At 64.0% G+C, this 57,183-nt stretch carries 57 protein-coding genes and 1 pseudogene (2 of these 58 only partly in view); 47 read left to right on the top strand and 11 right to left on the bottom strand.

Annotated elements, in window-relative coordinates; all coding sequences use genetic code 11:
- Positions 1-198, bottom strand: partial view of a neutral zinc metallopeptidase gene (locus KBX07_RS02480; protein WP_256003605.1) — the beginning only. It extends 711 nt beyond the left edge of the window; 198 of the gene's 909 nt are visible here — the first part of the coding sequence; it begins with the start codon at positions 196-198; its stop codon lies beyond the left edge, outside the window.
- A gap of 178 nt (positions 199-376) precedes the next feature.
- Between KBX07_RS02480 and aspS the strand changes: the two genes are divergently transcribed.
- From aspS to KBX07_RS02400, 16 genes and pseudogenes are all read left to right on the top strand, one after another.
- Positions 377-2,239 carry an aspartate--tRNA ligase gene (aspS, locus tag KBX07_RS02475; RefSeq protein ID WP_256022901.1) on the top strand — a complete coding sequence of 621 codons (1,863 nt, stop codon included), beginning with the start codon at positions 377-379 and terminating at the stop codon, positions 2,237-2,239.
- Positions 2,240-2,253: 14 nt separating this feature from the next.
- Positions 2,254-3,498: a phosphotransferase gene (locus KBX07_RS02470; RefSeq protein ID WP_256022842.1), complete on the top strand. Its 1,245-nt coding sequence runs from the start codon at positions 2,254-2,256 to the stop codon at positions 3,496-3,498.
- On the top strand, positions 3,495-4,841 hold the full coding sequence (locus KBX07_RS02465) for a replication-associated recombination protein A (protein ID WP_256022841.1): 1,347 nt from the start codon (positions 3,495-3,497) through the stop codon (positions 4,839-4,841). The genes KBX07_RS02470 and KBX07_RS02465 overlap by 4 nt, the downstream gene beginning before the upstream one ends.
- A 45-nt stretch (positions 4,842-4,886) precedes the next feature.
- Entirely contained in the window at positions 4,887-7,568 is a 2,682-nt protein-coding gene (gene alaS / locus KBX07_RS02460; RefSeq protein WP_256022840.1) for an alanine--tRNA ligase, read from the top strand.
- A gap of 99 nt (positions 7,569-7,667) precedes the next feature.
- A complete protein-coding gene (ruvX, locus tag KBX07_RS02455; protein ID WP_005289965.1) occupies positions 7,668-8,171 on the top strand; it encodes a Holliday junction resolvase RuvX in 504 nt (167 codons plus the stop codon).
- Entirely contained in the window at positions 8,168-9,322 is a 1,155-nt protein-coding gene (mltG, locus tag KBX07_RS02450; protein WP_255995322.1) for an endolytic transglycosylase MltG, read from the top strand. The genes ruvX and mltG overlap by 4 nt, the downstream gene beginning before the upstream one ends.
- A 3-nt stretch (positions 9,323-9,325) precedes the next feature.
- On the top strand, positions 9,326-10,210 hold the full coding sequence (locus KBX07_RS02445; RefSeq protein ID WP_256022839.1) for a shikimate dehydrogenase: 885 nt from the start codon (positions 9,326-9,328) through the stop codon (positions 10,208-10,210).
- Between the two features lie 4 nt (positions 10,211-10,214).
- Positions 10,215-10,649: a prepilin peptidase gene (locus KBX07_RS02440; RefSeq protein ID WP_005289971.1), complete on the top strand. Its 435-nt coding sequence runs from the start codon at positions 10,215-10,217 to the stop codon at positions 10,647-10,649.
- A gap of 12 nt (positions 10,650-10,661) precedes the next feature.
- Positions 10,662-11,888, top strand: a complete 1,227-nt coding sequence (gene aroC / locus KBX07_RS02435; RefSeq protein ID WP_256003615.1) for a chorismate synthase — start codon at positions 10,662-10,664, stop codon at positions 11,886-11,888.
- Positions 11,889-11,991: 103 nt separating this feature from the next.
- Positions 11,992-12,528: a shikimate kinase gene (locus tag KBX07_RS02430; RefSeq protein WP_256003748.1), complete on the top strand. Its 537-nt coding sequence runs from the start codon at positions 11,992-11,994 to the stop codon at positions 12,526-12,528.
- A 24-nt stretch (positions 12,529-12,552) separates the two neighbouring features.
- Complete coding sequence (gene aroB / locus KBX07_RS02425) at positions 12,553-13,626, top strand: 3-dehydroquinate synthase (RefSeq protein ID WP_256022838.1); 1,074 nt, start codon at positions 12,553-12,555, stop codon at positions 13,624-13,626.
- Positions 13,623-14,054 carry a type II 3-dehydroquinate dehydratase gene (gene aroQ, locus KBX07_RS02420; RefSeq protein ID WP_255997582.1) on the top strand — a complete coding sequence of 144 codons (432 nt, stop codon included), beginning with the start codon at positions 13,623-13,625 and terminating at the stop codon, positions 14,052-14,054. The genes aroB and aroQ overlap by 4 nt, the downstream gene beginning before the upstream one ends.
- A complete protein-coding gene (locus tag KBX07_RS02415; protein WP_255997584.1) occupies positions 14,054-15,145 on the top strand; it encodes a Xaa-Pro peptidase family protein in 1,092 nt (363 codons plus the stop codon). Before aroQ ends, KBX07_RS02415 begins: the two co-directional genes overlap by 1 nt.
- 61 nt (positions 15,146-15,206) lie before the next feature.
- A complete protein-coding gene (efp, locus tag KBX07_RS02410) occupies positions 15,207-15,770 on the top strand; it encodes an elongation factor P (protein WP_005289983.1) in 564 nt (187 codons plus the stop codon).
- A 1-nt stretch (position 15,771) separates the two neighbouring features.
- Positions 15,772-16,287, top strand: a pseudogene (gene nusB, locus KBX07_RS02405) (transcription antitermination factor NusB); the annotation flags it as partial.
- A 118-nt stretch (positions 16,288-16,405) separates the two neighbouring features.
- Positions 16,406-17,254 (top strand): PPK2 family polyphosphate kinase, encoded by an 849-nt coding sequence (locus KBX07_RS02400; protein WP_255997587.1) that lies wholly within the window; start codon positions 16,406-16,408, stop codon positions 17,252-17,254.
- An 8-nt stretch (positions 17,255-17,262) separates the two neighbouring features.
- On the opposite strand, the gene KBX07_RS02395 is transcribed toward KBX07_RS02400, so the two are convergent.
- From KBX07_RS02395 to KBX07_RS02375, 5 genes are read right to left on the bottom strand one after another with little or no spacing between them, the layout of a single operon-like run.
- Positions 17,263-17,685, bottom strand: a complete 423-nt coding sequence (locus tag KBX07_RS02395; RefSeq protein ID WP_256022836.1) for a hypothetical protein — start codon at positions 17,683-17,685, stop codon at positions 17,263-17,265.
- A gap of 25 nt (positions 17,686-17,710) precedes the next feature.
- Positions 17,711-17,857 (bottom strand): hypothetical protein, encoded by a 147-nt coding sequence (locus KBX07_RS02390; RefSeq protein ID WP_005289991.1) that lies wholly within the window; start codon positions 17,855-17,857, stop codon positions 17,711-17,713.
- Between the two features lie 50 nt (positions 17,858-17,907).
- Positions 17,908-18,399 (bottom strand): hypothetical protein, encoded by a 492-nt coding sequence (locus tag KBX07_RS02385; protein WP_256022835.1) that lies wholly within the window; start codon positions 18,397-18,399, stop codon positions 17,908-17,910.
- A gap of 2 nt (positions 18,400-18,401) precedes the next feature.
- Positions 18,402-18,890 carry a YbjN domain-containing protein gene (locus KBX07_RS02380; RefSeq protein ID WP_256022834.1) on the bottom strand — a complete coding sequence of 163 codons (489 nt, stop codon included), beginning with the start codon at positions 18,888-18,890 and terminating at the stop codon, positions 18,402-18,404.
- Positions 18,887-20,224, bottom strand: coding sequence for a TIGR01777 family oxidoreductase (locus KBX07_RS02375; protein WP_255995334.1), 1,338 nt, complete (start codon positions 20,222-20,224; stop codon positions 18,887-18,889). The genes KBX07_RS02380 and KBX07_RS02375 overlap by 4 nt, the downstream gene beginning before the upstream one ends.
- 128 nt (positions 20,225-20,352) lie before the next feature.
- Between KBX07_RS02375 and pyrR the strand changes: the two genes are divergently transcribed.
- From pyrR to rpoZ, 9 genes are all read left to right on the top strand, one after another.
- Complete coding sequence (pyrR, locus tag KBX07_RS02370; protein ID WP_005289999.1) at positions 20,353-20,901, top strand: bifunctional pyr operon transcriptional regulator/uracil phosphoribosyltransferase PyrR; 549 nt, start codon at positions 20,353-20,355, stop codon at positions 20,899-20,901.
- Entirely contained in the window at positions 20,901-21,842 is a 942-nt protein-coding gene (locus KBX07_RS02365) for an aspartate carbamoyltransferase catalytic subunit (protein ID WP_255995367.1), read from the top strand. Before pyrR ends, KBX07_RS02365 begins: the two co-directional genes overlap by 1 nt.
- Positions 21,843-23,108, top strand: a complete 1,266-nt coding sequence (locus KBX07_RS02360; protein WP_255997592.1) for a dihydroorotase — start codon at positions 21,843-21,845, stop codon at positions 23,106-23,108. It abuts the gene before it with no gap.
- Positions 23,109-23,139: 31 nt separating this feature from the next.
- A complete protein-coding gene (carA, locus tag KBX07_RS02355; protein WP_256003635.1) occupies positions 23,140-24,327 on the top strand; it encodes a glutamine-hydrolyzing carbamoyl-phosphate synthase small subunit in 1,188 nt (395 codons plus the stop codon).
- The gene (gene carB / locus KBX07_RS02350; protein WP_256022833.1) at positions 24,328-27,696 is read left to right on the top strand and encodes a carbamoyl-phosphate synthase large subunit; all 3,369 of its coding nucleotides are present in this window, start codon (positions 24,328-24,330) and stop codon (positions 27,694-27,696) included.
- Positions 27,696-28,508, top strand: coding sequence for an orotidine-5'-phosphate decarboxylase (pyrF, locus tag KBX07_RS02345; RefSeq protein ID WP_255997597.1), 813 nt, complete (start codon positions 27,696-27,698; stop codon positions 28,506-28,508). Before carB ends, pyrF begins: the two co-directional genes overlap by 1 nt.
- A gap of 239 nt (positions 28,509-28,747) precedes the next feature.
- A complete protein-coding gene (mihF, locus tag KBX07_RS02340) occupies positions 28,748-29,068 on the top strand; it encodes an integration host factor, actinobacterial type (protein ID WP_255997598.1) in 321 nt (106 codons plus the stop codon).
- Positions 29,069-29,078: 10 nt separating this feature from the next.
- Complete coding sequence (gene gmk / locus KBX07_RS02335) at positions 29,079-29,669, top strand: guanylate kinase (RefSeq protein ID WP_040423680.1); 591 nt, start codon at positions 29,079-29,081, stop codon at positions 29,667-29,669.
- A gap of 8 nt (positions 29,670-29,677) precedes the next feature.
- On the top strand, positions 29,678-29,968 hold the full coding sequence (gene rpoZ / locus KBX07_RS02330; protein ID WP_255997600.1) for a DNA-directed RNA polymerase subunit omega: 291 nt from the start codon (positions 29,678-29,680) through the stop codon (positions 29,966-29,968).
- 130 nt (positions 29,969-30,098) lie between these two features.
- Here rpoZ and KBX07_RS02325 read toward each other — a convergent pair whose 3' ends face one another.
- On the bottom strand, positions 30,099-31,235 hold the full coding sequence (locus tag KBX07_RS02325; RefSeq protein ID WP_256022831.1) for an HNH endonuclease signature motif containing protein: 1,137 nt from the start codon (positions 31,233-31,235) through the stop codon (positions 30,099-30,101).
- Between the two features lie 419 nt (positions 31,236-31,654).
- Here KBX07_RS02325 and KBX07_RS02320 point away from each other — a divergent pair, with 419 nt between their 5' ends.
- The 4 genes from KBX07_RS02320 to metK all read left to right on the top strand — a co-directional run bounded on the left by KBX07_RS02320 (position 31,655) and on the right by metK (position 36,608).
- On the top strand, positions 31,655-32,275 hold the full coding sequence (locus KBX07_RS02320; RefSeq protein WP_255997603.1) for a DUF3558 family protein: 621 nt from the start codon (positions 31,655-31,657) through the stop codon (positions 32,273-32,275).
- A 280-nt stretch (positions 32,276-32,555) separates the two neighbouring features.
- On the top strand, positions 32,556-34,040 hold the full coding sequence (locus tag KBX07_RS02315) for a hypothetical protein (protein WP_256022902.1): 1,485 nt from the start codon (positions 32,556-32,558) through the stop codon (positions 34,038-34,040).
- A gap of 95 nt (positions 34,041-34,135) precedes the next feature.
- Positions 34,136-35,374 carry a bifunctional phosphopantothenoylcysteine decarboxylase/phosphopantothenate--cysteine ligase CoaBC gene (gene coaBC, locus KBX07_RS02310; protein WP_256022829.1) on the top strand — a complete coding sequence of 413 codons (1,239 nt, stop codon included), beginning with the start codon at positions 34,136-34,138 and terminating at the stop codon, positions 35,372-35,374.
- Positions 35,375-35,399: 25 nt separating this feature from the next.
- Entirely contained in the window at positions 35,400-36,608 is a 1,209-nt protein-coding gene (gene metK / locus KBX07_RS02305) for a methionine adenosyltransferase (RefSeq protein ID WP_256022827.1), read from the top strand.
- On the opposite strand, the gene KBX07_RS02300 is transcribed toward metK, so the two are convergent.
- From KBX07_RS02300 to KBX07_RS02290, 3 genes are read right to left on the bottom strand one after another with little or no spacing between them, the layout of a single operon-like run.
- Complete coding sequence (locus KBX07_RS02300; RefSeq protein ID WP_256022825.1) at positions 36,605-37,465, bottom strand: hypothetical protein; 861 nt, start codon at positions 37,463-37,465, stop codon at positions 36,605-36,607. The two genes, metK and KBX07_RS02300, sit on opposite strands and share 4 nt — an antisense overlap.
- A gap of 3 nt (positions 37,466-37,468) precedes the next feature.
- Positions 37,469-37,810, bottom strand: a complete 342-nt coding sequence (locus tag KBX07_RS02295; RefSeq protein ID WP_255997607.1) for a hypothetical protein — start codon at positions 37,808-37,810, stop codon at positions 37,469-37,471.
- A gap of 44 nt (positions 37,811-37,854) precedes the next feature.
- Positions 37,855-38,670 (bottom strand): polysaccharide deacetylase family protein, encoded by an 816-nt coding sequence (locus KBX07_RS02290; RefSeq protein ID WP_256022824.1) that lies wholly within the window; start codon positions 38,668-38,670, stop codon positions 37,855-37,857.
- Between the two features lie 111 nt (positions 38,671-38,781).
- Between KBX07_RS02290 and KBX07_RS02285 the strand changes: the two genes are divergently transcribed.
- The 18 genes from KBX07_RS02285 (at position 38,782) to secG (ending at position 57,046) form a co-directional block, all read left to right on the top strand.
- A complete protein-coding gene (locus tag KBX07_RS02285) occupies positions 38,782-40,746 on the top strand; it encodes a primosomal protein N' (protein WP_256022822.1) in 1,965 nt (654 codons plus the stop codon).
- Between the two features lie 10 nt (positions 40,747-40,756).
- Positions 40,757-41,287, top strand: coding sequence for a peptide deformylase (gene def / locus KBX07_RS02280; RefSeq protein ID WP_255995348.1), 531 nt, complete (start codon positions 40,757-40,759; stop codon positions 41,285-41,287).
- Entirely contained in the window at positions 41,284-42,231 is a 948-nt protein-coding gene (gene fmt, locus KBX07_RS02275; protein WP_256022820.1) for a methionyl-tRNA formyltransferase, read from the top strand. Before def ends, fmt begins: the two co-directional genes overlap by 4 nt.
- Positions 42,228-43,688 carry an RsmB/NOP family class I SAM-dependent RNA methyltransferase gene (locus tag KBX07_RS02270; RefSeq protein WP_370687258.1) on the top strand — a complete coding sequence of 487 codons (1,461 nt, stop codon included), beginning with the start codon at positions 42,228-42,230 and terminating at the stop codon, positions 43,686-43,688. Before fmt ends, KBX07_RS02270 begins: the two co-directional genes overlap by 4 nt.
- Positions 43,685-44,356 carry a ribulose-phosphate 3-epimerase gene (gene rpe, locus KBX07_RS02265; RefSeq protein ID WP_256022819.1) on the top strand — a complete coding sequence of 224 codons (672 nt, stop codon included), beginning with the start codon at positions 43,685-43,687 and terminating at the stop codon, positions 44,354-44,356. Before KBX07_RS02270 ends, rpe begins: the two co-directional genes overlap by 4 nt.
- On the top strand, positions 44,353-45,438 hold the full coding sequence (gene ribD / locus KBX07_RS02260; RefSeq protein ID WP_256022817.1) for a bifunctional diaminohydroxyphosphoribosylaminopyrimidine deaminase/5-amino-6-(5-phosphoribosylamino)uracil reductase RibD: 1,086 nt from the start codon (positions 44,353-44,355) through the stop codon (positions 45,436-45,438). Before rpe ends, ribD begins: the two co-directional genes overlap by 4 nt.
- Positions 45,438-46,031, top strand: a complete 594-nt coding sequence (locus KBX07_RS02255; RefSeq protein WP_255997615.1) for a riboflavin synthase — start codon at positions 45,438-45,440, stop codon at positions 46,029-46,031. Before ribD ends, KBX07_RS02255 begins: the two co-directional genes overlap by 1 nt.
- A gap of 5 nt (positions 46,032-46,036) precedes the next feature.
- A complete protein-coding gene (locus tag KBX07_RS02250) occupies positions 46,037-47,293 on the top strand; it encodes a bifunctional 3,4-dihydroxy-2-butanone-4-phosphate synthase/GTP cyclohydrolase II (RefSeq protein ID WP_255995354.1) in 1,257 nt (418 codons plus the stop codon).
- 40 nt (positions 47,294-47,333) lie between these two features.
- On the top strand, positions 47,334-47,825 hold the full coding sequence (gene ribH / locus KBX07_RS02245; RefSeq protein ID WP_255997617.1) for a 6,7-dimethyl-8-ribityllumazine synthase: 492 nt from the start codon (positions 47,334-47,336) through the stop codon (positions 47,823-47,825).
- 25 nt (positions 47,826-47,850) lie between these two features.
- Positions 47,851-48,414, top strand: coding sequence for a PH domain-containing protein (locus KBX07_RS02240; protein ID WP_255995356.1), 564 nt, complete (start codon positions 47,851-47,853; stop codon positions 48,412-48,414).
- A complete protein-coding gene (gene uvrC, locus KBX07_RS02235) occupies positions 48,415-50,496 on the top strand; it encodes an excinuclease ABC subunit UvrC (protein ID WP_256003653.1) in 2,082 nt (693 codons plus the stop codon).
- 6 nt (positions 50,497-50,502) lie between these two features.
- Entirely contained in the window at positions 50,503-51,381 is an 879-nt protein-coding gene (rapZ, locus tag KBX07_RS02230) for an RNase adapter RapZ (RefSeq protein WP_255997620.1), read from the top strand.
- 31 nt (positions 51,382-51,412) lie between these two features.
- Entirely contained in the window at positions 51,413-52,423 is a 1,011-nt protein-coding gene (yvcK, locus tag KBX07_RS02225) for a uridine diphosphate-N-acetylglucosamine-binding protein YvcK (RefSeq protein ID WP_005290043.1), read from the top strand.
- A 46-nt stretch (positions 52,424-52,469) separates the two neighbouring features.
- Entirely contained in the window at positions 52,470-53,441 is a 972-nt protein-coding gene (gene whiA / locus KBX07_RS02220) for a DNA-binding protein WhiA (protein WP_040423690.1), read from the top strand.
- A 100-nt stretch (positions 53,442-53,541) separates the two neighbouring features.
- Positions 53,542-54,552 carry a type I glyceraldehyde-3-phosphate dehydrogenase gene (gene gap, locus KBX07_RS02215; protein ID WP_256022814.1) on the top strand — a complete coding sequence of 337 codons (1,011 nt, stop codon included), beginning with the start codon at positions 53,542-53,544 and terminating at the stop codon, positions 54,550-54,552.
- Between the two features lie 105 nt (positions 54,553-54,657).
- On the top strand, positions 54,658-55,878 hold the full coding sequence (gene pgk, locus KBX07_RS02210) for a phosphoglycerate kinase (RefSeq protein ID WP_256022812.1): 1,221 nt from the start codon (positions 54,658-54,660) through the stop codon (positions 55,876-55,878).
- Between the two features lie 34 nt (positions 55,879-55,912).
- Positions 55,913-56,704, top strand: coding sequence for a triose-phosphate isomerase (gene tpiA / locus KBX07_RS02205; RefSeq protein WP_005290051.1), 792 nt, complete (start codon positions 55,913-55,915; stop codon positions 56,702-56,704).
- A 105-nt stretch (positions 56,705-56,809) separates the two neighbouring features.
- Positions 56,810-57,046: a preprotein translocase subunit SecG gene (secG, locus tag KBX07_RS02200; protein ID WP_005290052.1), complete on the top strand. Its 237-nt coding sequence runs from the start codon at positions 56,810-56,812 to the stop codon at positions 57,044-57,046.
- Positions 57,047-57,108: 62 nt separating this feature from the next.
- Here the strand turns inward: secG and pgl are convergent, their stop codons facing one another.
- On the bottom strand, positions 57,109-57,183 hold the final stretch of the coding sequence (pgl, locus tag KBX07_RS02195) for a 6-phosphogluconolactonase (protein ID WP_255997630.1). Its footprint extends 654 nt past the window's final position; only the last 75 of its 729 coding nucleotides appear in the window; its start codon lies beyond the right edge, outside the window — the gene reads right to left on this strand; it ends in the stop codon at positions 57,109-57,111.

The raw sequence follows: 57,183 nt of genomic DNA, 5'->3' as shown, positions 1-57,183 counted from the left end.
GCCCTGGCCTTGCGGGGCGGGCGATGTACCGCCGCCACCGCCCCCGCCGCCCAGCAAGAGGAACAAAGCGACGAGGACCAGGGTGCCCAGTCCGCCGCCGCCAACCATGATGGGCATACCGCCACCGCCACGGCGGCCGCTGCCGCCGGAGGTGCTTACACCTTGACCCGTCGGGGTCACACCGCTCTTGAACGTCATACGTGAATTGTGCCACAGCATCGCGCCACTGCTGCCGTGAACTGCCACAGCACCGGGTCATAGTCGACGCGAACCGTGGAGAACAGCCGTTCGTGGGAGTGGTCGGGCCATTGGGTAGACTCGCGGGAGTTAAACGCAATCGTTCAAGCTTGAAACGTGGAAGGACGTGGAGTACACCGTGCTGCGCACTCACCTTGCGGGAGATCTCCGTAAAGATATGGACGGCCAGACCGTCACCCTCACCGGCTGGGTTGGTCGTCGCCGTGACCACGGCGGCGTGATCTTCATTGATTTGCGTGACCGTTCCGGTTACGCGCAGGTGGTCTTCCGTGAGTCTGATGTCGCTGAGGCCGCTCATGACCTGCGCAGCGAGTTCTGTGTCAAGGTCACCGGTGTGGTGGAGCCGCGTCCGGAGGGCTCTGCGAACCCGAACCTGGCCTCTGGTGAGATCGAGGTCAACGCCACCGAGCTTGAGGTGCTGTCCAAGTCTGCGGCGTTGCCGTTCCAGGTCGAGGACTTCTCCTCGGGCGAGGTCGGCGAGGAAACGCGCCTGCGTTACCGCTACCTGGATCTGCGTCGTGAGCGCCAGGCCGAAGCCCTGCGTTTGCGCTCGAAGGCTAACAAGGCTGCACGCGACGTGCTGAGCAAGCACGAGTTCGTGGAGATTGAAACCCCGACGCTGACGCGTTCCACCCCGGAAGGTGCCCGTGACTTCCTCGTCCCGGCCCGTCTGCGCCCGGGTTCCTGGTACGCGCTGCCGCAGTCGCCGCAGCTGTTCAAGCAGCTGCTCATGGTGGCCGGCATGGAGCGCTACTTCCAAATCGCGCGCTGCTACCGCGACGAGGACTTCCGCGCTGACCGCCAGCCGGAATTCACCCAGCTGGATATTGAGGCCAGCTTTGTCGACCAGGACGACATTATTGAGCTCGCCGAGGAAATCGTGGTGGAGCTGTGGAAGCTCATCGGCTACGAGATCACCACACCGATTCCGCGCATGACCTACAAGGAAGCGATGGAGAAGTACGGCTCCGACAAGCCGGACCTGCGCTTCGACATCGAGCTGGTGGAGTGCACCGACTTCTTCAAGGACACCACCTTCCGCGTCTTCCAGAACGAGTACGTCGGCGCCGTCGTCATGGAGGGTGGTGCCTCCCAGCCGCGCCGCCAGCTCGACGCTTGGCAGGAATGGGCAAAGCAGCGCGGTGCCAAGGGCCTGGCGTACATCCTCATCGGGGAGGACGGCGAGCTGTCTGGTCCCGTGGCAAAGAACATCACCGACGCCGAGCGCGAAGGCATTGCCGTGCACGTGGGCGCGAAGCCAGGCGACTGCATCTTCTTCGCCGCGGGCGACACGAAGTCTTCGCGTGCGCTTCTCGGTGCCGCACGCGGTGAGATCGCCAACAAGCTCGGGCTTATCGACGATGACGCGTGGGCCTTCACCTGGGTCGTCGATGCCCCGATGTTCGAGCCGGCAGCGGACGCCACGGCATCCGGCGACGTCGCATTGGGCAACTCCCAATGGACGGCCGTGCACCACGCCTTCACCTCGCCGAAGCCGGAGTACCTGGACAGCTTTGACAAGGAGCCGGGTGAGGCTCTGGCCTACGCCTACGACATTGTCTGCAACGGCAACGAGATCGGCGGCGGCTCGATTCGTATCCACAACCAGGATGTGCAAAAGCGCGTCTTCGACGTCATGGGCATTAGTGATGAGGAAGCACAGGAGAAGTTCGGCTTCCTGCTCGACGCTTTCTCCTTCGGCGCCCCGCCCCACGGCGGCATCGCCTTCGGCTGGGACCGCATTGTCTCCCTGCTGGGCGGCTTTGACTCCATCCGCGACGTGATCGCCTTCCCGAAGTCCGGCGGCGGCGTCGACCCGCTGACGGACGCTCCGGGACCGATTCCGGCTGCACAGCGCAAGGAGACCGGAGTTGACTTCAAGCCGGAGAAGAAGCCGGCTGATGCTGCAGCGGGCGCGGACAACGAGGTGAAGCTCGGCGACGAAGCGTCCCTCAATGAAGCAGGCACGCCCGGCCAGTAGCGAGGGCACACGCCATGTTGGACCAGCAGCAGATCATTGCCGTCGCCGAAGCGGTGCTCACGCAGCGCTACGGCGGGCAACAGCACCTGACTGAACCGGAGGAACTCTCTGGCGCCAGTGGCACGGTGGTGCTGCGACTGCGTGTGGCCAACAACCCCTTCCTGTCGTACCGCTCCGTCGTGGTCAAGTACTCGCCACAGACCGATGACCCGATCGATGACGCGGCTTTTCTGCGGGAAGTGGTGGCGTACCAGTTCACAACGTCGTTAAGCGAAGAAGCGCGTCCGGGGCCCGTGATGCTGGGCTACGACCTTGAGCAGCACGCGATCATTCTCACCGACTCTGGCGACGGCGACACGCTGGCGACGTTGCTGGAAAACTCGGACGAAGAGCAGCGCATTCGGCTGTTGCGCAACCTTGGCACGTCGCTGGGCAAGATGCACGCTGGCACGGCTGGCGCGGAACTGAGCTTCAACACTCTGCTGGCCCGGATGGTGCGCGCGAGGGACGGTGCCCGCGAGATTCAGGCGATGCGTGAATCGATGCTGGAAAACCGCATTCTCGACGGCCTGGAGATCGTCCGTCGCGCTGGAATTGATGTTCCCCCGGACGTCGCCGACATCGCCGACACGGTGCAGGTGCACATGCTGCACGGCGATTCGCGCGCGTTCACGCCGTTCGATCTCTCGCCGGACAACATCATTTTCGCCGACCGCACCCAGTTCCTCGACTACGAATGGGCCGGGTTCCGTGACGTCATCTTCGACGTAGCTGGTGTCATCGCGGGCTTCCCGCAGTACATTTCCGCCCGCCCGATCAGCGAGACGGAGACGAAGGTGTTCCTGGAGGCCTGGATTGCCGAGGTCGCCGGCGTGTGGCCGGCGTTGCAGAACACCGAAACACTGCACTCCCGCATTACAGCTGCGCTGGTTGGCTGGGCGTTCTTCAGTGTCTCGCTGCTGTACCTGGACGGCGAAGAGCCGCGCGGAACGACGCGTTACGGCGGCGGCTGGATCATGGCGGACAACGGCAACTACGAGCTCGTCCAGGATCCCGAGGCGCTGGAAGAAGACGTGGAGCGTGGCGCGAGTGTGTTGCGTTCCCCAGCCCACACCGACTTCACCGCGGTGGAGAAAGCGATCCGCCGCGACATCGGCGATGCTTTCTCTGCGCTGGCGTGGTACGCCGCGGCCGACGACACATCGCGCAACGCCGTCATCGCTGATTTCGCCTCTCACGTCGCGGAGCGGTTGAAGTGACGCAGGGAGGGCTTTTCGCCGACCCCTCTGACGCCGCGGGGTCCGCAGGGGAGCGCGGCACTGCGTTCTTCGAGGCTGGGGCGTCTGCGCCGCTGGCAGCACGCATGCGCCCGCGCACGCTCGATGAGCTCGTCGGACAGGACCACTTGCTCGGTGAAGGCCGCCCGCTGCGCCGTCTCGTCGAGGGATCGGGTGAAGCGTCCGTGATTCTCTACGGACCGCCCGGCACGGGCAAGACTACGATTGCCTCCCTCATCGCGGCGGCGATGGGGCAGAACTTTGTCGGTTTGTCGGCGCTGTCGTCGGGTGTCAAGCAGGTGCGCGAGGTGCTGGACGGCGCTCGGCGCGATCTCGCCCGCGGCCAGCGCACAGTGCTGTTCATTGACGAGGTCCACCGTTTCTCCAAAACACAGCAGGACGCGCTGTTGGCCGCGGTGGAAAACCGCACGGTGCTGCTTGTCGCGGCGACCACGGAGAACCCTTCGTTCAGTGTGGTGGCGCCATTGCTATCGCGGTCGCTGTTGCTGCGGCTTGAGTCGCTTTCCGACGCTGATATTGCCTCCGTCCTCGACCGCGCCGTGTCCTCGGAACGAGGTCTGAATGGATCGGTGACCTTAGAGTCTGAGGCGCGGGAGCAGCTGGTGACGCTCGCCGGCGGCGACGCCCGCCGCGCGCTGACGTACCTTGAGGCCGCCGCAGAAGGGGCCGATGGAACGATCACCGCTGATGTGGTTTCCCGCAGCGTCGACCGCGCTGTGGTGCGCTACGACCGTGATGGCGATCAGCATTACGACGTCATCTCCGCCTTCATCAAGTCCATCCGCGGTTCCGATGTCGATGCTGCCTTGCACTACCTCGCCCGGATGATTGAGGCAGGGGAGGACCCGCGGTTCATTGCCCGCCGGCTGGTCATTCAAGCCTCGGAGGACATTGGCATGGCCGACCCGTCCGCGCTGCAAGCAGCCACCGCGGCGGCTGAGGCCGTGCAGTTCATCGGCATGCCGGAGGGCCGGCTCCCGCTGGCGCAGGCCACGATTCATCTCGCGACAGCGCCGAAGTCGCCGTCGGTCATCAAAGCGATTGACGCCGCGCTTGCTGATGTGCGCGCTGGCAAATCCGGGACCGTCCCACCCCACCTGCGCGACGGCCATTATGAGGGGGCTAAAAAGATCGGGAACGCGGTGGGGTACGTGTACCCGCACGACGATCCACGCGGTGTGGTCAAGCAGCGCTACATTCCAGAGGAGCTGGACGAAGCGCGATACTACGAGCCCACCGGGCACGGCGCCGAAAAGCGCATCCAGGACTACGCCGAGCGACTGCGAGGAATGGTCCGCGGGTAAAGTAGCTGGACGAGAAAAGTCCAACGACCCGCAAAGGACACGTCTGTGCAGACCCACGAAATCAGGGACCGCTTCACCCAGCACTTCGTCGACGCCGGCCATATCCCGGTGCCCAGTGCCTCGCTGATCCTCGACGACCCAACCCTGCTGTTCGTCAACGCAGGCATGGTGCCGTTTAAGCCGTACTTCCTCGGCCAGCAGACCCCGCCGTTCGAAACCGGCACGGCCACGTCCATCCAGAAATGCGTGCGCACTTTGGACATTGAGGAAGTGGGCATTACCACCCGCCACAACACGTTTTTCCAGATGGCGGGCAACTTCTCCTTCGGGCAGTACTTCAAAGAGGGAGCGATTGAGCTGGCGTGGTCGCTGCTGACCAATAGCCAGGCCGACGGTGGCTTCGGCCTGGACCCCGAGCGCCTGTGGGTGACGGTGTACACCGAGGACGATGAGGCTGCTGAGATCTGGGAGAACAAGATCGGCGTGCCGGCAGAGCGCATTCAGCGGATGGGCATGGAGGACAACTTCTGGTCCATGGGTGTGCCCGGCCCGTGCGGCCCGTGCTCCGAGATCTACTACGACCGCGGGCCCGAGCACGGCAAGGAAGGCGGTCCGATCGCTGACGACAACCGCTACATGGAGATCTGGAACCTGGTCTTCATGGAGTCCATCCGCGGCGAGGGCGACAAGAAGGGCGGCTTCGAGATTCTCGGTGAGCTGCCGAACAAGAACATCGATACCGGCCTGGGTATCGAGCGTCTCGCCTGCATCCTGCAGGGTGTGGACAACGTCTACGAGACTGACTTGCTGCACTCGGTCATTGAGGCGACGGAGAAGCTCACCGGCACCACGTACGGTGCGGGGGGTAAAGAAGGGGAGCTTTCTGACGTCCGCTTCCGCGTCATCGCCGATCACTCCCGCACCGCCATGATGATCATCCTGGACGGTGTCACGCCGTCGAACGAAGGCCGCGGTTACATTCTGCGCCGCTTGCTGCGCCGCATTGTCCGCTCGGCACGGCTGCTCGGCGCGCAGGGCAACACCATCGAGACGTTCATGAACACGATCATGGACACGATGGCCCCGTCTTTCCCGGAGATTGAGCAGAACCGCGAGCGCATCCTGCGCGTCGCCGTCAACGAGGAAAAGGCCTTTCTGAAGACGCTGGAGTCCGGCACCCACCGTTTCGACGAAGCCGCTGCGACCGTCAAGGGTTCCGGCCAGACCGTTCTGCCGGGCGCGCAGGCGTTTGAGCTGCACGACACCTACGGCTTCCCGATTGACCTCACCCTTGAGATGGCCGCCGAAGCTGGCCTCGAGGTGGACATGTCCGCGTTCGACGCTGCGATGAAGGAGCAGCGCGACCGTGCCAAGGCTGATAGCAAGGCTAAGAAGACGGGAAATATCGACGAGTCGCTGTACCGCGAATGGGTCGACGCGCACCCCACCGAGTTCGTTGGCTTTGACACTCTTGACCATGACTCGAAGGTCATCGGGCTGGTCCGCGGCGGTGAGAAGGTCGGTGAGGTCGGCCAGGGTGATGAGGTCGAGGTCATCCTGGACATCACCCCGATGTATGCCGAGGGCGGCGGCCAGCTAGCTGACCGCGGCCGCATTGTCGTGGGCGACACCGTCCTGTCCGTGCACGACGTGCAGAAGGTGGGCAACAAGAAGCTCTGGGTCCACAAGGCGACCGTGGAAAACGGCGGCCTCGACCTGGGACAAACAGTGCGCACGGAGGTGAACCCGACGTGGCGTCACGGCGCCCGTCAGGCGCACACCGCCACCCACCTCATCCACGCCGCGCTGCGCCAGGTGCTCGGCCCGACCGCTGTCCAGGCTGGGTCGATGAATAAGCCGGGCTACCTGCGCTTCGACTTCAACTACACCGATCAGCTCACCCCGGCGCAGCTCGACGAGATCGCAGTCATTGCCAACCAGGCGGTGGACGCTGATTTCGCTGTCAACACGTTTGAGACATCTCTTGAGCGCGCGAAAGAGATGGGAGCGATGGCGCTGTTCGGTGAGAACTACGGTGATGAGGTCCGCGTCGTGGAGATCGGCGGCCCGTTCTCCATCGAGCTGTGTGGCGGCACCCACGTGGAGCACTCGTCCCAGATCGGCCCGGTGGCTGTGCTGGGTGAATCTTCCGTCGGTTCCGGTGCGCGCCGTATTGAGGCCTACTCGGGCATGGATTCCTTCGCGTACTTCTCCAAGGAAGCAGCACTCGCTAGCGGCCTGGCAGAGGAGCTGAAGACCCCGACCGACCAGCTTCCAGAGCGCATCGCCCAACTCACTGAGCGCCTGCGCGCGGCGGAGAAGGAGATCGAGAACCTACGCAAGAAGGAGCTGGCCAACCAGACCGGCGAACTGGTCAAGCAGGCGGAGACGATAGGAGACATCAAGTTCCTCGCCGTGAAACTTCCGGACGGTCTCGGTGGCGGCGACATGCGCACCATGGCCACCGACCTGCGCGGCCGCTTGGGCAGCGATCCGGCTGTCATCGTGCTGGCATCTAGCACCGACGGCAAGGTGCCGTTCGCGGTGGCGGCAACACCGGGTGCCGTCGATAAGGGCATCAAGGCTGGTCAGTATGTTGGCATGTTCGGTGGCTATGTCGGCGGCAAGGGCGGAGGAAAGCCGGACCTGGCGCAGGGATCCGGTTCCGACGCCTCCGGAATCGAGGCTGGATTCACGGCCCTGCGTGAAGAAATCGGAAAAGTATAAGCTAGGGTGCTGTTAGGTCACAGATCGATCACGACACTGACAACATAGGAAAGACGCTGCGCTCTCCGTAGTTTCCATAGCAATATTGAGGTCCACGACATGAAGATCCAGCCGGATACCCCCGGGGTCGACGATCCCGGTCCGGGGCGCCGCATCGGTATCGATGTGGGCACTGTTCGGATCGGTGTGGCTTCTTCTGACCGGGATGGTCTGTTGGCCACCCCGGTGGAGACTGTGGAGCGCGTGACCGGTTTCAAAGACCGCGATGGTGCGGACATTGACCGCTTACTCGACATCATTAGCGAATATGACGCTGTAGAGGTCGTCGTCGGATTGCCGCGCGATCTGAAGGGAAACGGTTCCTCAAGCGTCAAGCACGCCAAGGAGATTGCTTTCCGGATTGGTCGCCGCAACCCGGACGTTCCTGTCCGCTTCGCAGATGAGCGGCTCACCACCGTCGAGGCAACCAATGCGTTGCGTTTGTCTGGGGTGAACGCCCGCGACGGCCGTGCTGTGATTGATCAAGCAGCCGCTGTGGCTATTCTCCAATCGTGGCTCGATGGCCGCGCTAATCAGCTCAACCTCAAGGAGACGACAACGTGAGCTCGGCTAGGACTTCCCAAGGGCGCACCCGCGGCATCGCGGTTCTGGTGGCGTCGATTCTGCTCATCATCGGAGCGATCGTCTACATCGCCGTTGCACGCTCGATGTCTAACGGCGGCGACTTCCAAGGTGCCGGCAACGGTGTGGAGAAGGTCGTCGAGATCCCCGAGGGCACGACGCTAAGCCAAATGGGACCAGCGCTGCAAGAGGAGGGCGTGGTCCGCTCTGACCAGTCTTTCCAAGCTGCGGCAATGTCGACCCCGGACGCCGACAGCATCCAGCCCGGTTTCTACCGTCTGCAGGAGAAGATGAGTGCTGAGGCTGCTGTCGCAGCACTGCTCGACCCCGCCAACAAGATCGACTTGCTGAAGATCCCGGGTGGTTCGACGCTGATGGATGTCCGCGTTGTCGGTGGAGACACGCGCTTTGGTATTTACTCCAACATCTCCACAGTCACCTGCGGCCCAGACGGCGATGCCGAGGGCTGCGTGAGCGCTGAGCAGCTTCATGACGTCGCTGCAAACGCCGACCCTGCCTCCCTCGGCGTGCCTGAGTGGGCGATCCAGCCAGTCGAGGCACGCAAGGGCGACCCGAAGCGTCTCGAGGGCCTTATCGCTCCGGGCGAATACATCGTCGACCCGAGCGCTGACGCCCAAACGATTCTCACTGATCTGGTCACCCGCTCGGCCGACAAGTACAACAGCACCGACATTGTCGGCCGTGCCCAGGCGATCGGCCTGAGCCCGTACGACCTGCTCGTCGCTGCCTCCCTCGTGGAGCGCGAGGCGCCGGCAGGGGAGTTCGACAAGGTTGCCCGTGTCATCCTCAACCGCCTCGACGAGCCGATGCGCCTCGAGTTCGACTCCACCGTCAACTACGACCTGGAATCCGTGGAGCTGGCCACCGGCGACTCTGACCGCCAGAGGCAAACGCCGTGGAACACCTACGCTAAGGACGGTCTGCCGGAGACACCGATTGCCTCTCCGTCGGATGAAGCAATTCACGCGATGGAGCACCCGGCTGACGGCGAGTGGCTGTTCTTCGTCACGATCGACCACGACGGCACCACGATCTTCACCAACACGTTCGAGGAGCACCAAGCTGAAGTCCAGAAAGCCTACGACTCCGGCATTCTCGACTCCCAGCGCTAGACCATGAGCACTGCGATCACTGGCGGTAGCGAGGCCACGAGCAAGGCCGCTGTTCTGGGCAGCCCGATTGAGCATTCGCTCTCGCCGGTGCTTCACAGCGCAGGATACGACGCCGCGGAACTCACGGGCTGGTCTTACGAACGCATTGAGTGCACCGCCGAGCAACTGCCGGGCATCGTCGGGGGAGCAGACAGTTCCTACCGCGGATTCTCCGTGACCATGCCGGGCAAGTTCGCCGCACTCGAGTTCGCCGACGAGGCGACGGACCGCGCGCGGGCGATCGGTTCCGCGAACACGCTCGTCCGCCTGGACGACGGTCGCTGGCGCGCCGACAACACTGACTGTGAGGGCATCGACGGAGCGCTCGACCAGCTCATCGGGCAGGCGCGCATCGGACACGCCATTGTCATCGGGGGTGGCGGGACCGCGCGGCCGGCGTTGTGGGCGTTGGCGCACCGCGGCGTCGATAAGCTCACCGTGCTCAACCGCACAAACCGCAGCGAAGAATTGCTGCCGCTGCTGCGGGAGACCGGTGCCAGCGCGGAGGCGGAGTTCCTGGACTTTGAGCGCGACCTCGAGCCGATTTCGCTCAGCGCAGACCTGATTGTGTCTACGGTTCCGGCTCACGTGATCGAACCGCGGGTCAAAGAGCTCGGCCACGCACCGGTACTCGATGTCATCTACGACCCGTGGCCCACACCGTTGGCCACGGAGGCGGCGTCGAACGGCCACCTCACCGTCGGTGGACTGACGATGCTCGCCTGCCAGTCGTATTCGCAGTTCGAGCAGTTCACCGGCATCCCCGCCCCGCGCGCGGACATGCACGAAGCGCTCATGCGCCACGTCGGGTGGATCTCACCAACCGGGGTCAAACGTCTCGGCGGTTAGTTTCATGGTGGCGGGGGGAATTGTTGCGGGGGTCTGGTCAATTGCGCTCGTGCTTTACGACGTCTCGCAGCGCCGCCTCCCAGACTTTCTCACCCTTCCAGCAGCCGCGCTGGCCTTGATCTTCTGCGTGTTCTATCCGCAAGGGGTGTGGGGGCTTGTGTGGCCGGCGCTGTACCTTCTCCTTGCTGTACGCGGCAGCTCTGACCGAAGCACTGATGCAGGCATCGGCGGCGGAGACATCAAGCTCGCGGTGCCGCTGGGGGTCGCCCTGGCCGGGGTGGGAGGTGCGCTCGCCGTGCTCGCCGCCATGCTGCTGGCAAGTGCGCTGACCATCGTGTTCTTGCTGATCAAGCGTCTGCCCGACACAGCGCACGGGCCGGCCATGCTGGCGGCCGCGTGGATAGTGGGGCTTGCATGCACGAACAGTTGGTCTTTATGAGACAATGCCTCCATGCTTCGTTGGACTACTGCAGGTGAATCCCACGGTCAGGCTCTGATCGCGATGATCGAGAATATGCCGGCCGGGGTGCCCGTCTCAAAAGAAGAGATCGGTTACCAGCTGGCCCGCCGGAGGCTCGGATACGGCCGCGGCGCACGCATGAAATTCGAGCAGGATGAACTGACCCTTCTCACCGGCATTATTCACGGCAAGACGATTGGCAGCCCGATCGCCGTCATGATCGGTAACACCGAGTGGCCAAAGTGGACGACGATCATGTCGGCCGAAGCACTCGACATGGAAGATCCCGAGGTGCAGAAAGCTATGAACTCCGGCCGGGGCGCGGCGCTGACCCGCCCGCGCCCGGGCCACGCGGACTTCTCCGGCATGGTCAAATATGGTTTCGACGCGGTTCGGCCGGTGCTGGAGCGCTCGTCGGCACGCGAAACAGCCTCGCGCGTGGCAGCAGCCGCGATCGCGCGCTCGTTCTTGCGGGAGGTGCTTGGCGTCGAGGTTTTCTCGCACGTCATCTCCATTGGCCAGTCGCAGCCGTACGACGGCCCGCTGCCCAACTTCGACGACCTGGAGCGGATCGACGCTTCCCCCGTCCGCGCCGCGGGTGAGGCTGCCGAGGAGTCCATGATCGCGCAGATTGAAGCCGCGAAGAAGGACGGCGACACTCTTGGCGGCATCGTCGAGGTCATCGTCGACGGCCTCCCGATCGGCCTGGGCGCGCACGTCTCAGGCGATACTCGCCTGGACGCGCAGCTCGCAGCAGCGCTGATGAGCATTCAGGCGATCAAGGGCGTCGAAGTCGGTGATGGTTTTGAGGAAGCCCGCCGCCGCGGCTCGGAAGCGCACGACGAGATGGTGCGCGACGTGCAGGGCGTGCACCGCACGACGAACCGTGCCGGCGGCCTGGAAGGCGGCATGACCAATGGTGAGGCGCTGCGCGTGCGCGCCGCGATGAAGCCGATCTCCACGGTGCCGCGCGCACTGAAGACGCTCGACATGGTCTCCGGCGATGAAGCCACTGCGATCCACCAGCGTTCTGATGTGTGCGCGGTGCCCGCTGCGGGCGTCGTCGCAGAAGCCATGGTCGCGCTCGTGCTCGCCCGGGCCGCGCTGGAGAAATTCGGCGGTGACAGTGTCGAAGAAACCAAGCGCAATGTCGAGGCGTACAAGCAGTACGTTTCGCAACGCCTCGCGTTCGGGGACGGTGACAACAGCAATGACTGATCCGACCGCTGATTCGCAGCGCCCGGCGAAGTTTCCCGCCACCGCTGGCACACCCACGCCCGGAAACATGCCGATGAGCAACGCCTCATCCGATCCGGCGGACATGAGCACGATGGATGAGCCCGTGGTGCATGCTTCTCCGCGCGTGGTCCTGGTCGGCCCGCCCGGAGCAGGCAAGTCGACGATTGGCCGGAGGCTTGCGCGTGCCATGAATTTGCCGCTGGTGGATTCCGACGAACTCATTGCCAAAGGTGAAGGCAAGCCCACCGGAGAGGTGTTCTCAGACCTGGGGGAGGAGCGCTTCCGTGAAGTAGAAGCGGAGTACGTGGCTCGCTCCCTGGCCTCCGGCGGTGTGGTCAGCTTGGGCGGCGGTGCCGTGCTCACAGAGTCCACTCGCAGGCTGCTCGCAGCCCACAACGTGGTGTGGATCGACGTCTCCGTGGACGAGGGCGTGCGCCGCACCGCGGGTAACGACTCCCGCCCGGTCCTCAAAGCAGACGACCCCGAGGCGCAGTACCGCGCTCTATTAGAAGCCCGCGAACCGTACTACCGCGAAGTAGCTATGCACCGCGTGCGCACCGACTCGCGCCCGCCGCAGCGCCTCGTGGCCGAAATCCTCGCGCTCATCGAATCGCGCTAACAACCCCCGCTAGGAGCACCTCCCATGGCTGTCATCGACGTCACCGGCCCCAACCCGTACCAGGTCCACATTGGCCGTGGGTTGAACGAGCAGATCGCCCAGCGTGCGCAGGAGACTGGCGCACGACAGGCGATGATCGTGCATCAAACGCCGCTGGCGGATACAGCGGAACAGCTGCGCACCCTCATCGAGGCCGCAGGCCTGAACGTCACACTCGCACCGATCCCGGATGCGGAAGACGGCAAGACCCTGCGCGTCGCAGGGGAGCTGTGGGACACGCTCGGCGCGCAGAACTTCTCGCGCCAGGACATTGTCATCGGCCTTGGTGGCGGGGCGACAACGGACCTTGCCGGCTTTGTCGCCGCGGCGTGGATGCGCGGCATCAAGGTCATTCAGGTGCCTACGACGCTGCTGGCCATGGTCGACGCTGCCGTGGGCGGCAAGACCGGTATTAACACCGACGCCGGTAAGAACTTAGTCGGCGCGTTCCACGAGCCGGACTCCGTGTACATCGACCTAGACCGCCTGGACACCCTCGCGCATGAGGAGTTCGTCGCCGGCTCCGCAGAGATCATCAAGACCGGTTTCATCGCCGACCCGGTCATCCTGGACATCTATGAAGAAGCGGCGCAGAGCCCGGAGGGCGACGTTCCGAAGGACCGCATCGCCGAGCTGATCGAGCGTTCCGTCGCCGTCAAGGCCCGCGTTGTCGGCGAAGACCTCAAGGAATCCCACCTGCGAGAGATCCTCAATTACGGCCACACGCTGGGCCACGCCGTCGAAAAGCGCGAAGATTACCGCTGGCGCCACGGCAACGCTGTCGCTGTCGGCATGATCTTCGTTGCAGTGCTGGCGCGCAACCGTGGGCTCATCGATCAAGGGGTCGTTGACCGCCACCGCAGGATCTGCGCATCGGTCGGTTTGCCCACCACGTACGATCAGGATGCCTTCGAGGAACTATATGAAGGCATGACGCACGACAAGAAGAATCGCGACGGCCGCATCCGCTTCGTCGTGCTCGAAGGTATTGGTGCCACGACGCGCCTAGAAGATGCGACCATGGAGGAGCTGCGCGCAGCCTATAGTGAGTTGGCATGAAGGTACTCGTGCTCAACGGCCCCAATCTCAACCGTCTTGGCAAGCGGCAGCCCGAGATTTACGGCTCCGTGACGCTCGCCGATATCGAGGAGCGACTGAAAACGCGCGCGGGCGATCGTGCCGAGATTTACTTCCGGCAGTCGAATCATGAGGGCGTGCTTATCGACGCGATTCATAACGCCGCCGACAACGACTGGCCCGTCATCATCAACCCGGGCGGGTACACCCACACCTCCGTGGCTCTGCGCGACGCGCTCGTGGAACTGCAGAACGGACCCGGCTTCGTCGAGGTGCACATCTCGAATGTGCACGCGCGCGAGCCGTTTAGGCAGCATTCCTTCCTCTCGCCAATCGCGACCGGAGTCATCGCTGGCCTGGGGGCTGACGGTTACGAGCTGGCGTTGGAATACTTCCTGAGGAGGGCATGATGGGTTTCGCCGATTCCCGTTTCCTGACCCGCCGCCGCAAACTCTCGGCGGAACTGGCTGGTCAGCGTATTGACTCGTTTTTGTTGACCCACCCGGTCAACGTGCGGTATTTCTCCGGTTTCTCCGGCTCCAACGGTGCGCTGCTGGTGAACAAGGACCTCTCCGCCAAGATCGCCACCGACGGCCGTTACACCATGCAGATCGCGGCCGAAGTTCCGGACATTGAGGCAGAGATCGTCTCCACGCCGGCGGAAACTCTGATCGCCGGTGTGGCTGACGGCTGGCGCGTGGGCTTCGATGCCGCGCACATGACCGTCGACGGGTTGAACCGCCTGCAGAAGGTCTGCCCGGAGGGCGTGACACTCGTCCCGGTCACTGGAGTCGTCGAGGACATTCGCCTGATCAAAGACGGCTTTGAGATTCGACGTTTGACGGAGGCCGCCGACATTGCGGTGGGCGCGCTGACCGCGCTTATCGACGCTGGCGAGCTCCGCGCCGGCCGCACCGAACGCGAGATTGCTGCCGACCTCGAATACCGGATGCGCCTCGGTGGGGCAGAACGACCTAGCTTCGACACCATCGTCGCCTCCGGCCCGAACTCTGCCCTGCCGCACTACAGCGCCGGCGACCGGGTGCTTGAGGACGGTGATCTGGTCACCATCGACTTTGGTGCGCACTACCGCGGCTTCAATTCCGACATGACGCGCACGTTCTGCATCGGCCACGCCACAGATTTCTCCCGCGAGATCTATGGGGTGGTGCTCGACGCGCAGATGGCCGGGGTGAAGGCAGCGACGCCGGGGAGGGGACTGGCTGACGTCGATAAGCACTGCCGCGACATCATCGCTGATGCCGGATACGGCGAGCACTTCGTGCATTCCACCGGCCACGGCATTGGCCTGGACGTCCACGAGGCACCGTACGCGCGTGTCAAGGGTGTGGGCACGCTTGAGGAGAACATGACGCTCACCGTCGAACCGGGCATTTACGTGCCGGATAGGGGCGGCGTGCGCATCGAAGACACCGTGGTGATCACCTCTGGCGCGCCGCGGATCATTACCGAGTTCCCCAAGGAACTCACAGTCATTTAGTATCTAGCCTTGTTCGTGTAGCATGGGCATGTTTTGACGGCCCCCACAAGGAGGATTTCACGTGGCAACTACCGCCGACTTCAAGAACGGCCTTGTCCTCAACGTTGATGGCAAGCTCCAGCAGATCATCGAGTTCCAGCACGTCAAGCCGGGCAAGGGCCCCGCATTCGTGCGCACGAAGCTCAAGGATGTGGTCACGGGCAAGACCGTGGACAAGACCTGGAACGCCGGCGTCAAGGTGGAGACCGCGACTGTCGACCGCCGCGACATGACCTACCTGTACAACGACGGCCAGAACTACGTGGTCATGGACGACAAGACCTACGAGCAGTACGAGCTGCCCGAGGACAAGTTCGGCGACGCCGCCCGCTTCCTGCTGGAAAACATGCGTGTGCAGGTCTCCTTCCACGAGGGTGAGGCGCTGTTCGCCGAACTGCCGATCTCTGTCGACCTGGGCATTCAGCACACCGACCCGGGCCTGCAGGGCGACCGCTCCACCGGCGGCACCAAGCCGGCCACCTTGGAAACCGGCGCTGAGATCCAGGTTCCGCTGTTCCTCGAGACCGGCAACGTGGTCAAGGTGGACACCCGCACCGGCGAGTACCTCTCCCGCGTGAACAACTAAGATGCCCGACTACAAACGTCACGGCGCCCGTTACCGTGCGCGCCGCCGCGCTGTGGACATCCTCTTCGAGGCAGAGACCCGCGACGTCGACCCAGTGGCGATCGTGGAGGACCGCGCCGCTCTGGCCGGCGATCCCACGAACGCCGTCGCGCCTGTGGCTGACTACACCCGCGAGATCATCGCGGGTGCGGCCGCCGCCTTGGACGAGATCGACAACGCGATCGAGCGCTTCCTGTCCGACAACTGGGAGCTCAACCGGATCCCCGCCGTCGACCGCGCCATCCTGCGCGTGGCCACCTGGGAGATTCTCTACAACGACGAGGTTGAGCCGCCCATTTCCATCGCTAACGCTATGGAAATGTCCACCGAGTACGCCGGCGACAATGCGTCACCGTACATCCACGCCGTGCTCGACGACATCATCCAGGCACACGCGTCCAATGCGCCCGAGATCGCCCAGGAAACAGACGAGTTCGGGCAGTTCACCGACACCGCTGAAGCCGCGGCAGTCACAGAGAACACGGGCTTGGCTGCGACGTCGCTTATCGACGCTAATGCTGCGGAGCCAGCTGTGCCTTCCGAGGCGGAAGAGCCTTCCACCTCCGCCGAGACATCGAAGGAGCAGCAGCCCACCGATGGCCAAAGTAACGATTGAGGAGGCAGAGTCCCTCCGCGTTGGGCCTGACTTCGAGATTGCCTCCGTCGATCCGGCATCCACGCCGGGGCTTTCCGACGGCAACGTCGACAGCGCCTACTCCGACTTCGACGAAGAAATCGCCGAACTGCAGGAGTGCCTCTACGCTAACGGCCGCGCCGGTAATGAGAATGCTGGCTCGGTCTTGCTCGTCCTCCAGGGCATGGACACATCCGGTAAGGGCGGCATTGTCCGCAACGTCGTCGGCGACGTGATGGACCCGCAGGGTGTGCACATCAAGGCCTTCGGTAAGCCGACGGAAGAAGAGCGCAAACACGATTTCTTGTGGCGCATCCGCCCACACCTGCCGGAGCCGGGCGTGGTGTCTGTCTTCGATCGTTCCCACTACGAAGACGTCTTGGTCCAGCGCGTGAAGAACATGGCCCCGCCTGAAGAGATCGAACGGCGATACGAGGCAATCGTCGACTTTGAGAACGAAGCCGCTGCGAACGGCACCAAGATCATCAAGGTCATGCCGCACATCTCCAAGGACTTCCAGAAGGAGAACCTGCGCAAGCGTCTCGAGCGCGAGGACAAGCACTGGAAGTACAACCCTGGCGACATCGACGACCGTCAGCTGTGGGACGAGTACCAGAAGGCCTACGAGATCGCGATGACGCGTACCTCCACCGACGTCGCACCGTGGTACTGCATCCCGTCCGACGACAAGGATTACTGCCGCACCGTAGTCAAAACTCTGCTGGCACGCGCATTGCGCGAGCTCGACTTGTCCTGGCCGGAACCGGACTTCGATATCGAGACCGAACTCACGCGCCTCGAGGAGTCTTAGAGCCCGCGTCACCGGGGCGTGATTTGCCGGGCGATGTCCGGAACGCGCCCGGAATCCGGGTGGTCATCGAGCAGCCGGAGGTAGTCGCGTAGTTCACGCTCATTGTCAGCGGTCCGGCACTCCAGGTGCGCGTTCCAGAACCGGACGAGCGTCTCCGCGGCGATGTCCACGGCGTCGGGCAAGTGCACGATCGGGTGCAGATATTCTTCGACGAGAGAAAACCCCCAGCCCATCGGCGCGTGCGAGGGGAGTACGTCGACGACGTACTGAATGAACTGATGATACTCGGAGGCGTTGTCGCTCTTCCACTCGTAAGCGAGCCCCGTCCAGCAACTGGGTGGACACGCGGACAGCTCGTCCATCGCGCTGTCGGCGTCAAGCGCATAGAAAGCTCCTATGACCTCGAAGAAGTCAAGATCGTGCAGCGCCATGTGTCTTCAGGGGGGGGCTACAGCGCTAAAAACTGCGCGTGGTGGTCACGGACGTGGAGGTGGAGGTCGGTGTCGACTCATCAACGGTCGCGAAGAGCACACCGAAGCCAATCACGAACGCTAATCCGCCATTACGGCCGTCGTGGGGTGGCTGGTTCCACTGGTTCGACATGCTGCACTCCTCCCGCGATCAGGTTCAGCGTACATGACCGCTGCTCAGTGCTACTGCTCGAGTTCAGAATCTCCGCTGCGGCGCTCGGTTTCCGCTTGCTCTACTTCGGCCTGCGCTGCCTCGATCTGCTCGGAGAGGACAACCATCGCGTTGTGCGCGCTGACAACCTTGTCTACCGCGTCTGCAACAGCTGCGCGCAGTTGCGGATCGTTCATGCCCGCTGCGCAATGCACTTCGGACTCGGTGCGCACGATGAGATTCTCGGAGCGGTTGCCGACAATCGCACGCGCGCCCACCAACGTCGAATTGACCTCGTTGGCAGCCAGGTACAGCGTCGCTTCCGGCGTGTCGGCGGGGGTATCGGTGGCGGAGTCAGCCCGGGCGATGAAGACGGAGTCCAGCAGCACGATCATGATTTGCAGGTCCTCGTGCAGCCCCTGGGCAACGCGGCCGGTGGAGTCTGCCTCTACACCGATGCCCGCTTGAGCAGCGGCGTCCACAATACGGTCAATAGTGACAGTCGAAACGTTGTTGTCGCTCACGGTTACTCCTCCCATGTCACAGCGGTCGGGAATGATTCAGCCAAGAAGTCGAAGGCCTGCAACGTCGCGTCGATCGAGGTGACCACGAAGGACCCGAGCTGGTTGTCGGAAAGCCCCTGGGAGACCTCCAGCGAGCGGATGCCGGTAATGACCAGTGTGTTCTCCTCGCTCTGGAAGAAACGCAGCGTCGGCGCGAAACGCGTCTGGTTGTACTCGTTCACAGCGAAGAGCAGCGACGAGGCATCCATCGGGGTGAACTCGCCGCGCCACACGGACTCGAACACCAGCCGGCCGTCGTCGAAGGCGAACACCATCGCGGCGTTGACGAAGCCGGTGCGCAGCACCGTACGGGTAGGTTCGCCGGGGCCAGCGTCAGCTTCTTCGATGCGGTACTCGAGGTTTTCAGCGTCGAGCACAGCCGCAATGTCATTCACCGTGATATCGCGGGGCGTATCGACGTCCCCGTCTTCACCATTAATTGGTCGTGTCACAGTAGTTCCTCCTTGCCGAGTTCGTGGTCGAGTGCTTCCTGCAGGGTGGGGTAGCGGAAGTGGTGGCCGAGCTCATTCAATTTTGCCGGCTCAACGCGCTGGTCGGCCAGCGCGAGCTCGCGGGCGCCTTCTTCACCCAGGAGCACCTTTGGGCCGAGCGAGGGGATGCCCATCAGCTCGGGGCGGTTGAGTGTCAAGGTCAGCGCCTTCGACATCTCGGCGTTCGTCACCGGGTTCGGGGCGGTGGCGTTGACGGGGCCGGAGAGCTGATCGTCGAAAAGCGCGCGGATGTAGATGTCCGTCAGGTCGTCGATGGCAACCCACGACATCCAGAAGTCGCCGTCGCCGAAGCGCGCCGACAGGGCAGTCGACGCGGAGAAGCGCAGCACCGGCAGCAGTCCGCCTTCACCGGACAGGACGAGCCCGGTGCGAATGTTCACGGTGCGCACACCGGTGTCGTGGGCGTAGTCGGTGGCGGCTTCCCACTCAGCAACGACCTCGGCGAGGAACCCATCGCCCTGGCCGTCAGCTTCGGTGTGGACGCGGTCGCCGGCGTTGGTGCCGTAGAAGCCGACGGCTGAGGCGGATACAAACGTCTCCACACCGGCGTCCGCTGCGGCTTGGGCCAGCTTGCGCGTCGGGCCGATGCGCGAGGAATAGATCTTCGATTTATGGGTGTCGGTGAACCGGCCCATGATGGACTCGCCGGCAAGGTGGATGACGGCATCGATGCCGCTGAAAAGCGATGCGTCCGGGTTCTCCATGTCCCAGTGGCGCTGGCCCTCCTCTGCGTCGCCGCGCACAAGCTGAACGACGGTGTGGCCGGCGGTCGTCAGCTGCGCACTCAAGGCGGAACCGACGAGCCCGCGCGAGCCGGTCATCGCGATCGTCTTCGGAGCGACGTCGGCAATCTGCTCGAGCCGGTCTTGGAACGCGAGGTCTTCGACGAGCTGGCGTTGGCGGTAGGCGAAGGCCGCCTTGAGCATGGCCTCCGGCACGCGCGTGTCCACGGTGTCGGTGATGCGGGTGCCGCTGTCTGCCTGCTCGAAGAGGTGGGTGTGCTTCCATTGGGTCGCCTGTTTGACGGGGGTGTTCTCTGCCACGTCGACGAACTGGGAGCCCTCGATGTATTCCTCGGCAACGTGTTGCGCGATCCATTTCTGGCCGGCAGGCAGCTTGAGCACAGTGGTGCCGTCGCGCAGCGATTCAGCGCCGGAGACAACGCTCATCGGAAGAAAAGGCGGGGTCAGGCGCTGCACGGCGCCCGGGCGGGTATGCCACTCCCAGACGCGCTCAAGCGGCGCGGGCACGAGGTGGGTGGTGGTGATCGACAATGGGAACCTGCTTTACGCGTTTGAGTGATAATCTTGCGGGTGTCGTTCAAGAGCTGGTTTCCAGCTTAGACACGCACACAGAAACGCATCCTTTAAATTCCGCACAGAGAGGCGGGGAAGGAGGTTCGATGAGTGCCACACAGTTGCTCGACGCCAACGACGTGTCGCGCACGATTGCACGCATCGCGCATCAAATCATCGAGAAAACAGCGCTTGATGCACCCGACGCACCGTCGGTTGTTTTGCTGGGGATTCCGTCGGGGGGAGTGCCGCTGGCAAAGCGCATCTCCGCGGCGATCGCAGAGTTCGCCGGGGTCACCGTCCCGGTTGGCAGTTTAGATGTCACGCTGTACCGCGACGATCTGCGGGCACGTCCGCACCGTGCGCTGTTGCCCACCGACATTCCGGTCGACATCAACGACGCGATCGTGGTGCTTATCGACGATGTCTTGTACTCCGGCCGCACCATCCGCGCCGCCCTCGATGCCATTGCGGATATCGGGCGACCGCAGGTCATTCAGCTGGCGGTGCTTGTTGACCGCGGACACCGCGAGCTGCCGATCCGCGCGGATTACGTGGGCAAGAACATTCCCACCTCGCGCAGTGAGGATGTCGAAGTCACCCTCACGCCGATCGACGACTCCGACGGCGTCACCTTGATCAAGGACGGTGAATGATGAAGCACCTGATCAGCATCGCGGACTTGTCCCGCGAAGAAATCATCGGCCTGATGGATGAGGCGGACCGGTTCCGCGAAGCCCTCGACGGCCGCGAGATGAAAAAGCTGCCGACGCTGCGCGGGCGGACGGTGTTCACGCTGTTCTACGAGAACTCCACGCGCACACGCTCGTCTTTTGAGACAGCGGGCAAATGGATGAGCGCCGATGTCATCAACGTCTCTGCCTCTAGCTCGTCGGTGAAAAAGGGCGAGTCACTCAAGGACACCGCCCTGACCATCGAGGCGGTCGGCGCGGATGCGATCATCATGCGGCACCCGGCCTCCGGCGCGCCTAATCTGCTGCGCCAGTGGGTGCCGGATGCGAGCATCATCAACGCCGGCGACGGCCAACACCAGCACCCCACCCAGGCGCTTCTCGACGCTGTGACGATGCGCCAACACATCGGCGACCTAGAGGGCAAGAAAGTGCTCATCGTCGGCGACTGCTTGCACTCGCGCGTGGTGCGGTCGAACGTGGACTTGCTCTCGGCGCTTGGCGCGACGGTTGTGCTGGTCGCCCCGCCGACGCTCTTGCCGGCCGGTGTGGAGACCTGGCCGTGCAAGGTGTGCTACGACTTCGATGCCGAGTTGGAGGGCGGTGCTGACGGGGTCGCGCCCGATGTGGTGATGATGCTGCGCGTTCAGGCGGAGCGCATGCTCGGCGGGTTCTTCCCGTCCCACCGCGAATACGCCACCTTGTACGGGTTGTCGGAAGCTCGCGCTGACAAACTGGGTAGTGATGCCCTGATCATGCACCCCGGCCCGATGCTGCGCGGCATGGAGATCAACTTCGCCGTCGCCGACCGCCCCAACGCGGTGGTTCTGAACCAGGTGACCAACGGCGTGTACACCCGCATGGCGGTCCTATTCACCTTGCTGGCGAGCGGAGAGGAGATCTAGATGACCACGCTTGCGATCAACAACGTCCGCCCTTACGGCGAGGACACGACCAACATCCTCATCCGCGACGGTGTCATCGCGGAGATGGGGGATTCCCGCTTTGACGCCGCCGACACGATCGACGCTGATGGCCACGTGCTGCTGCCGGGGCTCGTCGATATGCACGTGCACCTGCGTGAGCCCGGCCGCGAGGACACCGAGACCATCGCTACCGGCTCCGATGCCGCCGCCAAGGGCGGTTTCACCGCCGTGTTCACCATGGCGAACACTCAGCCGGTCATTGACCAGCCTTTCCTCGCCGAAGCGGTATGGGAAAAGGGCCAGGCCTACGGTAAGTGCGACGTCTACCCGGTCGGCTCCATCACGCAGGGCCTGGAGGGCAAGCAGCTCACCGAGATCGGGCTGCTCGCCCGCAACCACGTCCGCATGTTTTCTGACGACGGCCGCTGCGTCAACGACCCGCAGCTGATGCGCCGCGCGATCGAGTACGCCAAGGCTCACGACGTCGTGCTGGCACAGCACGCTGAAGACCACCGAATGACCGAGGGCGCCAGTGCACACGAAGGCGCCAACGCCGCCCGCCTCGGCCTGCGCGGTTGGCCGCGTGTGGCCGAAGAGTCCATTGTCGCACGCGATCTCATCATGACCCGCGACTACGGCGGCCGCTACCACATCTGCCACGCCTCCACCGAGGGCACCGTGGCGCTGCTGCGCTGGGCTAAGGAACAGGGGATCGAGGCCACCGCCGAGGTCACACCGCACCACCTGCTGCTCACCGACGCCAAGCTGGAAACCTACGACGGCCTCTTCCGCGTCAATCCGCCGCTGCGCGAACACCGCGACACCATCGCGCTGCGCGACGCGCTTCTCGACGGCACCATCGACGTCATCGCTACCGACCACGCCCCCCACGGCTCCGAAGACAAGTGCGTGGAATTCGAGCACGCGAAGCCGGGGATGCTCGGGCTGGAGACGTCGTTAAGCATTGTGGCGCATGTATTTGTCGAGTCGGGCCTGGCTGACTGGCGCTTTGTCGCGCGCGTCATGAGCGAGCGGCCCGCCGAAATTCTCGGCCTATCCGACCAGGGCCGCCCCATTGCGGTTGGGGAGCCGGCGAACCTGACGCTCGTCGACCCGGACGCCGGATGGACCGCGCACGGCGCGGACATGGCCTCGAAGGCGAACAACACCCCCTACGAGAACATGAACTTCAACGCCTGCGTGAGCGCCACCATCCTCCGCGGCACCCCGACATTCCTGCGCTAACCAGCACTCAAGAGACAAAAGGAGCACTACAATGAGCACCACCCGCATCCCGGCCGTGCTGGTCCTTGCCGACGGAAAGACCTTCCCCGGTTTCGCCTTCGGTGCCAGCGACGCCGCAAACCCGGTCTTCGGCGAAGCCGTGTTCACCACGGCCATGACCGGCTACCAAGAGACCATGACCGACCCGTCGTACCACCGCCAGATTGTCGTGGCAGCCGCCCCGCAGATCGGCAACACCGGCTGGAACGACGAGGACAACGAATCCCACGACAACCGGATCTGGGTCGCCGGCTTGGTCATCCGTGACCTGTCGCGCACCGTGAGCAACTGGCGCGCGCAACGCAGCCTCGACGACGAGATGAAGTCCCAGAACATCCCCGGCATCTACGGTGTGGATACCCGCACTCTGGTGCGCCACCTGCGCAACTACGGCTCGATTGCTGCTGGGATCTTCCTTGGTGAGGAGGCAGGTGAGTCCGTCGATAAGCTTGTCGCGCGCGTGAACGAGCAACCATCGATGGAAGGCGCCGACCTCGCCGGCGAAGTTTCCACCGACGAGACCTATGTCATCCCAGCGGAGGGGGAGAAGCGCTTCACAGTTGTCGCCTATGACATGGGAATTAAGACCGCCACGCCGCGGCATTTCGCGCAGCGCGGGATCGAGACTGTCGTCGTGCCGGCCAACACGCCGGTCGACGAGGTACTTGGCCACAACCCCGACGGCGTGTTCATTTCCAACGGCCCGGGCGACCCGGCAACTGCCGACACGATGGTCGACGTCACGCGCGGCGTCATCGAGAAAGGCATTCCACTGTTCGGCATCTGCTTCGGCAACCAGATCCTCGGCCGCGCGCTGGGACTGGAGACCTACAAGCTCAAATTCGGCCACCGGGGTGTGAACATCCCGGTGAAAAACCACGTCACCGGCAAGATCGACATCACCTCGCAGAACCACGGCTTTGCCTTGCAGATGCCGGACGGATTCACAGCAGACGATGTCAAGGACAGCCGCACCTTCGACACTGACTTCGGCCCTGCCGTGGTCACCCACACCTGCTTGAACGACGATGTCGTCGAAGGTGTCGCCCTGGAAACCGGCATGGCCTACTCCGTGCAGTACCACCCCGAGTCCGCAGCCGGGCCGCACGACGCAAACCCGCTTTTTGACCAGTTCATCGGCCTGATGGAGAACCACTCGGCCAATGGGAAGGATGCTTAAATGAAACGCGAAGACATCAACCACGTCCTGGTCATCGGCTCCGGTCCGATCGTCATCGGCCAAGCCTGCGAATTCGACTACTCCGGCACCCAGGCTTGCCGCGTGCTCAAAGAAGAAGGCCTGCGCGTCACCCTGATCAACTCCAACCCGGCGACGATCATGACCGACCCGGAGTTCGCCGACCACACCTACGTCGAGCCGATCACGCCGGAATACATCGACATGATCCTCGCCCGTGAGGCGGAACAGGCCAACCCCGTCGACGCGATTCTCGCGACTCTCGGCGGCCAGACGGCGCTCAACGCCGCGATTCAACTGGACCGCCAGGGCATCCTGGACAAGCACGGCGTGGAGCTTATCGGTGCCAACATCGATGCGATCGAACGCGGCGAAGACCGCCAGATGTTCAAGGACATCGTGGAGAAGATCGGCGGTGAGTCCGCGCGCTCCCGAGTCTGCTTCAACATGGACGAGGTCCGCGACACTGTCGCTGAGCTGGGTCTACCCGTCGTCGTCCGCCCGTCGTTCACCATGGGCGGCCTCGGCTCTGGCCTGGCGTTCACCATGGAGGACCTCGAGCGCATCGCCGGCGACGGGTTGGAAGCATCCCCGGAAGCGAACGTCTTGATCGAGGAGTCCATCCTTGGCTGGAAAGAATTCGAGCTGGAGCTCATGCGCGACGGCGATGACAACGTTGTGGTCATCGCGTCGATCGAGAACGTCGACGCGCTCGGCGTGCACACGGGCGACTCTGTCACCGTCGCTCCAGCGCTGACGTTGACGGACCGCGAGTACCAGACGATGCGCGACCAAGGCATCGCGATCATCCGCGAAGTCGGCGTGGATACCGGCGGCTGCAACATCCAGTTCGCGGTCAACCCGGTCGACGGGCGCATCATCACCATCGAGATGAACCCGCGTGTGTCCCGTTCTTCGGCATTGGCGTCAAAGGCGACCGGTTTCCCGATTGCGAAGATCGCCTCCAAGCTCGCCATCGGCTACACGCTCGACGAGATCACCAATGACATCACCGGCGTCACCCCGGCCGCGTTCGAGCCGGCGCTCGACTACGTGATCGTGAAGATGCCGCGTTTCGCCTTCGAGAAATTCCCCGGCGCCGACGACACGCTAGGCACCTCCATGAAGGCAGTCGGCGAGGCCATGGGCATCGGCCGCAACTACATCCAGGGCCTGAACAAAGTCATGCGCTCCATGGAGGACAAACCGAACGGTTTCTGGACGCGCCCGGATGCTTACTTCGCCGAAGGCCGCGAAAACGACCTCGCTGCGGTGCTCGATGACCTGCGCGTGCCCACCGATAAGCGCCTTTATGACGCAGAACTCGCGCTGCGGCTTGGCGCCTCCATCGACCAGGTCTACGAAGCGTCCAGCATCGACCCGTGGTTCCTCGCCGAGCTCAAGGCGCTCGTCGACTTCCGCCAGACGCTTATCGACGCCCCCGTGCTCGATGCCGAGCTGCTGCGCGAAGCCAAGGTCTATGGGCTATCTGATGCCCAGATCGCAGCCCTGCGTCCCGAGCTGGCCGGCGAAGACGGCGTGCGCTCCCTGCGCTGGTCGCTGGGCATTCGTCCGGTGTACAAGACCGTCGACACCTGCGCCGGCGAGTTCGAGGCCCAGACGCCGTACCTGTACTCCGCTTACGAGTATGACCCGAACGCTGAGTCCGAAGTCTCGTCTTCTGGCGCGAGCGCTGGCGACAGTTCCCGCGAGAAGGTCATCATCTTAGGCTCCGGCCCGAACCGCATTGGTCAGGGCATTGAGTTCGACTATTCCTGCGTTCACGCCGCACTTGAGCTCTCGCGCGTCGGCTACGAGACGGTCATGGTCAACTGCAACCCGGAGACCGTGTCCACGGACTATGACACCGCCGACCGCCTCTACTTCGAACCGCTGACCTTCGAAGACGTCATGGAGATCTACCGCGCGGAGCAGGAAAGCGGCACTGTCGCTGGCGTGATTGTTCAGCTTGGTGGCCAGACCCCGCTCGGCCTCGCCCAAAAGCTCGCTGACGCCGGCGTCCCGGTCGTGGGCACTACCCCCGAAGCCATCAACCTGGCCGAAGACCGTGGCGAATTCGGTAAGGTGCTCGAGGCCGGCAAGCTGCCCGCCCCGGCGTTCGGCACCGCGACCTCCTTCGAGGAGGCGCGTACGGTGGCTAGGTCGATCGGTTACCCGGTGCTGGTTCGCCCGTCATACGTGCTCGGCGGCCGCGGCATGGAAATCGTGTACGACGAGGCCAGCCTGGAGGACTACATCGACCGTGCCACGGAGCTCACCCCGGATCACCCGGTGCTGGTGGACCGCTTCCTGGAGGGCGCGATCGAGATCGACGTCGACGTGCTGTCCGACGGCACTGACGTTTACCTCGGCGGCGTCATGGAGCACATCGAGGAAGCCGGCATTCACTCCGGCGACTCCGCCTGCGCGCTGCCACCGATGACGATCGGCCCGGAGGATATTGAGAAGGTCCGCCGCTCCGCCGTCGCACTCGCTGAGGGCATCGGTGTCAAGGGTCTGATGAATGTGCAGTTCGCTTTGAAGGACGACATTCTCTACGTCATCGAGGCTAACCCGCGTGCGTCGCGCACGGTCCCGTTCGTCTCCAAGGCGACCGGCGTGCACATGGCGAAGGCCGCCTCGCGCATCATGATGGGCTCCACCATCGCAGAGCTTATCGACGAAGGCCTGCTTCCCCGCACCTACGACGGCGGGTCCTTGCCACTCGAGCACCCGATCGCAGTCAAGGAAGCAGTCTTGCCGTTCACCCGATTCCGCAGCCCAGAGGGCAAGGTCATGGATACCACTCTTGGCCCGGAGATGAAGTCCACCGGTGAGGTCATGGGCCTGGCACCCAGCTTCGGTGTGGCCTACGCCAAGGCCGAGGCGGCTGCTTTCGGCGCGCTGCCGAAGGAGGGCACAGTGTTTGTGTCGGTGGCCAACCGCGACAAGCGTGCGGTGATCTTCCCCATTCAGCGCCTGTTCACGATGGGCTTCCGGATCGTGGCCACCGGCGGTACCGCCCAGATGCTGCGCCGCAACGGGATTGACTGCGAGACCGCGCTGAAGGCCTCCGAGGTGCGTGACGGTGCCGACGGCAAGTCGATCGTCGACCGGATTTACGACGGTGAGATCGACATGATCCTCAACACCCCTGCCGGCTCCGGCAGCGCCCGCCAGGACGGCTACGAGATCCGCGCAGCCGCCGTGACCAGCAACGTGCCGCTGATGACAAACGTGCAGGGCATCGTCGCTGCGGTCCAGGGCATCGAAGCTCTGCGCGCCAACGAGATTACCGTGACCAGCCTGCAAGAACTCGAGCACACCCCCGCAACTACGGAGGCGAAGTAGTGGCGCGCGCACCTTTTGGTGAGCGGCTCGCCGCGGCAGGCGACGACTTCGGTCGGCTCTGCGTCGGCATCGACCCGCACGAGTCGCTCCTGCGTGACTGGGGCTTGAGCTGCGACGTCGACGGCCTGCGAGAGTTCTCGCGCCGGTGCGTGGACGCCTTCGTCGGCCACGTCGCGTTGATCAAGCCGCAAGTCGCCTTTTTCGAGCGCTTCGGCGCCGCGGGGTTCGCGGTGCTCGAGGAGACGTTGGAGCAGATCCGCGAAAGCGAGAGCTTGAGCTGCGCCGACGCGAAACGCGGCGACATTGGCTCGACGATGGAGGGCTACGCCTACGCCTGGCTCGACGACCGCTCGCCGCTGCGGGCCGACGCGGTGACACTCACCCCGTACCTCGGCGCCGGATCGCTCACACCAGCGATTGAGATGGCGGGGCGTGAGGGCCGGGGCGTGTTCATCATGGCGGCGAACTCGAATCCGGAAGCTGAAGCTCTGCAATCGCAAACGCTGTCCGGCACCGGCACGACGCTCGCGCAGACCATGGTCGATGAGTGCGCCGACTACAACCGCGGTATGCGCATCGGGCACGTCGGGGTGGTGGTCGGTGCGACCGTCGCAAAGCCTCCCGTGCTTGACGGACTCAATGCTCCCGTGCTCATGCCCGGCGTCGGCGCGCAGGGCGCAACGCTTGACGACGTCACCCGCATCGCCGGCGATAACCTGGCCTTTCCCAACGTTTCCCGCTCGGTTCTCAGCGCCGGACCCGACACCTCTGAACTGCGGAAACGTGCGAAAGCGCTGGTGGGGCGCGCGTAGTGGCGACCCTAGTTAACAGCTCAACTAAAACTGCTGGTAGGTTATAGGCGTTGACGCGGCCACATGCGCTGACATGGCAAAATGCAGTCGTGTCGATCGCGTCAGAAAATTCCCAGTGATACACTTGCCCGAAGTCGGCAGATTGCAGCGATGTAATTCGCGGCGTCGGCGCCGGACAGGTTCATCCCTGGTCCGTTTTCACCAGACCCAACAGACCCCAATAGACATGGAGGAACCCAGTGGCCCTTCCCGAACTGACCCCGGAACAGCGCCAGGAAGCACTCGCTAAGGCTGCCGAGGCACGCAAGCAGCGCGCCGAGCTCAAGGCATCCCTCAAGCGTGGAGACACCGACCTCAAGCAAGTCCTGGACAAGGCTGAGTCCGACGAGATCATCGGCAAGACCAAGGTCTCCGCACTCCTCGAGGCAATGCCGAAGGTGGGCAAGGTCAAGGCTCGCGAGATCATGGAGGAACTCGAGATCGCCCAGACCCGCCGTCTGCGCGGCCTCGGCGACCGTCAGCGCCGCGCTCTGCTCAAGCGCTTCGGCTTCGACGCTTAAGGCACAATCCGTGACAAACGTGAACGGGAAGGGCCGGCTGGTAGTTTTGGCTGGCCCTTCCGCCGTTGGTAAGTCAACCATCGTGCGGCGGCTGCGCGAGGCGGTCGAGGACCTATATTTCTCCGTTTCTATGACCACCCGCGACCCGCGCCCTGGGGAAGTGGACGGCAAGGACTACTTCTTTGTCACTCGGGAGGCATTCCAGAACCGCATCGACTCCGGCGAGATGCTCGAGTGGGCTGAGATTCACGGCGGCCTGCAACGTTCCGGCACTCCGGCGCAGCCCGTGCGCGAGGCGCTGGCGGCTGGCCGGCCGGTTCTCGTCGAAGTCGACCTGGAAGGTGCCCGCAACATCAAGGCGATCATGCCTGAGGCAGTGACCGTCTTCCTGGCGCCCCCGTCCTGGGAGGTGCTCGTCGAGCGTCTTACCGGCCGCGCCACCGAGTCCGATGACGTTATTGCGCGCCGACTTGAAACGGCTCGCGCTGAGCTCGCCGCCCAAGACGAATTCGACGACGTCATTATCAACAATGACCTGGATGACGCGGTCCAAGAGATCAATGATATTCTCTTGAGCGTCCGCCGTCCGAACAACGAATAGGTGTGAGCATGACCAACGACCTAGCTAATGCAGAAGCCAACGAGCACGTGTACGACGCGCCCGAAGGCATTACCGCCCCGCCTATCGACGAACTGCTGACCAAAGTCTCCTCCAAGTACGCCCTGGTGATCTTCGCCGCTAAGCGCGCCCGCCAGATCAACAGCTACTACCAGGAGCAGGACGAGGGCGTGTTCGAGTTCATCGGCCCGCTGGTCACCCCGCAGCAGGGCGAGAAGCCGCTGTCCATCGCTCTCCGCGAGATCGAAGCAGGCTTGCTGGAGCACGAAGAGGGCCAGTAAGCACCCACGCTTCAAGGCGCGAGCTTATCGACGTTTATGTCGGAGCTCGCGCCTTTTAATATTCGTCCGATTCCGGGCGCGCCAAACTGCCCGGCGACCGCCCTGCGGACCGGGTCATGTTGAGTGGCGCTTATCTGGCCATTGCGTGGCTGGATCGTTGCTTCGGTGTGGGGATCTCACCGAAAAGGGTTGTCATTGCGCCGTACGGGTGGCGTGTATTCGCCCGCGGGTGGCCAGTCGGGGAGACCCAGGTGGGGCGCCCGTTATTGATGGCGATGCGGCCGCGTTTGTGGATGTGGTCGTCATCGTCGTTCATACGATTGTGGTAGCTGCACAAAACGGTGAGGTTGTTCATGTTAGTGGGCCCGCCGTTCTTCCACGGGTCGACATGGTGGATCTCGCAGTGCTCGGCCGGCATGCGGCAGTCCGGGCTCGCGCAGATCGGTTGCGTCGCCTTGGCCAACGTGCGTTGCTTCGGGCTGGCGAAACGACGGCTGCGGTAGAGGTTGACTGGACCCTCCGTAGGGTGGAACAACGCGACTTCGAGGCCGTGCACGCCGTTGGCGAAGTAGGAGGCCAGGAAATCGGCGCCGGTGATCGTGGTGCCGTCGGTCAGCCCAAGCACGACCTCATCCCCTTCACCTGCGATGATGCGTGACAGCTCAGGGGCTGGCACGAGAATCAACGGTCGGGGCGCTGCGTGAGGAACACCCGCACCGCTGCGCATGAGCTCCTCGAAGGCGGCGGCCATCTGGGGCCCGGCGGGGTGATCGGCGTCGATATCTGCTCTCAGCGCGGCTTCGAGGTCGGCCATGACGTGCTCGCATGCGGTGATGACCGCGGTGCGTAGTCCGTTGCACGACGTGCTGACGCGGACGGACTTGTTCGGGCTCGGCTTTCTGGCTGGGACGATGCTTTTGGCGAGGCTGCGCAGCGCTTGGCACGTCGTCACGGTCGTCGACGCTTTAAGCAACCGCCCCCTGAACTCCCTGCGCTGCGCGTCCGACTCCAGATGGCTGATGCTGCGTTCAATCACGGCAAGCATGTCGAGGCTAATTGCAGCCTCGCGGGCCGCCAAAGCCGCGTCACGTTGATCGCGGGCCGCTTGAGTCGAGCGCGTGGGCCCGAAGTACGCACTGTGGACGAGTTGCCATTCGCCAACGCGCGCCGGTGACAAGCCAACCGCAAGGGCGGCAGATCGGTCGAAGCCCGACAAGGCGTCTAACGGTGCCTCTGCCACAGCTTGTATTAGCGAAGTGAAGTTCATGTTTCTCAGGCTAACGACGCCTCAACACCCGGTAAAGCGTTCTTTGCGCACTACAGTGTGCAACGCAAACGGTGTTAGGGATCGCAGGTTGCAGCCTCTTTCCACGCCCGGAAAGTGCATCTAGCCAGCGTAAATATCGGACCAAGACTCTGGTTACCCTAATTTAGGGGTGCCGCCGATTTTGTTCGTTTTCGATGAGTTTTCCGTTATGCGACACGCGTTCCCACCAGCCATTAGCTGATGGTTGCCTGAGCAATCAAAGTCGTACGGAGAGCGCTTCCGGTCGCGCATCCTGCGGCACCGGATAAGATCATTTTCACCACCAAGGTTAGGTCTAGGGGTCTGAACACCGAGGTGGTAGCTAGCCAGAGTCAGCACTAACCGACGATGATCCGCCGCGCTGAGAAAGGACGGGGGAAATGAGAGATCGGGGGTTCTCCATCGTCATTGGGGTTATGTTGGCGCTAACTCTAGCTGGCTGCGGTTTGGAAGTTCAGAACTTGGGCATACCAGCCCAGGGAGACAACCAGACCGAGGGCGGTTTACCGGCCACAGGGGAACCGGAAGTGGAACGCCCAGCGTTCCACTTCCGGAGCGGAACTCTTGAGCTAGGGGACTTCGTTTACGAAGACATCAAAGATAACCTCTTTGACCCCTGCCAAGAGATTTCCGCTGAAGAGTTTGCAAAAATCGGATTCAAATCAACGGGGCAAACTCAGAATCTGCGTGACGTTGAAGGCCTAAGTTGCCCAATGACAAGCTCGGATTCAATGAACGGTTATGCACTGGGAACAATTCCAGTTTCTTTGAAGGAGTTGGAAGCAAGCGGGGTGGATTCCGCAGTTGGTGTCTCGGATGTCGTACCTGGTCTATTCACCTACCGGGGCCGGGAACGCGCAGGTCTGAGTTGCGTGGCCGCGGTGGACACTGAGCGCGGGCAACTTGGAGCAATCGTCGGGGTAGGTCTCGAGGAAACGGATTACGATGCTCTGTGTGCGAAAGCCGTAGACATCATGGAAAGCCTTTACAAGATCGTTTGACAGCTTTTGGGGGAGCTTTATGGGTTTGAACTGGGATGCGGGGTCCATAGACCAGGCGTCTGGCGTACTGCGGGATGCTAGTAGCGGTTTAGTTAGTAGCAAAATCGGGTTCGGCTTCGGCGGTGCGGGGGCTTACTCGCAGGTCTCAGGGCTTGACAGTGCGGGCTCTATGCACATGGATATCAGTTCCGTCAGTGAACCGGAGGCTACTAAGGCTTTGGCTGAGCTCCTTAAAAACGCTGCGGACATATTGCGGTTCAACTCGGCTGCGTTTCGAAACATGGACTTAATGAACGCCACTGCGTTCGACCAGGTCGATGGCGGTGCAGCGCGTGCGCGCACGGAGGAGAAGATCGATTCGCTCACCGTTGCTAAGCCGACTACGAGCCTGTTCGCGGCTTTGAACCCTTTTGCTGGACGTCCCTTCAGTCTGGAGACCCTATTTGGCCAGCTCATCGCGACGGATGTTGGTTCGATGACGGGTATCTCGGAGAACTGGCTCGGTACAGCCACATCCGTCGGGGACGCTGTGAGCGCTATTCCGCAGGCGCTCAGTCTGCTGGCATCGTCGTCGGAGACTCCCGCAATCCAGCGCGCCATGTCTCATCTCAGTTCTGTGGAAATCGCCGGCACCGCGTATTCGGCCAAGGCGGGGATATTGGCTGCGCATACTGCAGACCTTGTTCTTGTGACGGAATCCAATTCACTTCAAACGGCGTCGGCGTTAGCGGTGATGAGGGCGTCAGGGAGTCCAGGCCTGGCAAAGGCGTTCGAAGAGACGTTTCTTGAAACATTCTCCCCGAAACTGACGGCCGAATTGGTGCCGGTAACCCCCAGCTTTACGCAACTGCTCTTGCCTTTGGATTCTCCAAGCGGTGGCGGTTCCGGGGTGACGGCGCCGGACGTTCAGGCCGGTCGTGCTTTCGAGTCGATTCCGCTGCCCAAGGTGATGCAGGACGCGTTTGCGGACGCCGGCTACGGTGAACTTGCCCGTGCTACAACGCCAGCCGAGGTCATCTCTCAAGTCGGCCGCCCCAACCCCGACATGTTGCAATCTATCGCTGCCGGTGCGACTCCGACCCAGGCGGCGAGTGCGGCAGCGCCTTCACTTCCGCCTCTGCCGGCGGGCGCTGGGGCTTCTTTGCCGGGTAGCTTGTCGGCACCAGTCGGTGGCGCAATGACTGGTGGCGGGCCTGGCTTGGCAGTGGCACCGATGGGGAATCCGGGCCGTGCCGGCGGCGGGCCGGCAGCTGCTGCGTCAGGCTTTGGTGGCGTGCCGTTCGCTGGCGCGGGGGCCGGCACAGGAGCAGGCACTGGCGGAGCCCGGGGGACAGGTGGACTCGGCCGCATGGGTGCTGGCGGCTTCGGCACTGGCGGCTTTGGAGCCGGAGCAGGCGCAGGCGGGCTTGGTGCCGGATCGGGCTCCGGTGCGGGAGCCCTGGGAGCAGGTGCGGGTGCCGGAGCGGGAGGTCTTGGCCCCGGTGTGGGCGCTGGACCGGGCGCAGGAGCAGGTGCGGGTGCTGGCGGCGCGGGGTCGAACACCTTCATTGGCGGTCAGGGCAACCAAGCAGCACGTGGTGGTGCTGCGGGTGTGCCGGGGGCCTACGGCGGTGGAGCCAACCGCGGCCGGAAGGGCAAGAAGGGCCGGGTGCAGGCGGTCACGTCTGCTGTCGAGCGCGAAGGCAACCTCAAGGCGCTGCTCGGCGAGGCACCCGAAGTGGTGCCGGGCGTGATCGGCGCGTGGGTGCGCGAACCGCGCAGATAGCCGCGACCGGGCTGTGGCCAGGCGGATAGTTGCGGCCGGGCAGTGCGGGAGGAGCGACCAGATTATGGCCGCTACTGCAGGTAAGCTCGGACCACATGAGCGACCAGTCTGCAGAGATGATCTCCGAGCACACGCCCCTTAATGTCGTCGTTGGTGTTGCCGGAGGCATTGCGGCCTATAAGGCGTGCCACCTCGTCCGCGAGTTCACCGAAGCGGGGCATAGCGTGCGCGTCGTGCCTACCCCGGCCGCGCTGAACTTCGTCGGCGCCGCAACGTTCGAGGCTCTTTCGGGCAACCCGGTGGATACAGGCGTGTTCGCGAAGGTGGATGAGGTCCAGCACGTCCGCGTGGGTAAGGAGGCCGACCTCATTGTCATCGCGCCGGCGACAGCGGACACCATCGCGCGCATCGCAGCAGGCAGGGCGGATGATCTGTTAACGGCAACAGTGCTCGTCGCCACGTGTCCGGTGGTGCTCGCCCCGGCAATGCACACGGAGATGTGGGAGAACCCGGCTACGCGCGACAACGTTGCGACGCTGCGCCGCCGCGGCGTGATCGTGCTCGAACCCGCCCACGGCCGGCTGACGGGCACGGACACTGGTGCGGGTCGCATGTTGGAGGCGGAGCAGATTGCGGAGATGGCGCGCACCGTCGTCAAGCGGGGGCGGTTTGAGCGCTCGCTGGAGGGCAAGAAGGTCGTCATCAGCGCCGGCGGGACGCAGGAGAATATTGATCCCGTGCGCTTCATCGGTAACCGGTCCTCGGGGCGCCAGGGGTTTGCGCTCGCGGACATCGCTGTACACCGTGGGGCGGACGTCACGATCGTCGCCGGTGCCACGGATGAGCTGTTCACCCCACCGGGCGCGAACATCGTCAGGGTGCGCTCCACCCGTGACATGGAACAGGCGGTCAATGACGCGGCGGAAGGCGCAGACATCGTCATCATGGCCGCCGCCGTTGCCGATTACCGCCCAGAGGAAGAGGCGACCAGCAAGCTGAAGAAGGGCCAGGCGGACGACTCGCTCAGCACCGTGAAGTTGGTGGAGAACCCGGACATTTTGAAGGGGCTCGTCGACAAGCACGTGCCTGCGACGATCGTGGGATTCGCGGCGGAGACAGACACCCCGCTCGAGCACGGCAAGGCGAAACTCGCGCGCAAGGGCGCGGACATGCTCATGGTCAATGACGTCAGTGGCGGCAAAGTGTTCGGTGAGAAGCGCAACAGCGGCTGGCTGCTGTCGAAGGACGGCGGCGTTGAGGAGGTCGCCGACGGCACAAAGCACGAGGTGGCGGCCGGTATTTGGGACGCGATAGAGAAGCTGTTGCCCAATTAGACCGCTTGGTCTATTCTTGGGCACCATGACCTTCCACCGCCTTTTCACCAGCGAGTCCGTGACCGAGGGCCACCCGGACAAGATTTGTGACGCCATTTCTGACACCATTCTCGACGACATGCTCGCCCAGGACCCGCATTCGCGTGTGGCGGTGGAAACGCTCGTGACCACCGGCCAGGTGCACGTGGTGGGCGAGGTGACCACCCAGGCCTACTCGAACATTGCGAAGCTGGTGCGCGACAAACTCGTCGAGATCGGATTCACCTCTTCGGAGGTCGGATTCGACGGTCGCACCTGCGGCGTGAACATCGCGATCGGTGACCAATCCGCGGAGATTTCCGACGGCGTGACGGATTCACTCGAGGTTCGCTCCAACGAGTCGACCGAAGCGGAGGACAAGGCCGGTGCCGGCGACCAGGGCCTCATGTTCGGCTACGCCACCGACGAGACGCCCGAGTTCATGCCGCTGCCGATCTCCACGGCCCACCGCCTGTCGCGCCGCCTGACGCAGGTGCGCAAGGACGGCATTGTGCGCGGCTTGCGCCCGGACGGCAAGACGCAGGCCACCTACGCCTACGACGGTGACACACCCGTCTACCTGGACACTGTGGTCATCTCTACGCAACACGATCCGGACTTCACGGGCCAGGAGCTTGTCGACGCACTGCGCACCCACGTCCTCGAGCACGTCCTCCGGGAAGCGGGCCTGGAAGACTTCTTAACCGACGAGACGAAGCTGCTGGTCAACCCGTCGGGATCCTTCGTGCTCGGCGGACCGATGGGGGATGCGGGGCTGACCGGCCGAAAGATCATCGTGGACACCTACGGTGGCATGGCCCGCCACGGCGGCGGCGCGTTCTCCGGCAAAGATCCGTCGAAGGTGGATCGTTCTGCGGCGTACGCGATGCGTTGGGTGGCCAAGAACATTGTCGCCGCAGGCCTGGCCAAACGCGTCGAGGTCCAGGTCGCCTACGCGATTGGCCGCGCGACGCCGGTGGGTCTCTATGTGGAGACCTTCGGTACCGCCGCCGACGGACAGACTAGTGAGTCTATTCAGCAGGCCGTGGAAAAGGTCTTCGATCTGCGCCCCGCGGCGATCATCCGTGAGCTCGACCTGCTGCGCCCGATCTACGCGCCGACGGCGGCGTACGGCCACTTCGGCCGCACCGATGTGGACTTCCCGTGGGAGGCGCTGAACAAAGTCGACGACCTGAAGGCCGCCGCCGGAATCTAGTCGCGCGGTTCGCGCTCGTCGCGGGTTTCGCCCCATTGCCGCTTTTGCGCCTCCGATTTCCGGTGGTTGCGCAGCGCGACAATGCCCACCACGATGCCGACGACAATCGGCAGCCAAATATTGCTGTGCTCGATGACCACTTTCACCCATTCGGGCAGCTCCGGCAGGTCCGGGATATCCAGGGAGAAGTCAAAGGTCGGCAGGTTCATCTGTGGCAGGTTCGGCACCGGCAGATCCATCTGCGGCGGCGAAGGTAGGGTGATGTCTGGTATCTCCCAGTCCGGAAGCAGCCGCGCCAGCAGCGGCCCGAGCAGCAGGATCAGCAGAGCCCAGCCACCTTTGCTCAGCCCCTCGAGGATAGGGATTGCGGTGCGCTTCAGGTCGCTCGACTGCATCGCTTGACGACGTTTCTCACCCCGACTCCCCGGCGGCGGATCGAACTCCACAACTGTGTCGCCTTCGCGGAAGTCGATCTGGAGGATCTCCCTGAAGGGGCTCACGACGACCTTCAGGTTGGGTTTGCTGCGGTCGACACCGAGGGTCGCCATGGGGCGCAGTTCGTCTGGCGCGCCTTGCGAGGGAGCGCGGACGAACAGGTGAAAGCGGTCGGATTCGAGTTGCTCGAAGCGGTGTTGGGGGCGGCCGTCGACAAGCACTTCGACGCGGGTGCGCGGATTGCGGAACCTCGATTGGGCGCGCTCAACGAGCGACGAGTCTGCGGTGAGCTGCGTGCCGCCGCTCTTTTCGTCGTCACTGCTGCTGGGCCAATCGGAGTGGATGTCCCGGAACTCCTGGTCGAAACCGGCGCGGACCTCAATGAGGCCGTATTCGGGGTGGCGCAAACTCCACGTTTCCATGGGTTAAGCCTCCTCGGGGCGCGCAGGCGCCTTTGGTGACAGCGTCGCGCCAATCGCCGCAGCCGCCGCGGTGAGGAGGAAACACCCGAACGCGTATATGAAGGTCCCGTCGTTGAAGTAGAGGATCTTGGCGATGGCGAAGCCCGCGCCGGTGAAGAAGGGCAGCGACCACGTGAACCGGTGGGTGTAGCCGTCGATAAGCCCGGCGATGGCGGCGGTGGCGAAGATGAACGCAATGACGAGCGCGACGCTGCCGAGGGGAATGAGCACGAGCGGCCCCACCACGTAGGCGGCCATCACGATGTAGGGGGTCGCTTTAGTCCAGCCAGTTCTCTCTTCGTCCATGGCCTCACACTCTAGGCGCTGCCGGGGGCCGGGCGTGAAGGTGCCTAAGACGCGGGGGTGAATTTGTTGGTGTAGGTCCTGCCGGCTTCCGGCTCGGGAATCATCTCGTCGAGGCTGACAGGGCGCAGGCCTTTCGCGCGCAGCCCGTCAATGATGCACGGGACGGCGTCGACGCTTTCTGTGTGGATGTCGTGCAGCAGAATGATCGAGCCAGGCTGGGATTGACTGACGGCGATATCGCACGACGTTGCTGCGTTGTGGTGCTGCCAGTCGTTCGTGTCCACATCCCACATTGCCAGCGAGAGACCGCGGCTGCCGGCGATGGAGGCCACACGGGCGTCCATGTCGCCATAGGGCGGGCGCAGCCAGCGCGGACCCCAGAACACGGCATCCTTGATGTCGGCGTTGGTCAGGTCGAGCTCGTTCATAATGCCAGCGTCGGCGAGCGTGGACAGCGGCGGGTGGTTGCGCGAGTGGTTGGCGATGGTGTGCTTGTCGTTGAGCATGCGGCGCAAGATGCCGGGTCGTAGTTCGGCACCCGTCCCGATGACAAAGAAGCTGGCCTTGGCGTCCATGTCGCGCAGAATGTTGAGCAGGCGGACGGTCTCGTCGGAAGGGCCGTCATCAAACGTGACCGCCACGCAGTCGGAACAGTCCTCCGACGGGACATCGAGCTTCGGCATGGCCTCGCCGGATGGCTCTGGCACGACGCTCATCGACGGTGTTTGCAGCGTCTCGGTGTCGAGCGTGAGCGCGGGGTCAGCAGAGCTCGGGTCAGCCGCTGCGGGGGCGGCAGGCGCCGCTAGGGGAACCACACAGACGGCAGCCGCAAGCACGGAGAATAGAGAGCGTTTCATCATGTTCCGGGGCACAACAGGGTAGAGACAGTCAGCGCGCAACTGAATGCGCACTGCACACAGCTGCAATGAGTATGCGTCGGTGGTGTCCGGGGGTCAAGCTACGATGTGGGCATGCCTGAGACGCTCGCCACGGACAACCCTGTTGCGCGTGTCTTGCCGCTTCTGGGTTTGCCGCATTTGGACCGGCCGTTTGATTACCTGGTGGCCGAATCAGACTCGGAAGCCGCGCAGCCGGGCGTGCGTGTGCGCATTCGTTTTGCGGGGCGGCTCGTGGATGCGCTGGTGCTCGAGCGCGCCGCCACCAGCGACCACGAGGGGAAACTGCGGTTCATTGAGCGCGTCGTCTCCCCGGAGGTGGTTTATCCAGAGCGCATGCGCTTGCTTATCGACGCATTAGCCGACCGATACGCCGCCACCCGGTCCGACCTGATCCGCACCGCTATTCCACCGCGCCACACCAAAGCCGAGGAAACGGACACCACCACAGCGTGGGAAGAGCTGGGCGAGGCAGCCGAGCCGGACTTGAGCGCCTGGAGCGCTTACGAGCACGGGGAATCCTTTGTTGATGCCGTCATCGGCGGAACACTCGCGCGGGCGGCCTGGCAGATTGCGCCTGGCGACGATTGGGCTGCCGCGCTGGCGGCGCTGGCCACGAAGGTGGCGAAGGACGGCGGGGGAGTCCTCATTGTCGTGCCCGACCAGACGGACGTGGACACGGTCGATGCAGCCCTGCGCGAGCTGGTGGGGCCGCGGCAGATCACCACGCTCACGGCTTCGCTCGGCCCCCAGGCCCGGTACAGCCGGTTCCTGTCGGTGCTGCACGGGCAGGGCCGGATTGTGGTGGGGACGCGGTCGGCGGGGTTCGCGCCCGTCGAAAAGCTGCAACTCGCCGTCGTGATGTTCGACGGCGACGATTCTCTCGTCGACCCGCGCGCGCCGTACACCCACGCGCGGGAGGTGCTGACCACGCGCTCAGCGATCGAGAAGGCCTCGCTCATCATCGGTGGCCACGCACGCACGGCGGAGACGCAGTTGCTTGTGGAATCCGGGTGGGCGCACGACTTGGTGGCCCCGCGTGCGACGGTGCGGGCCCGGTCGCCGTTCATTCACGCTGCCGGCGACAGCGACTTCGCTTTGGAGAAAGACCCGCGCGCGGCCGCTGCCCGCATCCCGTCTGTCGCGTTCGAGGCCGCACGCAAGGCGCTGGCCGCCGACAAGCCGGTGTTGTTCCAAGTACCGCGCACCGGGTATGTGCAGTCCTTGGCGTGCGGAAATTGCCGCGAACCTGCTCGCTGCCGCGCGTGCAACGGACCGCTGGGCCTGCCCAGTGGCGGGGAAGCCGCCGCGCCGACATGCCGCTGGTGTGGGCGGATGGACTCGTCGTACGTGTGCCCGGTGTGCGGCTCGCACCGCCTGAGGGCCGTCGTGCTGGGAACGCAGCGCACCGCGGAAGAACTCGGCCGCGCCTTCGCACCGGCCAAGGTGATCATGTCCTGGGGAGAGAAGATTCTCAAGGAGGTGCCGGACGGGCCCGCCATCGTCGTCGCCACGCCGGGGGCAGAACCACGCGCCAGCGGAGGTTATGGTGCCGCTGTCCTGTTAGATACGTGGGCGTTGCTCGGCCGCCCGGACATGCGGGCGAGTGAGGAGGCGTTGGCGAAGTGGATGGGGGCGGCGGGGCTCGTCGATAAGCAAGGCGACGTTGTCGTTGTCGCAGAACCCGCGCTGCCCGTCGTCCAGCACCTCATCCGCTGGGATGCGCCCGGATATGCGGCCCACGAGCTGGAAGCGCGGCGTGAGGTGCGGTTCCCGCCCGCGGTGCACATGGCGGCGGTGGATTCGCCTAGGGAGTCGCTGACGGATTTCCTGGCGCACATCGATTTGCCGCCGCACGCGGAGGTGCTCGGCCCGGTTGACCTTGGTGACGAGACCTATCAACAGCGCGTGCTCATCCGCGCCCCGCTGTCGACGCGCACTGCGCTGGGCAAGGCGCTGCGGGCGGCGAACGTGAACCGCGCCACCCGCAAACAGGAGGCGCCGCTGCGCATCACCATCAATCCGATGGACATTGGTTAGACTCGCGCCCATGACAGTTCGCCCCATCAGGATCTTCGGGGATCCGGTGCTCAATTCCGAAGCCACCCGCATCGACACGTTCGACGAAGCGCTACGCACGCTGGTCAGCGACATGCTGGAGACGATGGATGCCGCCGGCGGCGTGGGCTTGGCTGCCAACCAGATCGGGCTGACCAAGCGCATTTTTGTCTACGACTGCAACGGCATGCGCGGCGCCCTGATCAATCCGGTGTGGGAGCCGATCGACGACTACGTGCAGATCGGCCCAGAGGGCTGTTTGTCCATCCCGGGCATTCAGGCTGAGGTGGAGCGGCACGAGAACGTCATCGCTCGCGGCCAAGATGAGTTCGGCCGTCCGGTGGCAATCCGCGGCAACGGCTTGCTGGCGCGCTGCATCCAGCACGAAACAGACCACCTGGACGGGGTGCTGTTCCTGCGGCGTTTGGAGCCGGAGGTGCGCAAGGAAGCCATGGCGGTCATCCGCGGTGCGGATTGGTACCAGGCACAGGGGGAGCTGGTTGAGGAAGGAGACAGGGCATGAGATTGATTTTCGCAGGCACACCCGAACCGGCCGTCGTCGCACTGCAGAAGCTCATCGCCTCCGATCACGAGGTCGTCGCAGTGCTCACCCGCCCGGACGCGAAGAAGGGCCGCGGCCGTACCCTTCACCCTTCTCCGGTCAAAGCGCTGGCTATGGAGCACGGCATCGAGGTGCTCACCCCAGAGACTCTGCGCGGCAACGAGGAGGCGCATGCCCGGCTGACGGAGCTGGCTCCCGACGCCATTCCCGTTGTCGCCTACGGCAATCTCATCCCAGAGGACTTTCTGACCATTCCCCGCCACGGCTGGATCAACCTGCACTTTTCGCTGCTGCCGCAGTGGCGCGGGGCCGCCCCCGTGCAGGCGGGGATTCTCCACGGCGACGAATTCAGCGGCGCCACGACGTTCCGGATCGACCAGGGCTTGGACACCGGCGACATCATCGGTCAACAGCGAGAAGAAATCCGCGCCACCGACACGGCGGATGACCTGCTGACGCGCCTGGCCTATGACGGTGCTGACCTGCTTGTCCGCACCATGGATGACCTGGAATCCGGCACCGCGATATTCACCCCGCAGGAGGGGGAGGCGACCTACGCGCCGAAGATCACGAAAGATGATGCCCGCATTGACTGGCAGTCCTCCGCGGCGGAGATTGACCGCGCCGTTCGCGCCCACACACCGGGCCCCGGAGCGTGGACAACGCTTGGCGATGCCCGCTACAAAGTCGGCCCCATCACCCCCTCCCACGAGCAACTCGCGCCGGGGCATGTGGCCATTTCTAAGGCCGAAGTGCGTGTTGGCACCGGCGACGGGTCCGTTGTGCTGGGCATGATCCAGCCTCCGGGAAAGAAGATGATGCGGGCCACCGACTGGGCCCGCGGCCTCCACACCTCCGGCTCTGAAGACAGGTCTGGAGAAGGCGCGGAGGTGGTCTTCGAGTGAGCGGCGGATTCCGGTCGCGCACGAAGAGCGCGCAGCAGGGCAGCCAGAAACAGGACGCCTCCAAGCAGGGGAAGTCGAAGCAAAGGCACAACACGCCGAAGCGGCCGCAGGCGCACTCGCGCATTGGCGACGCTGCACGCGAGGCCGCGTTCGACGCGGTGCTGCGCGTGGAGACGGAGGACGCGTTCGGCAACCTGGTCCTGCCGCAAATCCTCCGTGAACGCAAAGTCAAAGGCCGCGATGCTGCTTTTGCCACCGAGCTGGCCTACGGCACGCTGCGGATGCTGGGGGTGCTCGACGCGGTCATTGCGGAATGCTCGTCGCGTCCCCTGACTGAGCTCGACCCAGCCGTGTTGACGGCGTTGCGATTGGGCACCTACCAGCTGCTGATGACGCGGGTGGATGACCACGCTGCTGTTGACACCTCAGTGCGCCTCGCGGAGGCCGCAGGCCAAGGCAAGGCGAAGGGTTTTGTGAACGGCATCCTGCGCACTGTCGCGCGCACGTCGGCGCAAGAATGGATGGATAAGCTCGCGCCGTCCGACGAGTCGGCGGCGACCGCGTTTCGCACCGCGCACCCGGAATGGATCGCGCGCTCTTTCGCTCAGGTACTGCCTGCCGACGAACTGGAAGCGGCGCTCGCAGCTGATTCGGAGCGGCCGAAAGTGCATCTCGTTGCGCGGCCGGGGGAGATGAGCGCGGAGGAGCTCGCACTGGTCACCGGTGGCGAGGAGGGCGGCTACAGCCCCTACGCTGTCTACCTCGACGGCGGTGACCCAGGATCACTCGAACCGGTGCGCGACCGCATGGCGGCGGTGCAAGACGAGGGTTCGCAGCTCATCGCCCGCGCGGTGACCGAAGTGCCCGTCGAGGCTGACGGCGGCGACCACGGCCGTTGGCTGGATCTGTGCGCCGGCCCAGGTGGCAAGGCCGCGCTCATGGGCTCCATCGCTGCGATCGACGGCGCGACGGTCGATGCGGTGGAGATCGGGGAGACCCGCGCTGAGTTGATCCGCAAGAGCGCCGAAGGCTTGCCGGTGACGGTCCACGTCGCCGACGGGCGCAATCCCGGTCTCGAGGCAGGCTTTGACCGCGTGCTTGTGGACGCACCATGCTCCGGCCTAGGTGCCCTGCGCCGCCGCCCTGAAGCCCGGTGGCGCAAGAGCGAAGACGACGTTGCTGAGTTGAACACGCTGCAGGAAGAGCTGCTCGCCTCCGCTGTGAATCTGGCCAAGCCCGGTGGTGTGGTGGTGTATTCCACGTGTTCGCCGGATGCGCGGGAGACGCGCGGGATCGTCGATAAGCAACTGGCGAAGGGGGACGTTGAAGAGCTGGACGCACGCGAGTTCCTTCCGGAGATGGGCGAGCTTGGTGAGCACCTCAGTGCGCAGATGTGGCCGCACCGGCACGGCACGGACGCTATGTTTCTGTCCGTTCTCCGTAAGATGAAGTCATGATCTACATCGCCCCGTCGATCCTGGCCGCCGATTACGCCGCGCTCGGCGCGGACGTGGAAAAGGTGCCCACCGCCGACTTGATCCACGTGGACATCATGGACGGCCACTTCGTGCCTAACCTGTCGTTCGGGCCGGACGTGACCAAGGCCGTCAACCGCGTCACCGACCAGTTCCTGGACATCCACATGATGATCGAGGAGCCGGAGCGCTGGTTCGAGACCTACATCGATGCTGGCGGCGACCGTCTGGTCTTCCACATCGAGGCAACGAACGACCACATCAACGCAGCAAAGAAGCTGCATGACTTGGGCGTCGAGGCTGGGTTCGCGATCAAGCCCGGCACGCCGATCGAGCCGTATCTCGACGACCTCGAGCACTTCGAGGAAGTCATGGTCATGAGCGTCGAGCCCGGTTTCGGCGGCCAAAAGTTCATGCCGGAGGTCTTAAACAAGGTGGTCACGTTACGCGAGCACATCGCAAATGCTGGCTTATCGACGATCATTGGCATCGACGGCGGCATCGGCGAATCCACCATCAAGCAAGCCGCTGAGGCTGGCGTGGAGTCTTTCGTCGCGGGATCGGCGGTGTTCGGCGCGCACGACCCGGCAGAGGCAGTGGAGAAGCTGCGCGGGTTGGCGACCGAGGCCCGCCCGGCGGATGCTGTATGAGGCACTACACCCACACATTCACCGAACAGGAAGAAACAGCGCTGTGGGAAGCGCTCGACGCCGGTGCCGCAGTGCGGGGCACGACGAGCCCCAACCCGCCTGTCGGGTGCGTCATCTACCGCGAGGTTGAGCCGGTGATCGTGGACGACTGGGATCAGGCCGAGCCGGAGATCATCGCCACCGGGGGAACCGAACCTGTCGGCGGACGGCACGCGGAGATCGTCGCCCTCGACGCGGCGCGTGAAAAGGTCGGGGATGACGGGCTGAGGGGCGCGTGCATGCTGGTCACCCTTGAACCGTGCAACCACACCGGGCGGACAGGGCCGTGTGCGGAAGCGATCGTGGCGGCCGGTATCGCCAAAGTCGTCTACATCGAGCCGGATCCGAATTCGGAGGCATCCGGCGGTGCCGAGTACCTGCGCCGGCACGGGGTGGAAGTGCACCACAAGACCTACGACGTGACCGGACTTGCGCCATGGTTGACGGCGGTGCGCCATGGTCGGGTGTCGGTCACCGCCAAGTTCGCCGCTACCCTTGACGGGTTCGTGGCTGCGCCGGATGGGTCGAGCCAGTGGATCACCGGTCCGATCACCCGCGAGTGGGTCCATGAGGATCGCTCGCGGGTGGACGCGATCATCATCGGCACCGGAACGGCCCTGGCTGATAACCCGTCGTTGACTGCCCGGAAAGCTGACGGAACGTTAGCGGAGAGGCAGCCGCGCAGGGTGGTCGTCGGCACGCGTGAGGTACCGGAGGGCAACCTGACCCGGCTTGGGTTCGAGCAGTACGCCACCCCGCAGGAGGCGCTCGACGCGTTGTGGGAGACCGGGGCGCGGCACGTCATCGTAGAAGGCGGGCCGACGCTTATGCGCAGCGTGTTCGAGCTCGGCGTCGTCGACGCGATTCACGCATACGTCGCCCCGATGCTTTTCGGGGCTGGACGCAGCATGATCGATGGACCATTGGTGGGCACGCTTACGCAGGCGCAACGCTATGAGATCGACTACGTCGACTACACCAGCAACGACGACGTGCTCATTGCGCTTCGCCGTTGCGAAGAGTGCGAGGAAGAGGAGACTTGATGTTCACGGGCCTGGTGGAGGAAGTGGGAAGCGTCGAGAAGCTGGAGCGGCTCGATGAGGCCGTGCGACTCACGGTGCGCGGACCGAAAGTCACTGCTGATGCCCAGCCGGGCGACTCGATCGCCGTCGACGGCGTGTGTCTAACGGTCGTGGAGGCTGCAGGTGGCGTGTTCACCGCCGACGTCATGCAGGAAACGCTGAACCGCTCCCGCTTGGGCAGCTACGAGGTCGGCTCGAACGTCAACCTCGAGCGAGCCCTGGCGGCGGGGGCGCGAATGGGTGGCCACATCGTGCAGGGGCATGTCGACGGTGTCGGCGAGCTCATCTCCCGTGAAAGTTCAGAGCACTGGGACGTGCTGCGTTTCTCGCTGCCGGAGCAGCTCGCGCGCTACGTCGTGGAGAAGGGCTCGATCGCGCTCAACGGCACCTCGCTGACAGTCTCTGCGGTAAGCGCGGACTACGTGGAGGTCTCGCTCATCCCGACGACGTTGGCTGAAACGACATTCGGTGAGTTGGCCGTCGGCGAGCCGGTGAATATGGAAGTTGACGTGGTGGCCAAATACGTCGAAAAAATGGTGGCGGGCTACCATTAGTCCCCATGAGCGACACCCTGCGACTGGATTCTATTGATCACGCCGTGGCAGCCATCGCCCGCGGTGGGGCGGTCGTGGTTGTCGACGATGAAGACCGTGAGAACGAGGGTGACCTCATCTTCGCAGCAGATCACGCGACGCCTGAGCTCGTTGCGTTCATGGTGCGCTATTCCTCCGGCTACATCTGCGTGTCCATGGAGGACTCCCGCGCCAGTGAACTGAACCTGCCGCCGATGGTGGCGCAGAACGAAGACGCACGCGGCACGGCCTATGCCGTGACCGTGGATGCGGCGACGGGAACGACGGGGATTTCAGCCCGCTCGCGTGCGGAGACGATCCGCCGGCTCGCCGACCCGAGCTTTGGCCCGGAGGCGTTCACCCGACCCGGTCACATTGTTCCGTTGCGTGCCCGCGCTGGCGGGGTGCTCGCCCGCGACGGGCACACCGAGGCCGCTGTCGATCTTTCCCGCATGGCCGGCTGTGCGCCGGTGGGCGTGCTGTGCGAGATCGTGTCCGAAGACGACCCGACCGACATGGCGCGCGGGCCTGAACTCCGCCGCTTCGCCGACGAGCACGGCCTACCAATGATCTCGATCGCGCAGCTCATCCAGCACCGTCGCCGCACCGAGCCAATGGTCGAGCGAGCAGCTACGACAACATTGCCCACCGATTACGGCGTGTTCACGGCGTACGGTTACCGCGCGCTTGTCGACGGCACCGAGCACGTCGCCCTCGTCGTCGGCGACGTCACCGAGGCGGGCGGGGACGACGATGTGTTGGTCCGTGTCCACTCGGAGTGCCTGACGGGGGATGTGTTCTCCTCGACACGTTGCGACTGCGGCCCGCAGCTGCACGAGTCCATGCGCCGGATCCAAGCCGCCGGGCGCGGTGTGATCGTGTACGTGCGCGGGCATGAGGGCCGCGGCATCGGACTGGTGGCTAAACTGCAGGCCTACCGTCTGCAGGACGACGGGCTCGATACCGTCGATGCGAACTTGGAGCAGGGTTTGCCGATCGACGCGCGGGAATACTCCGTTGCCGGCCACATCCTCGCCGATCTCGGCGTAGCCTCGGCGGAGGTGCTGTCCAACAACCCGGACAAGGTGGAGGCCTTGAGCGGTTTTGGACCTGTCATTGCCGGGCGCACCCGCATTGAAATCGCCCCCTCCCACGACAACATCTATTACCTGCGCACAAAGCGCGACCGGATGGGCCATGACCTGCCGCTGGTCACCGAATGGGAACGCACGCACGGTGTGTGAAGCTCTGCTTCACACGGGTAAAAGAAGGGAAAGAAACCGTATGGCTACGACCGGAGCGCCCCAGCTCGCACAGTTGAATGCCGAGGGAATGTCGGTGGCGGTGGTGGTGACGAAGTGGAACGCAGGCATCGTCGATAAGCTGCGTGACCGCGCCGTGACCGCCGCACGCGACGCTGGTGCGAAGGTCGAAGTCTTTTCTGTCGCTGGCGCGCTGGAGCTGCCGGTTGTCGTGCAGGCGTGCGCGAAGCGTTTCGACGCCGTCGTCGCCCTCGGCTGCGTCATCCGCGGTGAAACGGCCCACTTCGATTATGTCTGCGATTCCGTGACGGAGGGCCTCACCCGGGTGGCGCTCGATGAGGAAGTGCCTGTGGGCAGCGGCGTGCTCACCGTCGACAATGAGCAGCAAGCACTTGACCGCGCCGGCGGCAAAGGCGCGAAGGAAGACAAGGGCGCAGAAGCTGTTGCTGCGGCGCTCGGTGCAGCTAAGACGCTGGCGCAGGTGCGCACATTCCCGCTTTTGGCCCGCGACTAGCGCGAACACTAGGATGGCCAGTGAGATGAGCCCTGACACCAGTTCCGACAGCCCCGAGATGACCAGCCCTGACAAGCGGGCGCCGTTGAGCGATGAGGAACTCGCATACTTCAACGCCCTCGACCCCCATGCCGTGACCTCGACGAAGCCGTGGAAGTTCGAGGCAACGTCTCCGGCACTCAAGCGCATTGCGGTGATCGCCATCGTGGTGATCATGGCTGTGCACATCTTCATGGGGGCAGTCGTCGACATCGAGTTCACAGGCGCCGCTATCACGACACTGGACAAGCTCGCTTTCCCGGGCATCGGCCTGATTCTGTCCGCATTCACCTGGTGGGGCTTGTCGCGGCCACGTGTGCGGGCGAACGAGGACGGCGTGGAGGTGCGCAACATCATCGGCACACGCTTCTACCCGTGGGTGGTCATCTACGGTTTGGCATTCCCGCGCGGGTCGCGCATGGCGCGGTTGGAGTTGCCGGAGTTCGAATACGTGCCGCTGTGGGCGATCCAGTCCGCCGACAAAGAACGCGCTGTGGCTGCGGTGAAGGACTTCCGCGAGCTCGAAGCCCAGTACATGCCCGAGGACTAGATGGCTAACCCAGAGTCCTACCGCCCGGCACCGGGAACAATCCCCACTGATCCGGGCGTCTACAAATTCCGTGACGGCGCCGGCCGCGTCGTCTACGTGGGCAAGGCGAAGAACCTGCGCTCCCGGCTGAACAACTACTTCCAGCCGCCGCAAACGCTCCACCCGCGCACGCGTCAGATGGTCTTCACGGCTGCCAAGGTCGAGTGGACGGTCGTAGCCAGCGAGGTCGAGGCGCTGCAGCTCGAATACACGTGGATCAAACGGTACGACCCGTGGTTCAACGTCATGTACCGCGACGACAAGACCTACCCAATGCTCGCGGTGAGCGTAGGGGAGAAGTACCCGCGGGCGTTCTTCTACCGCGGTCCGCGGCGCAAAGGCGTGCGTTACTTCGGCCCCTTCTCGCATGCGTGGGCGGTGCGCGAAACCTTGGACCTGCTCACGCGCGTGTTCCCGATTCGCACGTGCTCCAACGGCGTGTTCAACCGGCACGAACAGCTAAGGCGGCCGTGCCTACTGGGGTACATCGACAAGTGCTCGGCGCCGTGCGTGTCGCGCGTGAGCGAGCCGGAGTACGACGACATTGTGAACGGCTTCATGGGCTTCATGTCCGGCCGCACCGATGCCGTAGTGAAGGGTCTCACCTCCCAGATGATGGAGGCGAGCGAGAACCTCGAGTTCGAAAAAGCCGCCCGGCTGCGCGACGATCTGGGCGCCGTGAACAAGGTGATGGAGAAGCAGACGGTCGTGCTGTCCATCGACACTGATGCGGATGTCATCGCCTTCGACACCGACGAGCTCGAGGCCGCCGTGCAGATCTTCACTGTCCGCGACGGCCGCATCCGTTCCCAACGGGGGTGGGTCGTGGAGAAGACCGGTGATGAGCCGGGCTCCATGGAGCGTCTCGACGAAGGCCAGGACGACCCCGCCCTGCCCGTCCTCATGCAGAACTTCCTCGTGCAGTACTACTCCGATGCCGTTGAGCGGATGGAGCAGGAGCAAGCTGAAGACGAGCGTTTGGCTGCGAAGAAGGTCCGCCGCCGCGGCGTGGACCAAGAGTCGCGCGCACAGGTGAAGCAGCCGATGCCGGTGCCGCGCGAGATCCTCGTGGAGGTCATGCCGGCGGAGGCGGAGGAGACCCAGGCTCTGCTGGAGAAGTTGCGCGGCGGGCCAGTGTCATTCCGCGTGCCGCAGCGCGGCGACAAGAAGTCTCTCATGGAGACCGTGCACCGCAACGCGAAGGAGTCACTGCGCCAGCACAAGCTCAAGCGCGTCGGCGACCTCACTGCGCGCTCCCAGGCGTTGCAGGACATTCAAGACGCGTTGATGATGGACGAGGCCCCGTTGCGCATTGAGTGCACCGATATCTCCCACATCCAGGGCACTGATGTCGTGGCGTCTCTCGTCGTCTTCGAAGACGGACTGCCCAAAAAGGCGGACTACCGCCGCTACCGCATCAAGGAAGCCGCGGGCGACGGGCGTTCGGATGACGTCGGCTCCATTGCGGAAGTCACCCGCCGCCGCTTCAAGCGCCACAACGAAGATAAGCTGGCCAACCCGGAAGAAAGCGACCAGGTCTTCGACGACGAAGAAGACTCAGCAGTGGAATCCACAGGCAACAAGCGCTTCGCCTACCCGCCGCAGCTGTTCATCGTCGACGGCGGCAAGCCGCAGGTCAACGCCGCCCAAGCGGTGTTCGATGAGTTGGGCATTGTAGACGTCACTCTCATCGGCCTGGCCAAGCGCCTCGAGGAAGTGTGGGTGCCCGACGACGACGAACCGCTCATCCTCCCGCGCAACTCCGAGGGCATGTACCTGCTGCAGCAGATCCGCGACGAAGCCCACCGCTTCGCCATTACCTACCACCGGCAGCAGCGGTCGAAGCGAATGCGGGCGTCTGCCCTCGACGGCATCCCCGGCCTCGGCCCAGCCCGCCGCAGCGACTTGGTGAAGCACTTCGGCAGTGTGAAGAAGCTCAAAGCAGCCAGCGCCGAAGAGATTGAGGAAGTGCCGGGAATCGGCCCGAAACTGGCGGAGACGGTGTGGCAGCATTTGCGCAAGGATCCGTCGTCAAGCGAATAGCTTAAAATGGTGTCCATGGCATCTGAACTGCGACCAGTGATCATCACCGGCATGTCCGGCGGAGGGCTGTCCTCGGCGGCGCGCGTCTTCGAGGACAAGGGGTACTTCGTCTCCCAGAACCTGCCGCCGCAGCTGATCATCGAGCTGATGGACCTCGCGGCGGAGAAAAGCTCGCCCGTGGACAGGCTCGCCGTGGTGACAGATGTGCGCGCCCGCATCTTCAAGGGTTCGCTCATGGACGTCATCGACAAGGCGCACGAGCGCGGTTACAACCCCTTCGTGCTCTTCCTCGAGGCCCGCGATGATGTGCTGATCAGGCGGTTCGACAGTGTGCGCCGCACCCACCCGCTGCAGGACGACAATCCGCTGCATGTCGGGATCACCCGCGAGCGGGCAGAGTTGGCGCGCGTGCGTCAGGCAGCAGACGTGATCATTGACTCGTCCAACCTGTCCATCCACGATCTGCGGCGCGCCATCGAAGCGTCTGTCGGTGACCTGGATTCAACGAAGCAGCACGTGACCATTGAATCCTTCGGTTTCAAGCATGGCTCGCCGCGCGACGCGGACCTTGTGCTCGATGTGCGCTTTCTGCCGAACCCGTACTGGATCGAGGAGCTGCGTGATTTCCGCGGCATTGATGCCCCTGTCAGCGATTATGTGCTGTCGCGGCCAGGCGCTGATGAGTTCGTCGACGGTGTGGTGAACCTGCTCAGCTCCATGATGGCTGGTTACAAGCACGAGGGCAAAGACTTCGTCACCGTCGGTATTGGTTGCACCGGTGGGCATCACCGATCTGTCGCGGTGTCGGAAGAGATCGGTCGGCGGTTGAATGAGCGTGGCGATGTCGGTGTGTCCGTCATGCACCGCGACCTCAACCGGAACTAAACGCCACGCTAGGAAAGAGGAGATCACTCCCATGACCGAACATCGCGATGTTCTCAGCGTGGCCAGCCTAGGCGGCGGTCACGGCCTGCACCAGACTTTGCTCGCCGCGCGCGAGATTGCGGGGGCACAGCTTGGCGACGGCTGCAGCCCCGAGACCTGCCGCGTCAACGCGATCGTCACCGTCGCCGACGACGGCGGCTCCTCGGGTCGCCTGCGCCGCGAATTGTCCATTGTGCCGCCGGGCGACCTGCGCATGGCGATGGCCGCGCTGACACCGCCCACCGAAGAAGGCGCAGTGTGGAAGAAGGTGCTGCAGCATCGTTTCGGCGGAAACGGCGCCATGGCGGGGCACGCCGTGGGCAACCTGATGATCGCCGGCATGACCGAAGCCTCCGACGACATTCAGCTCGCCTTGGACACCGTGGGGTCATGGACAGACAGCACTGGGCGCGTTCTGCCGGTTGCGCTGCAGCCGCTCGACATCGAGGCTGAGGTCGCCGGGCTTGACGACGACTTCCGTGTCCTCCGCGCCGTGCGCGGGCAGGTGGCTGTGGCGACGACACCGGGCTCCGTCAGGCGTGTGCGCTTGATCCCAGAGGAGCCTGCGGCGAACCCTGCCGCGATCGACGCCATCATGAGCGCCGACGTGGTCACCATTGGTCCAGGCTCGTGGTTCTCGTCGGTGATCCCGCACCTGCTGGTTCCGGAGATCGTCGAGGCGCTACGCAATACTCCAGCCAAGGTCGTCGTCATCCTCAACCTGTCGCCGGAGCAGGGGGAGACCCCTGGCTTCACCACCGAACGCCACATCCATGTGTTCAACCAGCACGCCCCGGAGTTAAAGGTGGACTACTTCCTCGCCGACTCCAATATTCAGCTCTCGCCAGGAGAGCGTTCCTACCTTGAACGGGCGGCAGAAGGCGCCGGTGCTGCGATCACTTTCGCCGACATGTGTGAGCGCGACGAGGAAAACCAGTGCACGAACAGGCACGATCCGGAGAAACTTGCAGCTGCCATCACTTCGCTGCTGCGCGGAAACTAAGCTTTTGGGGAGATTGTCCCCATCCGACACGAAGAGAGGCGACACGGTGGCATTGACAGCACAGGTCAAAGATGAGCTGTTGGGTGTGAACCCCTCCAGCACTGACGCGCGCATTGCCGAAGCAACCGCGATGCTGCGCGTCGCCGGAGAATTCGACCAGGGGCTGCGCGGCATTGAGTTGCGCGCCGATTTCGCGGAACGCTCCGTCGCCGACCACTTGGCCGCCACCATCCGCGACGTGTGTGACGTGAAAGTCGACGTGACGTCCTCTTCGCCGGGGAGCCAATCCCGCGACGTGCGCTACGAGGTCAAGGTCACCGACGGTGCCCGCGATGTCATCCGCCGCTTCCGATTGGTCACCGCATCCGGACACCCCGTGGTGGGCTTACCGCGCCACATCATCTCCGGCACCATCGCAGAGGTGGAAGCAGCGTGGCGCGGGGCCTTCCTGGCGCGCGGCTCGCTCACCGAACCCGGCCGCACCTCAGCGCTGGAGGTCGTCTGCCCGCGCCAGGAGACAGCACTGGCGCTGGTGGGGCTCGCCCGCCGCCTGTCCGTCGCTGCGAAGACGAAGGAGACGCGCGGCACCGAGCGCGTCTATCTGCGCGACGGCGACGCGATCGGGATTCTGCTCTCCCGCATGGGCGCACCCCGCGTGCGCCTCGAGTGGGACGAGAAGCGCAAGAAGCGCCAAGCGAAGCAGTCCGCTAGCCACCACGCCAATTTCGACGACGCGAACCAGCGCCGTTCGGCCCAAGCTGCTGCAGCCGCGGCTGCCCGCGTCGACCGAGCGATGTCGATCCTCGGCGACGACGTGCCGGAACACCTTGCCGACGCTGGCTACCTCCGCGTCAAACACCGTCACGCGTCGCTGGAGGAACTCGGCCGTCTCGCTGATCCGCAAATGACCAAAGATGCTGTCGCCGGCCGCATCCGCCGCCTGCTGTCGTTGGCCGACAAGCGGGCGAAAGAGCTGGGGATTCCCGACACAAATGCCGCCGTCGCTGAGGACAGTTAGAGCCGCGGAAAAGCACCTGCAGGGGTGCCTGCAATTCTCTACACTTGGGTGGTGAGGGCACGACGTGCCACGACACCAATCCGATAAAAGGAGAAATTCAGTGACCACCCGCATCGGCATTAACGGTTTCGGCCGCATCGGCCGCTCCGCATTCCGCATCATCCTGGAAAACTACGCGGACGAGCTCGAGGTTGTGAAGATCAACGATCTGACCGACAACGAGACCCTGGCTCACCTGATCAAGTACGACACCGCTTACGGCCAGCTGGGCCACGAGGTCGAGTACGACGACAACTCCCTGACCATCAACGGCAAGCGCATTGAGGTCACCGCTGAGAAGGACCCGGCGAACCTGGCATGGGGCGACGCTAACGTCGACATCGTCCTGGAATCCACCGGTATCTTCACCGACGGCGAGAAGGCGCAGGCACACATCGATGCTGGCGCCAAGAAGGTCATCATCTCCGCACCGGGCAAGAACGTCGACGGCACCTACGTGTGGGGTGTGAACCACACCGACTACAACGCTGACTCCAAGATCATCTCCGCCGCATCCTGCACCACCAATTCCCTGGCTCCGGTTGCCAAAGTGCTCAACGATGCATTCGGCATCCAGAACGGCCTGATGACCACCATCCACGCCTACACCGGCGACCAGCGCCTGCAGGACGCTCCGCACAAGGACCTGCGCCGCGCCCGCGCTGCTGCCCAGAACATCGTACCGACCACCACCGGTGCGGCGAAGGCTGTCGCTCTGGTTCTGCCGGAGCTGGAGGGCAAGCTCGACGGCTTCGCAATGCGTGTGCCGACCATCACTGGTTCCGCCACGGACCTGACCGTCAACGTTGGCCGCGACGTCACGGTCGACGAGGTCAATGAGGCTGTCAAGAACGCTGTCCAGGACCCGGAGTTCGGCCGTGCGCTGGAGTACACCGAGGACCCGATCGTCTCCTCCGACATCATCGGCAACTCCCACGGCGCCATCTTCGACGCTGGCATGACCCGCGTGATCGACGGCAACCTGGTGAAGATCATCTCGTGGTACGACAACGAGTACTCCTACACCTCCCAGTACATCCGCATGACCAAGCACGTCGCTGACAACCTCTAAGCAGGGGCGCGCACCCCGTGCGTCCCTAGCTTGAAGCCCGGGGGAGTGCTCACTCCTTCCCGGGCTTTCACTTACGCTGACACACTTTCAAGGAGATAGACAATCATGGCTGTACGTTCCATCGACGAGCTGCTCAAGGAGGGCGTCGACGGCCGCCACGTGCTCGTGCGCTCCGATTTCAACGTCCCGCTCGACGACGACGGCAACATCACCGACGCAGGGCGTATCGACGCATCTCTGCCCACCATCCAGGCGCTTATCGACGGTGGCGCCAAGGTCATCCTCACCGCCCACCTGGGCCGCCCGAAGGGTGAGGTGAACCCGAAGTACTCCCTCAAGCCGGTCGCTGAGGCTTTGTCCGAGCGCCTGGGCCAGTACGTCGCACTCGCATCTGATGTGACGGGCGAGGACGCGCATGAGCGTGCCAACGGCCTGTCCGAGGGCGATATGCTGCTCGTCGAGAACGTGCGCTTCGATGCCCGCGAAACCTCCAAGGATGAGTCTGAGCGTGAGAGCTTCGCCGACGAGCTCGCAGCTCTCGCAGCTGATGACGGTGCGTTTGTTTCCGACGGTTTCGGTGTGGTGCACCGCGCGCAGGCCTCGGTGTACGACGTGGCCAAGCGTTTGCCTGCATACGCCGGCTACCTCGTCCAGGACGAAGTGGACAAGCTCGCCGCGATCAAGGACAATCCGACCGCCCCGTACATCGTCGTGCTCGGCGGCTCGAAGGTCTCTGACAAGCTCGGTGTGATCGAGGCACTCGCGGAGAAGGCCGATCACGTCATCATCGGTGGCGGCATGTGCTACACCTTCCTCACTGCTCAGGGGCACAACACCCAGGAGTCTCTGCTCCAGGAGGAGATGGTGGACACTTGCAAGGAGCTCATTGAGAAGTACGGCGACAAGATCGTCCTCCCGGTCGACCTGGTGGCCGCTTCCGAGTTCGACAACGACGCTGAGCGCAAGACCGTCGACCTCGACGGCATCCCGGAGGGCTGGCTCTCCCTCGACATCGGCCCCGAGACCGCTAAGAAGTACGCGGAGATCATCGCCGACTCTAAGACCGTGTTTTGGAACGGCCCGATGGGTGTCTTCGAGAAGCCGAACTTCGCCGACGGCACCCGCGCTGTCGCACAGGCGATGATTGACGCTACCGCCAACAACGGCTCTTTCACGGTCGTCGGCGGCGGCGACTCCGCAGCGTCGGTACGCGTGCTCGGGCTCGACGAGGACGGCTTCTCTCACATTTCCACCGGCGGCGGCGCTTCTCTCGAGCTCGTCGAGGGCAAGGAACTGCCCGGCGTCTCCGTCCTCGAGCAAAACTAAGCGGACCAACGGATAAGCCGAAAGGAAGATTTTCATGGCACGTAAGCCCCTTATCGCTGGCAACTGGAAAATGAACCACGACCACCTCGAGGCGATCTCCCAGGCGCAGCGTCTCGCCTTCGCACTGCCGAAGGACTACTACGAGGACGTTGATGTCGCACTGACCGTCCCGTTCACCGACCTGCGTTCCCTGCAGACGCTCGTCCAGGGCGACAACCTGCAGATCACTTACGGTGCGCAGGATGTATCCGCACACGAGTCCGGCGCCTACACCGGTGAGATCTCCGCGCCGATGCTGGCCAAGCTGGACTGCACGTGGGTTGTCGTCGGTCACTCCGAGCGCCGCGAATACCACGCCGAGTCCAATGAGCTCGTCTCCCAGAAGGCGAAGGCCGCACTGTCCCAGGGCGTCACGCCGATCATTTGCGTCGGTGAGCAGCTCGATGTGCGCGAGGCAGGGGACCACGTGAACTTCGTGGTCGAGCAGACCCGCGAGTCCCTGGCCGAGCTGGAGACCTCCCAGCTGTCTGAGATCGTCATTGCGTACGAGCCGGTCTGGGCTATCGGAACCGGGAAGAGCGCATCCGCTGAAGATGCTCAGGAGATCTGCAAAGCTATCCGCGGTCTGATCGCCGAACTCGCAGGGGATGAGGTCGCAGCCGGCATCCGTATCCTGTACGGCGGCTCGGTCAAGACCGACACGATTGCCGACATCATCGGCCAGCCGGATGTTGACGGCGGTCTGGTCGGCGGCGCATCGCTCGACGGCGAGGACTTTGCCAAGCTCGTTGCAGCCGCTGGCGACGCAGTCCGCGCCCAGGCATAAACGGGTACCGAACACCAGCACCGTGCGCGCCGATTCAGAGCGTGGCACCGTGCTGGTGTAACATGTGAACGGTTAACCGCACCCAACTTCGGAGGCACACACCCCATGACGCTGGCTCTTCAGATCATCCTGGTCATCACCTCGCTTTTGATGACTATTTTGGTCCTGCTCCACAGGGGCAAAGGCGGCGGCTTGTCCTCCCTGTTCGGTGGCGGCGTTCAGGCGAACTTGTCCGGTTCGACTGTGGTGGAGAAGAACCTCAACCGCTACACCGTGGCAGTCGCGATCATCTGGATCGTCTGCATCATTGCGCTCCTTCTGATTCAGGCGTACGGGCTGTAAGCAGTCAGACAAGCACACGAACAAAGGCCGGGAATGATCCCGGCCTTTTCTGCTGTCTGCGCCTAGTTCGTGGATTCGCCGTAGGCGTCGTCGGTGACGAAGAGCGTGGTGTTGGCCAGCTCCGGGACGCGGCTGAC

The sequence above is a fragment of the Corynebacterium sp. CCUG 70398 genome (genome assembly GCF_024454055.1).
In the GTDB taxonomy this organism is placed as follows: domain Bacteria; phylum Actinomycetota; class Actinomycetes; order Mycobacteriales; family Mycobacteriaceae; genus Corynebacterium; species Corynebacterium genitalium.
Note: the sequence above shows the minus strand (reverse complement) of the source record. Positions and strands in the feature narration are given on the sequence as shown.

Excerpts from the sequence above, each read along its gene's own strand:
- KBX07_RS02470 (WP_256022842.1), top strand. The coding sequence starts at position 2,254 with ATGTTGGACCAGCAGCAGATCATTGCCGTCGCCGAAGCGGTGCTCACG.
- ruvX (WP_005289965.1), top strand. The coding sequence starts at position 7,668 with ATGAAGATCCAGCCGGATACCCCCGGGGTCGACGATCCCGGTCCGGGG.
- KBX07_RS02445 (WP_256022839.1), top strand. The coding sequence starts at position 9,326 with ATGAGCACTGCGATCACTGGCGGTAGCGAGGCCACGAGCAAGGCCGCT.
- KBX07_RS02440 (WP_005289971.1), top strand. The coding sequence starts at position 10,215 with ATGGTGGCGGGGGGAATTGTTGCGGGGGTCTGGTCAATTGCGCTCGTG.
- aroC (WP_256003615.1), top strand. The coding sequence starts at position 10,662 with ATGCTTCGTTGGACTACTGCAGGTGAATCCCACGGTCAGGCTCTGATC.
- KBX07_RS02430 (WP_256003748.1), top strand. The coding sequence starts at position 11,992 with ATGAGCACGATGGATGAGCCCGTGGTGCATGCTTCTCCGCGCGTGGTC.
- aroB (WP_256022838.1), top strand. The coding sequence starts at position 12,553 with ATGGCTGTCATCGACGTCACCGGCCCCAACCCGTACCAGGTCCACATT.
- aroQ (WP_255997582.1), top strand. The coding sequence starts at position 13,623 with ATGAAGGTACTCGTGCTCAACGGCCCCAATCTCAACCGTCTTGGCAAG.
- KBX07_RS02415 (WP_255997584.1), top strand. The coding sequence starts at position 14,054 with ATGGGTTTCGCCGATTCCCGTTTCCTGACCCGCCGCCGCAAACTCTCG.
- KBX07_RS02400 (WP_255997587.1), top strand. The coding sequence starts at position 16,406 with ATGGCCAAAGTAACGATTGAGGAGGCAGAGTCCCTCCGCGTTGGGCCT.
- KBX07_RS02395 (WP_256022836.1), bottom strand. The coding sequence starts at position 17,685 with ATGGCGCTGCACGATCTTGACTTCTTCGAGGTCATAGGAGCTTTCTAT.
- KBX07_RS02390 (WP_005289991.1), bottom strand. The coding sequence starts at position 17,857 with ATGTCGAACCAGTGGAACCAGCCACCCCACGACGGCCGTAATGGCGGA.
- pyrR (WP_005289999.1), top strand. The coding sequence starts at position 20,353 with ATGAGTGCCACACAGTTGCTCGACGCCAACGACGTGTCGCGCACGATT.
- KBX07_RS02365 (WP_255995367.1), top strand. The coding sequence starts at position 20,901 with ATGAAGCACCTGATCAGCATCGCGGACTTGTCCCGCGAAGAAATCATC.
- KBX07_RS02360 (WP_255997592.1), top strand. The coding sequence starts at position 21,843 with ATGACCACGCTTGCGATCAACAACGTCCGCCCTTACGGCGAGGACACG.
- carA (WP_256003635.1), top strand. The coding sequence starts at position 23,140 with ATGAGCACCACCCGCATCCCGGCCGTGCTGGTCCTTGCCGACGGAAAG.
- carB (WP_256022833.1), top strand. The coding sequence starts at position 24,328 with ATGAAACGCGAAGACATCAACCACGTCCTGGTCATCGGCTCCGGTCCG.
- rpoZ (WP_255997600.1), top strand. The coding sequence starts at position 29,678 with ATGACCAACGACCTAGCTAATGCAGAAGCCAACGAGCACGTGTACGAC.
- KBX07_RS02325 (WP_256022831.1), bottom strand. The coding sequence starts at position 31,235 with ATGAACTTCACTTCGCTAATACAAGCTGTGGCAGAGGCACCGTTAGAC.
- KBX07_RS02320 (WP_255997603.1), top strand. The coding sequence starts at position 31,655 with ATGAGAGATCGGGGGTTCTCCATCGTCATTGGGGTTATGTTGGCGCTA.
- KBX07_RS02315 (WP_256022902.1), top strand. The coding sequence starts at position 32,556 with ATGGACTTAATGAACGCCACTGCGTTCGACCAGGTCGATGGCGGTGCA.
- coaBC (WP_256022829.1), top strand. The coding sequence starts at position 34,136 with ATGAGCGACCAGTCTGCAGAGATGATCTCCGAGCACACGCCCCTTAAT.
- metK (WP_256022827.1), top strand. The coding sequence starts at position 35,400 with ATGACCTTCCACCGCCTTTTCACCAGCGAGTCCGTGACCGAGGGCCAC.
- KBX07_RS02300 (WP_256022825.1), bottom strand. The coding sequence starts at position 37,465 with ATGGAAACGTGGAGTTTGCGCCACCCCGAATACGGCCTCATTGAGGTC.
- KBX07_RS02295 (WP_255997607.1), bottom strand. The coding sequence starts at position 37,810 with ATGGACGAAGAGAGAACTGGCTGGACTAAAGCGACCCCCTACATCGTG.
- KBX07_RS02290 (WP_256022824.1), bottom strand. The coding sequence starts at position 38,670 with ATGATGAAACGCTCTCTATTCTCCGTGCTTGCGGCTGCCGTCTGTGTG.
- KBX07_RS02285 (WP_256022822.1), top strand. The coding sequence starts at position 38,782 with ATGCCTGAGACGCTCGCCACGGACAACCCTGTTGCGCGTGTCTTGCCG.
- def (WP_255995348.1), top strand. The coding sequence starts at position 40,757 with ATGACAGTTCGCCCCATCAGGATCTTCGGGGATCCGGTGCTCAATTCC.
- fmt (WP_256022820.1), top strand. The coding sequence starts at position 41,284 with ATGAGATTGATTTTCGCAGGCACACCCGAACCGGCCGTCGTCGCACTG.
- rpe (WP_256022819.1), top strand. The coding sequence starts at position 43,685 with ATGATCTACATCGCCCCGTCGATCCTGGCCGCCGATTACGCCGCGCTC.
- ribD (WP_256022817.1), top strand. The coding sequence starts at position 44,353 with ATGAGGCACTACACCCACACATTCACCGAACAGGAAGAAACAGCGCTG.
- KBX07_RS02255 (WP_255997615.1), top strand. The coding sequence starts at position 45,438 with ATGTTCACGGGCCTGGTGGAGGAAGTGGGAAGCGTCGAGAAGCTGGAG.
- KBX07_RS02250 (WP_255995354.1), top strand. The coding sequence starts at position 46,037 with ATGAGCGACACCCTGCGACTGGATTCTATTGATCACGCCGTGGCAGCC.
- ribH (WP_255997617.1), top strand. The coding sequence starts at position 47,334 with ATGGCTACGACCGGAGCGCCCCAGCTCGCACAGTTGAATGCCGAGGGA.
- KBX07_RS02240 (WP_255995356.1), top strand. The coding sequence starts at position 47,851 with ATGAGCCCTGACACCAGTTCCGACAGCCCCGAGATGACCAGCCCTGAC.
- uvrC (WP_256003653.1), top strand. The coding sequence starts at position 48,415 with ATGGCTAACCCAGAGTCCTACCGCCCGGCACCGGGAACAATCCCCACT.
- rapZ (WP_255997620.1), top strand. The coding sequence starts at position 50,503 with ATGGTGTCCATGGCATCTGAACTGCGACCAGTGATCATCACCGGCATG.
- yvcK (WP_005290043.1), top strand. The coding sequence starts at position 51,413 with ATGACCGAACATCGCGATGTTCTCAGCGTGGCCAGCCTAGGCGGCGGT.
- pgk (WP_256022812.1), top strand. The coding sequence starts at position 54,658 with ATGGCTGTACGTTCCATCGACGAGCTGCTCAAGGAGGGCGTCGACGGC.
- tpiA (WP_005290051.1), top strand. The coding sequence starts at position 55,913 with ATGGCACGTAAGCCCCTTATCGCTGGCAACTGGAAAATGAACCACGAC.
- secG (WP_005290052.1), top strand. The coding sequence starts at position 56,810 with ATGACGCTGGCTCTTCAGATCATCCTGGTCATCACCTCGCTTTTGATG.